Origin of the sequence: Paenibacillus phytorum (assembly GCF_013141715.1) — a bacterium.
GTDB classification, from domain to species: domain Bacteria; phylum Bacillota; class Bacilli; order Paenibacillales; family NBRC-103111; genus Paenibacillus_E; species Paenibacillus_E phytorum.
This window is the reverse complement of record NZ_WHOA01000019.1, coordinates 1-57,671: the sequence shown is the minus strand read 5'-3', so window position 1 is coordinate 57,671 and position 57,671 is coordinate 1. Positions and strand designations below refer to the sequence as shown.

Genomic DNA, 57,671 nt, shown 5'->3' with positions numbered 1-57,671 from the left:
TGCGGTGTTCAGCGTATTGGTTATCGGTTTTCTCTGGAATTTTATGTACTCACCCTCCGACTTTGGCTTGATTAATCAACTTGTAGTCGCTCTTGGCTTTGAACGCATCAATTTTCTCGGAGATCCTCATCTTGCACTCTATTCGGTCATCATCGCCTCCGTATGGCAGTGGGTTGGTTACACAATGGTTATTTATTTGGCCAACTTGCAGAGCATCTCAACAGATTATTACGAAGCGGCGAAGATTGACAGAGCGAGTGGGTTGCAAATGTTCCGCTATATCACACTTCCTCTACTGCTTCCGGCGATCACTTTCAATACGGTTATGGGGATGATAAACGGCATGAAGGTATTTGATATTGTTTACGCCTTGACTGGTGGTGGCCCGGGGTATTCTACGGAAACGATCGTATCACTCATGCTCAAGAAAGGGCTCAGTGAAGGTTTCTATAGCTACGGAGCCGCATTCGGTATCGTCTTCGTTATCCTCGTTGGCATCATCACCTTTATTCACATTTCACTAATCAAGATGTGGGAGCGGCGGTAATCATGAATCGATATACAAAAGAAACTGCCGTGACGGAAATTCTCATGCTCGTCTTAGCGGCGATTTTTATGATCCCTATTTACTATTTGATCATCACGACTTTTAAGACCCCAGCTGATGCGGTCTCTCATCCGCTGGGCCTTCCAGTTAACATCACGTTCGTCAATTACATTCGCGCCTTTAAGGCAATGAACTACATTCATGTGTTGGGAAACAACCTTATCATTACGATTTCCTCCGTTGTGGGTATTGTTATGTTTTCTGCGATGGCTGCTTACAGCTTGGTACGACGCACTAATCACTTCAATCGGATCGTGTTCCTTTTATTCATGGTTGGGATGATGGTACCGTACCAAATGGGGATCTTAGCACTTTATAAACAGGTAGCCCAGCTTGGGCTTATGAATACCCACACGGGCATTGTTCTTATAGAAATTTGTTACAGCCTTCCGTTCTCTATCTTTTTAATTAAAAGCTTTATCAGCTCTACCGTTCCATTTGAACTGGAAGAAGCGGCAAGAGTAGACGGCTGTGGGGTTTGGAGAACATTCTGGCAGATTGTGTTCCCTCTGCTTACGCCGGTGATTGCCACTGTAGCGATTTTGAATACACTTGGTGTGTGGAATGATTTCATGACGCCATTGTTGTTCTTGCAATCCCGTTCAAAGGGTGTATTGCTCTTAGAAGTGTTCCGCAATATTGGGCAATTCTCGACCGACTGGACGAATTTCTTCCCGATGATGCTCTTAGCGGTTGCACCACTCATTCTGTTCTACATTTTCATGCAAAAATATATCATTAACGGCATCACGTCCGGCTCGCTAAAGGGATAAGAGCTTAAAGCTTTGCAAGAGAAAGCCTTTGAAGCTGAATACTTCTATTCATAGGTTGTCACTTGAAACGAATACATTAAAGCCCTGATCCGAACGGAGCAAGGTTTCATGTATTCGTCTTTTTCTTGTCTATGGTTGTTTAGGAAAACCTCTTCAATGTGATTCAGAAAAATTAGAGTAAATTCCAGTCTACACGAAAAACCAAAAGAGGTAAAATTGCGTTCCCTCTGAAGTAATCTTTTAAATCGTTAAATCTCCGGAATAAGCAACAACTTTCTAAATAGAAACAACAGGTTCATTAAAAGCAGTATCAATGCTCGTATAAGAATAACCGTGAGCAAGAGCAATAGCTTTATAAGTAACTTTGCCATCCATAACATTAATCCCTTTGGCTAGTGACTTGTTTTCTATAGCAGCTTGTCTGTATCCTTTATTAGCGATCTGCACTCCGTAAGGAATAGTTACATTTGTCAATGCAATCGTTGACGTTTGCGCTACAGCCCCGGGCATATTCGCAACCGCATGTTTTAACCATCTCGCCTAAGCCTATGGCCATTTTGGCAGCATTACTTCCTACGATTCCGCCACCAACGATGACGACTTCCGCCGGTGTAACCCCTGGTACGCCACCAAGAAGTATGCCGCTTCCACCTTTGGAATTCAAGAGCTTTTGTTAACTCTGGTTCTGAAGCAAACCTTCATGAAAATAAGGATACTCTTCCGGTAGTGGTTCTTTTACTTTAATGACCATCTCTGCAGACCAAGCTTCTTTGGCAGTGGAGACGATTTTTGCACCGGCATCAATATACGCTTGGTCAGAAAAACCACTTCCTATTCCTGCAATTCATTGAACCAATACTTCATGTCCATGACTAGTAAATGCTGTTACTCCAGCAGGTGTTATCCCTACGCGATTTTCATTGTTTTTAATTTCTTTGATGACTCCGATCTCATGAGTTAACCTCTCCTAATTCATTGTTGCGAGTGATTTGCATTTTTTTATATTTGGTATAGTAAATAATGGTTAGAAACGCAAGCCAAGGAACTCCAACTATCCATGATATATTCCAGAAATCTTTATCCAATCCCATAGTAATTAAGATAGCTGCAATTAGGATAATTCCGAGAATTTGCAAGTATGGGAAGAAAGGAGCCTTAATAGGCAGTTCCTCACCAGGTTTGGCTTGCCATTGTTTTCTGAATCTCAAGTGGCTAATTACCACAAAGAATTCACCGGCGTTCCATCTTTATTCATAAATTCCGGCTGCATAAGCAAAGCCAAAGTGACCAAAAACCTGAATAAATGGACTTTGTGTGATTTCTTTCGCGCCTGCATTGATCCATGGAACCACTGCCAACATGATACTAATGGCTAGATCATCCGGTTATCCATAGCTTTATTGATTTTTCATGACTTCTTTAAATGTCCGTATGATAAAATCCAAATCTTCATCAGTCGATGAAAGCGGAGGCGACAATGTGAGAACGTTGTTGTACCCAGGCACCGTATCGCCATTCCGACCGATGATCAATCCTTTGGCCTTGCACTCCGCAATAATCTTGCCGATGGCCGCAGGCGAAAGCGGCTCTTTCGTTTCTTTGTTTTCAACCACTTCGATCCCCATCAGGAAGCCGAAGCTACGTATGTCTCCTACGAGCCTATGCTCCAGAAGTTCAGCCATTTCCGCTTCTAATCGTTGTCCGAGTTGCCTGGAGCGCTCGACCAAGTTTTCTTTTTCCATAATTTCGAGGTTTTTGAGTGCCAAAGCACAGCAAGCAGGGCTTCCTCCGAACGTATTTACATGCCGAAGGTGGCTGAATTCGCCTTGTTCTTTGAATACTTCATAAATATCTTTGCGAACGGCTGTCGCAGATAACGGAAGGTATCCGCTTGTCAAGCCTTTAGCCATCGTCACGATATCCGGCTTCACGTTATAATTCATATGCCCGAATTTCATGCCTGAACGCCCGAATCCGCAAATGACTTCATCGATAATAAGCAGAACGTTATACTTCTTGCAAATTCGTTGCACCTCGTCAAGGTATATTGGTTCCGGTACGATGACTCCACCGCCGGTAATTGCCGGCTCCATGATGACCGCAGCAATCGTATCCTTGCCTTCCCATATGATTCTCTCTTCGATCTCCCTCGCGCAGAGGAGATTGAAATCTTCAACCGACATTCCTTCTGGACGACGGTAGCTATCCGGCGGACGCACATGGAGGAATCCCCTGCCAAGCGGCTCATACATGAACTTGCGAGAAGCCTGCCCCGTTGCAGCGAGTGCCCCCATCGAGTTTCCATGATAAGCACGATAACGGGAAATAAATTTTTGCCTGCTTGGTGAACCGGTTTGCTGATGGTATTGTCTGGCGATCTTAAAAGCCGTTTCATTTGCATCCGAGCCGCTGTTGGAAAAAAAGATAACGTACTCGCCTTCCAGCCATTCGTTAAGCTTTTCTGCCAATTGAATCGCTGGAAGATGACTTTGCGAAAGCGGGTAATAAGCCATCGTTTTTAACTGCTCATAGGCAGCTTCCGCCAATTCCTGTCTTCCGTAACCGACATTCACACACCAGAGACCGGACATCGCGTCCAGATAGCGATTGCCATTCATATCCTCAATCCAGGAACCGTTTCCTTTCGTGACGACCATCGGCGCTTGATTCGGATTGTATGGCGACATCGCATGCCATAAATACTGACGATCTTTTGCTGAAATTTCCGCACTATTTAAGTTATTAAATGAAGACATGTCCCCTCAACCCTTTCGCATTAATAACGAGCCGTCAACATTTTCTTCCGTGTGTAGAACTCAACGCCGTCGCGCCCGTTAGCATGCAAATCTCCGTAGAAAGACTTCTTGTATCCGGAGAATGGGAAGAAGGCCATCGGCGCTGGTACCCCAATATTCACGCCTAACATCCCCGCATCGATGTCCTCGCGGAACTCGCGAACCGCCTTGGCGCTGTCCGTGTAGATGCAAGCCCCATTCGCAAATTCGGAAGCGTTGGCGATCTCAATCGCTTCCGTCAAATCCTTGGCGCGAACGATTGAAAGAACAGGAGCAAAGATTTCATCTTTCCAAATTTGCATATTTACTTTGACATGATCGAAAATGGTCGGTCCAACAAAGTAACCTTCGCCGTTTACCGCTGCGTCTTTACTTCCGTCTCGCACGAGTTCTGCACCTTCCGACTCGCCGATTCCAATATAGTTGAGCGTTCGATGTTTATTTTCCTCTCGAATGACAGGACCCAGGAAAATACCTTTTTCCATGCCGTTGCCTATTGTAATCTGATCTGCCGCTTGCTTCAGTCGTTCAACTAGCTTGTCGGCGATATCGCCAACCGCAACGACAACCGCGCAAGCCATGCAGCGTTCACCCGCTGAACCGAAAGCACCGTTAATGATTTGGATCACTGTATTGTCTAGCTCTGCATCCGGCATGACGATGGAATGATTTTTCGCCCCCGCAAGCGCCTGAACCCTTTTGTTGTTCTCGCTAGCTGTCTTGTATACGTATTCGGCAACAGGCTGAGAACCAACAAATGATATCGCTTTTATTTCTTCATTCTCGAGCAGACCGTTAACAACATCTCGCGCACCATGTACGATGTTTAAGACGCCGTCAGGCATGCCCGCTTCTTGGAACAGTTCAGCCAGCCGGTTCGCGAGCAAAGGAGTACGTTCGGATGGCTTCAACACGAACGTATTTCCGCATGCGATGGCAAGCGGGAACATCCAGCATGGAACCATCATCGGGAAATTAAACGGTGTGATTCCCCCGACAACACCGATCGGATATCGATACATCCCCGATTCAAGCCCAGTAGCAATATCTGGAAGCTGCGACCCCATCATCAGCGTCGGTATGCCTGCAGCAAATTCAACGCATTCAATACCTCGTTGTACTTCCCCATAGGCTTCTTGATAACTTTTACCATTCTCCAAGGTTACGATCTTTGCCAACTCTTCCCAGTGCTCCACGAGAAGCTGTTGATAACGGAACAAGAGATGAGCTCTTTTTGGCACTGCGGTTTTCTTCCAGCTAGCAAACGCTTTGTTTGCCACTTCAGCCGCTTTGTCCACATCTTCCTTGGAAGAGAAAGGAACATAGGCAATAATTTCGCCTGTCGCCGGGTTGGGCACTTCTTCATAATGAGAACCGCTGAATTCAACCCATTTACCACCGATAAAATTTTTCAAATATTTCACTTCCGTCTTAACTTGTGCCATAAGGCACCTCCCCGTTGGATCAAAGTCTGCCATTTTAATAAAATGCAGCAATCGTCTTATTTATATCTTTGAAATACAATTTCGCCATCAAGAACGGTAAGATCCACTTTCACATCTTTAATTCGTTCCTGCTGAACATTGAGGATCGGCTCACTCAGGATAACCAGATCCGCAAGCTTGCCAACCTCGATGCTGCCTTTGATGTTCTCCTCAAAGCTTGCATAAGCGCCGTTCCATGTGTATAGTTTGATCGCTTCGAGCACCGAAATGCGTTGGTTTTCGCCGACAAGTGTACCGGATTCCGTCTGTCTATTAACCGCCACATGAATCCCGAGCATAGGATTGTAATGGGTGACTGGGCAATCCGAGCCCGCTGCCGCAATGATCCCGTTATCAATGAAATCACGGGCCGAATACATTTGGTTAACGCGGTCACCGTAATTTTTGATGTACCCCTCGCCAAACTCGTAAGGGAACGGCGGATTTGGAACTGGAATGACACTAAGATTCTTCATGCGAGCAAGCAAATCTGGCGGTGTAATCCCGGAATGCTCGATGCGATGACGATGATCGTCGCGCGGATGCTTCTTGAGCGCTTCCTCGATACAGTTCAGCACCATTTCGACGGCACGATCGCCTTGTGCGTGAGCCGTAAGCTGGAACCCCTGCTCATGCGCTGCACCAAGCACCTCGTTAAGCCTCTCTTGTGTAAAATACAGAATGCCGTAATCATTCGGATTGCTCGTATACCCTTCTCTAGTCGCAATAGTTGGTCCGCTGCTGCTGCCGTCGGTAAATACTTTGGCCGGACCTACGCGAAAGCGCTCGTCCCCAGTTCCCGTAATGACGCCAGACGCTACCATTTTATCCACGAAGCCTTCCGAATTGTTAAGCGCACCCACCATAGCGTAGATACGAACCTGCACAGCACCTAATTTAACGGCCTTTTGCATCACGCGGAAATCGTCCGGACCGTTAAAACCCGCATCATGAATACTCGTAATCCCTGCCGCGATAAAATCGTCAGAAGCCAGCCTGATTCCTGTCAGCAGTTCTTGCTCCGTATAGGAAGCAATCATGTCCACCGCCGACTTCGCCGTTTCGACGAGCACACCGTTGGGTACCCCATTCTCGTCGCGACCGATACGTCCACTGTCTGGATCAGGCGTATTTTCATCAATACCGGCCAGTTCCAGCGCTTTGCTGTTCACGATCGAAATATGGTGACAAGTTCTCGTAATCATGATCGGTTGATCTTTGGAAATTTCGTCAAGTTCCCATCTTGTCGGATACCGCTGCTCGGCAATTTTCGTATCGTTAAAGCCAAATGCACGTATCCATTGTCCTTGAGGTGTTCGTTCTGCCAACTGCTTCAGCTCGTTCAAAACATCCCCAATCGACTGAATATGCGGCTGCTTACAGCTTACAGCCAGCTTGGCAGTGCCCCAGGAAAGAATATGCAGATGCGAATCAATGATCCCGGGGAGCAAGCTCTTCCCCATCAGATCAATCTGCTTAGTTTCTTCCCCAATCCAAATATTCATTTCATCATTTGATCCAACAGCGACAATCCGATTCCCTTTGACTGCAACAGCTTCTACGGTTCGATTGGATCGATCTACCGTGATGACTTGCCCATTATGAAATACCAGATCTGCCCACATAAAATCACCCCTGAAAATTTCCTTCAACTAGTTGTTTTGAAGTGTTGCTGTTTCATTATTTCCCTGTGAAGTTGCAGCTGATTTACCCGTCACTAAACTTACGATTACCGTTACGATGATGTTCAGTAGCAAAGCAATTACACCAATATTCAAGTCCTGAATCCATTGCGGAAGCGAAGGGAATATCTGTGGCATTGTAATATTCGTTGCAGTTACATAAGCCACAATAACTACGCCGACGATCATTCCCGCACCCGCACCATACTTGTTTACAAAATTATTTTTCATTAAGCTGAAATATAAGGCAGGAGCCAGCTGCGTTACAAAGCTATACGCCATTAGAAGCAATGTCACAATTGTAGATCCGCCATTGAAGGTAAAATAGATCGAAATCAATGCGAAGACAGGAACCAAATATTTAGCCAGCGACATAACCTGCTTATCCGTTGCCGTCGGTACAACCGTCTTGTAAACATTTTTTGCAATCAGCGTACTTGCTGCCATCAGTAGCATAGAGCCTGGAACTAAAGCTGCAAGCAGCCCGGCCGCGCCGATCAATCCGACAAACCAAGGATCAAATGTCATCGTAGCAATCTTAAGTAAGGCAAGATCAGCCGCTGGACCTTTTAACCCCTGTACTTGTCCAATCGCCGTATAGCCAACGAAGAAAACGAAGAGCAATACCAGACTATATATCGGACTAATGATCGTATTTTTCCGAAGCGCTTTGGCACTTCGAGCTGAGGCTACACCGCCGAAGGCATGCGGCCACATATGGAAACCAAACACAGTCATGAGAACCGTAGAAATCAACCATGACATGCTGAGCCCCTTTTCAGGAATAGCCAAAAATCCTGGTTTAGCGGCATCTACTGCTTTAAACATTTCCCCTAATCCGCCATAGTAATGGTAAGGAATATAGAGTCCGATGAATACAACAATGCCCAGAATTAAGAAATCTTTAATAACCGCTGTCCATGCCGATCCATGAATACCTGAAATCATCACATATACGGTAACCGCAATCGCTCCGATCCAAATCGCTGCACCTGAAGATATTGTTCCATATGAAGCCTCTGAAACGATAATGCCAAGCCCCTTGAGCTGAAGGACAAAGTAAGGAATGGTCGAAATAACCCCGACTATAGCTACAAGAACACCCATAAATGAGCTTTTATATTTACTTTCATAAAAATCAGACGACGAAACGAGATTTTTCTCTTTCGCATATTTCCAGATCATCGGTAGAACGAAATAACCCAACACATACGCCAATGACATATACATGATGACGTACATGGCCGGTCCGCCTTTTCCGTAAGCCCAAGAGCTTGCCCCAAGGAAAGTAAACGTGGTATAGATTTCACCAGCCATCAGCAAGAAAACAAACAGAGAACCAAAGCCTCGACCGCCAACGGCCCATTGCTCCATACTCATCTTCTTGCCTTTCGTTGAACGAATCCCTAAATAAATCGATAGAAGCAAAAACGCGAAAATGATAAAAAGTGCACTGTTCATTACTCTTCGCCTCCCTCAGTAGCATTAGCTGGATCAAGCTTGTAAATCAGACCTAAGCAAGCTGAAGAAAGAACAGCCCACAACACTACCCAAAACAAAATAAAAGGCATTCCAAGAATGAACGGCTGCACTTTATTGACAAGCGGTAATAAAACCAACATACCAACAAACGGCAACAGCGCTAAGAAATGAATGAGTTTCACGTTGAATCCCCCCAAAAAATTGTTTATATAGTAAGCGCTTTCTTGTCCTGATCTTAATATGGTTCTGTTTTGAATGCAATTTCCTTTAGTGGACCCTTAATGGGCAAGTAAGCTGATAACGGAAACGATTCAGTCTTGTATCGGACACATTTTTTGCATATACTTTCAGTGTGTAAGCCAAAAATAATCTATTTACAACTGACAGGCTTTGCCTTTACGCAGAGTAACCGTTGCAATGGAGGGGTGGGATGAATGAGCATGAAAGTATTGATCGTAGGACCAGAAGACTTGGTTAACATAACCAAAGAGACCGCAAAAAAATATGTAGAGCTTGAATTAATTCCGGTCATCTACGATTCCCCCTCTCAAGTTGTTACCCTCATTGAGCAGCATCATCATCTTTGTGATATTCTTTTGCTTACAGGCTCAGCCCCGTATCTCATTGCCAAAAATAATTGGATCAAACGCAAGACAGAATTCAATAAGCCGATTCTATATATCGCGCTTACAGAAGCATCGATTTATCGCGTCCTATTCAAAATTACGAATGATATGCATATGCAAGCCAAGCCATTTTCGGCCTTTAGTAGTGACTATACGGAATCAGAATTTAGAAAATGTTTGGATGATCTGGAAATTTCTAGTATACATATGTTTATAAAAGATAGCATTATCGGCGTAAATACGGACGAGCTCACCTCCTTTCATTACCAATTGTGGAAAGAAAATAAAGTGCAATCCGTAATTACAGCTTACTACGCCGTATATCAGCAACTCTTGAAACTAGGTGTACCCGTTTACCGGCTGGACCTGTCCAAATCATCGATCGAAAATACGCTGCAGCGCGTTCTACTCGAAGGAAAAAGAATGCATCAGGCTAAAAATCAAATCGCTGTAAGCTACCTTGGCTTCCATGATCCGAATCATGCCGACTATCGAACGGCCGAATTCGAGCAAATGATCGAGTCTTACGGGGAAGAAGTACTGGCTGTCATTGATTGGACGGAAGAAGGCTATTTACGCTTCGTGACAACCCGCGAAGAAATTGAGAAAAACACAAAACAATTCAAAGAAATGGCAATTTTGCAAGATATCGAACATGCTTTTAAAATCGTCACTTATTTAGGAATCGGCTTCGGCCATACGCCCAGGGAAGCGGAATTAAAAGCACACGATGCCATGATGAAGGCTAAGTCGACCCGAGAAGCCAGTTGCTATATCGTGGAAATTGATGGAAAAGTTTATGGACCGATCGGGATGTCAACGAACTTGAACTATTCATCTCGAAGCGGTAATGCTGAGCTCTTGCTTATTGCGAAGAAAGCGGGCATCAGCATTGGCACGCTCAATAAACTAATCTCCTTTTGCGAACAATCGGGAACGACGAAATTGACGACCGTTGACCTTTCAATCGGTTTTGGCATCACACTGCGAAGTGCCCGTCGAATTCTTAGCAACCTGGAGCGGCATAATTTTGCCAAGATCATTGGTGAAGAACAGCCTATTAACAAGGGGCGGCCTCGTCAAATTTATAAATTAACGCTGCAGCTTTAAGAGCGTGTTCAAAAGTTATTAAACAGACTGCTGAGCGCGTAGAGGTGGAGTGTGCCCGAGGGAAGCAGCATATTCGCATCGGCTGTCATCGTTACGGTTCCGTTCAATACGTTGAATCGGATCGCTTTCGAGCCTGCTCTGCCGGCGTCTGTTGTCGAGGCAGTTGCGGAGCAGAATCCGTGCCGCAGCGTGAAAGTGCTGGGAACGATTAGAAAGAGCAGGCCAGCATTTTCGGCAAGTAGCTCGAACGGTTCCATCGCTTGGGCCGTTGGGGAGGAGATTGCGAGGGACGCTGACGCGCGGGTTGTTGGCGGGGAGATTGCGGAGCAGCAACTAGTCGTTGCTTTTGGCTTGCAGGGTGAGGGACTTGAAATTGAGCGTGAAGCATTCGAAAAAGGTTTGCAGGTTGGATTGGCGGCGCGATCGACAGCGGATGTGAAGCCGTTGACAAGGTGAAGAAGCTAGTGAAATGAGCGTAATATTTGGGGGCGTCATTCCTATTCTAGCTGGGACTAATATTTTCTATGTGTTAGACAGACTTATTATCGTTGAATTTCAAACGTAATCCGTACAGCTTTATCGTCAATTTTTACATCCTTCACACCAATCATTTCCGGCAGCAGACGTTAAAGCATGGCCGAAAGACCGAAGCCGCCCGCGCTGATCGCCCACATCATAACGACATCGCGCAGCTCCCAGCCATGTAAAATTGGAAAGCGATTGAAGTAAAGCGCCTAGAAGAACGCAATCCAGACTAAATTATTAGCATCATGCCAGCCGTTAGAAAGAATTCATTCGAAATTCGAGTGCACCGGCAAGATTCAGCTTCCAGCAAGTACTAATGAATCGCAGCAAATTAACCGCCGTTGACATTGAGCTTCTTCACTCCTTTACGATATATGGCGTACACTAGTCCGCTTAGCACGCAAATCCAAAGAAGCTGAATCGCGAGCATCTGTCCCATAGCCGTCCAACCTTCAAAACGAATCGCCGACTAGTACTCGCACCTAATCGATTTTCGTTGTAAAATACTTAAGTTTCAATAACGCCTCAACAAAATAGTAATCTCCATAAATGAGCGAAGCATCCACAAAAATAGTGCCTTCACCCAAAAAGAAGATGAAAGCACCTAATTTATCCGAGATTATTAACCTAACGAGCGGTGAAACAAAATTATTGCATTAAACTGGCAGTTTAGCTTAATCAGCGGCTGTATAGATCCACTTTATCTCTAAGTGTTCATCTAATTTTGAGTTGTGTGTAATTTTCCGCATTTTGTCACAAAAGGTACCGAAATACTTTTTTGGGCCTGCTTTAAGCATTTTTATATTTCCCCGGCGTAATACCTTCCATCTTCTTAAATATACGTCCAAAGGTTGTCACATCGCTGTATCCAACTTCCTGCGCAATATCGGCCAAGCTTCGATTCTGTTCATTCAGCAGCAACTTCGCCTGATCAATGCGAATCCGATTCATATAGTCCAGAATGCCGATTCCGAGCTGCTCCTTGAAAATCTTGGAAATATACCACGGAGTGATGCCAAAGCGGCTACCAATTGCCGAAACGTTCAGGTTGGGATCCGTGTAATTCGTATCGATAAATTCCTTCACCTCGTCGCCAAGCCTATTGGTATTCCCTCCCTTTTGCTTCACAATTAAGCTGCATGCTTCCTGAAAGACCAGAATCATTTCCATTTGCATTTCTTTGATGGAACGGCAATGCATAACGCGTTCAATTGGCTTCAGTTCGAATAGTTCCTGCTTATCCCCGCCGGTATCATTTAATGTTTTCACCACGGTTCCTACCAAGTCAAACATTAAGCATTTAGCGACTTGAACGGAATTCGGCGTTTCAAATTTATTGTTCTCGAATACGGTCTCAAGCAAATCTTTCGCCTGATCGAAATCCCCAACTTTAATAAAATTGATAAGCTGTTGTTCTACCCCCAGCGGATAGTAATAGCTGCCATTCATATTTTGTTCTTCTTTGCCGATGACCTGATCGTGAAAAATCGTTCCGTCGTTCCCAATGACCGTACCGTATTCCATCGCCTCCATCGCCTCTATGAACGCGACTGGCAAGGTTGATAACTGATTATGGAATCCGCTGACCGAGGCGGTAAATTCAATTTTCATCTGATCTTGGACAAATGTTAACATTTCGGAGATGATCTGGTTCAACTCGGTTAAAGCTTTGGAAGGCTCCGTTTCACTCATATTGACAATACATGCCAACATGTTATCGACTTCTACCGTGTATCCGGATCCAATATGCTCCCGCTGCAGCAGTTCTTCGAACACGTTCGCCATGATAAAGTGTGTAATGTTTAAATCGTTGAACTTGCCAGTCTGATTAATCTGGAACAGCACCACAGCAATGGATGGCTTGGCAAACACAATGTCATGCACCTGCAGAAGCTCTTCCTGCGGCACTTTGTAGCCGAGACTGCCCTTCAGCAGGCGCAGCAGCACATAGGAACGTAGCGAATTACTGTACTGCCGCAGTTGGATTGAGATCGCTTCATTTTCCTCGAATGAATGTTTGAGTACTTCTTCTATGAAACTATACTCATTCTTTCCCTCGCCTACAGTAACCTGAGTCTTGGAGGACAAGCCTCTGATCAGACGCTGAATCGGATTGTAATTTCGCCGGATGCTCCAGAGTACAGTTACGAAGCCCACGATCAAACACAGCAGCACACTGTACAGCGTCAAGCGTTGCACATACTTCGCTTTTCCTTGAAATACCTGCTCACTCGTGACCGAGATATAAATCCACCCAGTAATGGCGGAACGAATATAGGAGACTACCGATTCCTCACCTTGGAAATTCCGGTGAATGACGCCTTGATGGCCTGCCAAATCGTCAGGCCCCCAGGTCATGGATGCATCGTTTACAGTCGGCGCAGAGGCGATGACCTGACTCTTGGAATCCAGTACCAGTATGGAGCTGTCATTTAAGCCAGAACTATCTTGAATGTTATCCAGCAACTGTGATTCCTTGATTACGAAGAAGACAACCGTACCCGGATTGCTCTCCGTATCGAGTGTAAGCGGCTTATAATAGACGATGACCGGCTCATACTTGTCGTCGTTTACAGGTTTATGAAGCAGCTTGAAGAAGCCATGTAAATTTTGCTGATTAAAATAACGTATCCATTCATCGTAGCTCGTTTTAGTCTGCGGACTCAGGCTGTCGTACAACTCCTTGCTGTCCAGGCGATACTTGGTACTGACCGCTGTATCGTTAGCTTTATAATAAATATAAATCTCATCGATGAAATCATTAGCCGTTTTGTAGGATTGCAACTCACTAATAATTTTCGTCAAGGTATAGTTATCGCTGTTTGACAACTTGGACGTGTTCAAGCTTGTGACGCCCGTGTTTAAGGTGAGCTCCACCGATAACCGTTGCACATTTCGCAACCGATTGTCGAACGTTTCTTGAATTTGCTTCAGAAGCTTTTCATTTGCCTGGGTCGTCTGGGTTTCGACAACCCTGATCGATACCGAGTACATGACAATACTAATGATAAGAGGAATCATTAAGACGGCAGCATAGGAGATGAACCATTTCATTAAGACACTGTTTCTAGGTATGCGCAATGCTTTTAACATCCTTCAACCAATCCCTTGCTGTTTAGAATCGTTTCAAGCTAGATCAGCGTCTGTAATAGCGCGCCAGCGCTTTCTGATAGATGTCCAACACTTGATCTACACCTATTTCTTTCATTTTTTTCGTATATTTATCTACATCATCTGTGCTTTCTGCGCCCATAATCATTTTGACCATCATTTCCGTACGAAGCGACTCCAACGCGGTAATCACCTTGGCAAGCTCTTTGCCCTCTTCTACGGTTGGCGTAATGAATGGCGGAAGCCTATGCTTCTGCGCATCCGTGTTGGACCATGCATGGTAGGCATCCTCTTGCTGTTTGTACGCAGGAGGCGGAGCATATTTATCATCGAGGATCGTCGGTCCGTTCACTTTGGTAAACTTGGAAAGCACCTGTCCACGCGCTAGCTTATCCGAGTTGTTGTCGACCAGATCCGTGTAAAGCACTATGCCGTTTTGCAGCTTGTAAGTTACGTTTTCCACACCATAGTTGTTCAACATAATCCCTTCCGGGCTATAGAAATAGTCCAGCCATTTCACGATTAACTCCGGATTTTTCGCTCTGGTTGATATGGCTGCGGCATAGTTCGGAAGGTAAGTGAAATCCGTCTGCCCGATAAATGGCTTCTCACCTCTGGATAGCGTAGGATAGGGGGCGCCGACCAAGTCGAAATATGGATTTTTTTCTTTCATGATGTCCAAATATCGGGCTATGCCAGTCGTGAGAAGATAGTGAGTTGCTCCGGATTTGCCGTTCAACATTTTATTATCCAGCGCTTTGACATCATTGATAGAAAAATCCCGGTCTAAGAGGCCCTCGCTATACCATTTGCTCAGCGTTTTAAGCCCTTCCTTGAAGCCTGACATCATCGGGCCGTACTGTACCTTGTTGTTGTCATCGACGTAGAAGTTGTCTCCTACCTTATATGCACCGAACACAAAGCTATCGAGATCGGGGCCTTTCGAATTTTTGATCAAGGTCAGCGACGCTTGCGCCCCCTTCTTGTCCTTAAAAGCCTTCAGCACCGTATACCACTCATCAATCGTCGAGGGTACATCCAATCCCAGTTCATCCAGCCAGTCTTTCCGAATCATCGGCCCTTTGTAGACGAGGGAACTCTCAGGGCGAATCATCGGAAATGCATAATATTTCCCACTGTCCGTCTTTACCATCTTGTCCAACGAAGGGTCCGCTGATAGCGCTTTCTTCAAGTTCGGTGCATATTTGTCAATCAGATCGTTGAGCGGCATGATGACGCCGTCCTGAAGTGCTTTCTCCGGTCCGCCAGGGTAAACGGAAGCCCAGTTATACTCGATCGCATCGGGCAAGCTCCCACTCGCAATCATCAAGTTGAAGGCCTCGTTAATATTGCTTCCCTGCGGAGTCATCCATTTGACTTTGACGCCCGTTCGCTTCTCTACCTCTTTGCCATACTCCGAATCACCTTGATTCGTATAGAAAGAAGCCGTCGTAGTGCTCATCGTGCCCCAATAGCTGAAGCTATCTTTGGTATTTATCGGATAGGGACCCGTCTGACCGGATTGCATACCGGAGCCATTCTGATTCGATTCTTTCGAATTGGCGGTTGGCTCGGGGGCGTTCCCGTCACAGCCGGTCAGCGCGCTGACTAGGAATGAGAGAACGGCTACAGCCTTTATTGTTCGTAGGACCCATCTTATATCCAATGTACAACCCCACCCTTAACTTAAAAGCTAGTACAATATCTTATTGCGTCTTGCTATCATATTGTAGAACTTATCAGAGCAGAAATCTAGCACTTGCAGGATAATGATGGAAATCTGTTTTTAGTAATCTGCACCACAAAGGAATTTAGTTTATATAAGAAAACAGAGCTCGGGTAATAACCGGAGCTCTGTTCCATTATTTTGCGTCTTTATTTATGTTTGTCTTTATTTATGTTTGTCTTTGTCTTTGTCTTTGTCTTTGTCTTTGTCTTTGTCTTTGTCTTTGTCTTTGTCTTTGTCTTTGTCTTTGTCTTTGTCTTTGTCCTTACCATTTTTGCTTCGTGTAACCTCGACAGTATAGGTTTTCGAAGTACCGTTTTGTGCGGTAACTACGATGGTAATTACATTTCCGTCACCTACAGCTAAATTCACTGCTGCGCTTGGTGTTCCACTTGTGACTAGCACGCCATTCACCTTAACGGTCGCTGTTGCATCTGCTACTGTCGGAGTAACGGTTATTGACGTTACACTGTTGATTACAGTTGTCCTATAGAGCGTTGTTCCACTAGCGAAGACAGGACTCAAGGTCCCTTGGCTGATAGCTAAGCTACTTAAATTAGCATTGCTGCTCAGGGCGAGCGTCGTCACCTGCTTGCTTGGACCTGTAGTTGACCAATTACCCGCCTCGTCTCCGGCTTCCACCTTGAACATATAGGCGGAGCCTGCCGTCAAACCGGTTACGTTGTAATCCGTACCAGCTACTGTTGCAATTTCAACATCGTTCTTAAAAATCTTATATTCCTTTACTCCTACGTTGTCTTCTGCTCCGTTCCAAGAAAGTGTAACGCTCGTTTGTGTTACATTGAACTCTGCGATGCTTCCATCTGACCATGTCGGTGCAGCCGTGTCCGGTACATCTGCCCCCCACAATTCCAGGTTAGGCTGTTGTCCCGTTTCGCCTTCACGAGAACTCAACACGACTAAATCGTTATCGTTCACTTCGGCGTAGTTTCTCTTTTCTTTAATAAGTACAAATGACATCGTAGAACCAGCATGTTCCTTCACAAATTCCGACACATCCACAGTGCTGTATCCGCCTGCTTTGGTGAAGGTCATCATACCTAACGGATCGGCTGTAACTCCGAGATCCATTAAATAGGTGGCTCTCTCGTTTATGTTCGGCGCATTGCTTCCTGTCAATGTATACTCCGTCCATGCAGAATCAGTGATTCCATAGACCATTACATTGAAATTATCCAACTGCGATGAATCGTTCAGTTTACCGAAGACGTTCAGGTTCGCGGCCCTTACACCCGTATAAGTTGGGAATTTCAAGTACACTGCGGAATTGTTGTCTAGTGCACTCGTGCTTTGACGAACAGTCATGCTAGGACTTGTTCCAAAGTTAGTAGAAAGTGAAGCCCCTAACGAAACCTGCGCATCCTCACTGGCGATGACTGTTTCCGGCGTTGGCATGGGGTCTCCCTTATAAACAGTTACTAACCATGCACTTTGTTTCGGCTGCACGACTGTCAGTTTCATGTCAGAAGCTAATGGAGCCCGGTACACGACACCTCCAAAAATTGATGCACTAACCTCTCGAATCGATACCAAATTACCTGGTTGTACATCTAAGCCTGACAAGTCAATGGTTGTCCGGTAATCCACGAGATCACTAGTTTGTGGAATCCAGATGTAATAATTGGACGTTGCAAAATCAAAAGCTGTGGAAGCCTCATAGCTGGCATCATACTTTGCCACAGCTGTCGTCGCATATAAATCACGCTCATTCTTGAACCCTTCTGCAAAAAGTCTTGTCGTTTCCGCATTCTTCGTCGGTCCACCGACATCATAGACGGGAATTTGTTCAGTTGCGTACAATTCTCTAATTTTTATAGGCCCGGTTGCCGTCGAAGTGAATCGCAGCTTATTCGTTGTAACCGGAATGATAATACCTCCAGCAAAGTTGTTCGTATTTGACGTAACATTTACGGTGTCTTTCCACGTACTACCGATACTATCAAAATATTGAAGCTTAAAGTTTCCGAAAGTTCCCGTATATTTATTCTGTCCAGGGTTATATAACGCGTCACCCAAATCAATTTTCACTTGTTGAATGGTTTTCATACTCCCCAAATCAATATCTAATGTGTGATTTGTACCTGCTCCGCTTACCCATGCTGAACCGTCACTAGAGTCGCCATCCACCACTTTGCTTGCAGCAGCTTGATTAGAGCTTGCCGTGACCGTCTTACCAAGCACAAGGTTCTGGGCTGGATCCCTGGAACGGTCATACATAAACATGACAGCATTTCCATTAACTCCGCTGTAAATATTGGCTGATTTGAACTGATACATCCCCTGAACATTCTTATCCATTGCCCTTTGCCATACGCCGGCTTCAGCCTGGAATACGTCAGGAGTATCATTGGTGACCGAGAATGTCTTCCAGTTTGCACCTGGAGCGTAATTAAACTCCGTATAAATGATAGGCAGTGCTTGACCCGTCGAGGATTCTTGAGCCATCATTCTGTTCATAGCATCAATTTCTTTGCCATACACGTTCACATTCCCCGAGTAATTATGCTTTACAAACGTATCTACAATATCGGTTGAAACTGTTTCCCCCCTGTAATTAATTCGGTTACCGTTCATCATCCGCTTGGCAATATCACTCGTACCACTAGAAGCCAATGTAGGAGCAGCAAAAGTCGGTTTCAACGCAGTTCCCTTTAGTCTGTTGACATCATCAAGAGCAGAATGAATTGCGTCAGAATAAATCTTCAGGAAGTATACGAACTTGTCTACTTCTTTTGCTCGTTCTTCTGGTGTATTGCCTACAATAATGGCTTCCGGCTCATTCGGTCCTTCAAATTCCGTAACTCCGTAGTTTATTGACAAATAAAATGCAGAAGCATAAAATTCCTGCCATTTCTTCCACGATTGTCTCCATTTTTCAGGATCATTCTCATCCGAATAGCCCGCATAACCAGAGTCATTCAGCTCTGCTAGTACTTGGATACCCATTTCTTTGAACTTCTGCATATTGCTATCAATGGTATACTCCGTTGTTCCATCCCACAAATGAGAATAATTCGCTTTAACGTTTGTCCAGTTAATATAGGTTTGATCCGTCATTGTTGTGTTCATGCGGGCGCGTAAATCAGCTTTCATCGTATCGAAAGCACTTAAGCTCGATACGGATGGAGAGCCGTTTACATTAGCCGCCTGAACAAACCGCTCAGGAGTTAACCAATAACGAACGCCATTAACGTTGGAATATTTATACCAAGCAGCAACATTATCGCCCTCTAGGAAGGTGACGCCGCTGGAACCAACGTATTTCAACGTTTGACCTACAACCTGATCACTTACCGTCACAGTCGCATCTGTCGTCTGCTGATAAACGGTTACCTTGTAAGTCTTCTCTGTGCCATTCTCTGCTTTGACTGTAAACAGGACAGGATCTCGGTAATCAATTCCAGTACTTCCGCTGATTTGCGACATACCATTTACTTCTACTTGTACTCCTGAAGTCTGGAATGTAGCAACTACATTTGAAAGATCCACTTCTTTAGGAACAATTAATGCGATGCTATTATTGTAATCGTCAGTAATCGAATATTTGCCGCCAGGTGCATCAGCAATTGTACGACTAATCATACTGGAGGTAATCGTACCTGTAACCGTCGTATTTATTCCTAAGAAGCTAAAGGAAGTAAGGTCCTTTGAGTCTTCCTTGATTAAAACCTGAACGGTATAGTCTACAGAAGAACCATCTGCTGCTGTCACTTTATAAACCACTGGGCCTGTAAAATCATTAACGCTGATACCACTCTGCTGATTCAAACCAGCAACTGTTACCAAACTGCCATTGGTGCTAAAGCCTGCTGCAAGATTAGTCAGGTCGGTTCCAACTGGTGCAATGACCGTTATCAGGTTACCATTGATTGAGCCGCTCAACTCAGGAGAAACATTCAGGATCGTGAATGTAGTCATTTCTTTAGCCGTGCTCACCTGCGCTCCTACGGTTACAGCAGAAACCGAGGTGATCGTAGGACTGGAGACGCTGGTCGCTCGGATCATAGCGGTACCCGCTGACAAGCCAGTAATCGTTCCATTCTTATCTATACTAACCACAGATGGATTGGACGAGCTCCACATCACACGTTGATCCGCTGTGTCAGGTATAACATTGGTTTGAAGACTTTGATGAGCTCCCGTTAGCAAATTTAGTGAAGCAGGAATCGTAATTGCTGTCGCAGGCGCGGTAATGTTATACACCTCAATTTCTGATATAAACGGCAAGTCGAGGTTATCTTCCCCAGTAATGACTAATCGTACATATCTTGCGCTTGTTGCAGTGAAACTCACATCCAATTGCGAAGTAATGGTTGTTCCTTCACTTAACTTGGACCACAGTTGTCCGTCTGTGGATGCGTAAAGTGTGAAACCCATCGTACGATAAGATCCGTTGCGCAATGCTTCCCTTAGCACGATTTTGTTAAAGGATTTCACTTCCTTTAAATCAATCGTCATATAGTAAGGGAGCAAATCGGCGCTATTACGGCGCCAAGACGAATTAGGATCCCCATCGGTCAATGTTTCTGGTGGGTTCCTATAGAAACCTAAACTCGTAGCAGTCGCTTTCGCTCCCAATGCCATATTGACCGGATTGGCAGAGAGTTCTTTATACACATTGACGATAAAATTTCGGTAGGTGTTGTCATCGGCATATACCGTATAGGTGACCGAATTCGAGAAGTCCTGGCTCGTTACACCGCTTATTGGTGTTGTTCCATTCAACTCGATCCTCTTGCCGACATAATTGAAGCTTGGAACTAAAGCTGTCGTATTCGTTCCGCTTGGAACGACCACATTTACGTTATCACCTTCAATGAAAGCATTCACTGGTGGAGTCAAACTGTTAAAAGTAAACGACGTTAATTCTTTCTGAGACACGCCACGACTCGTGACGGATACCACATATTCTTTGGTTGTGTGATCTTCTGCAACGACCCTATAGGTGACTGGTGATGAGAAATTATTGGAAGTTACGCCACTGATTTGCAGCGTATTGTTCACATAAACTGCTTCTCCAAGGGTCTGAAAGTGAGCGACCAAAGGGTTAAGCGGCATGCCTTCGGGTAGATGAACCGAAATGGTCCCATGACTCTCATCAATGTTGCCATCCCATGTGGAACTCATGTTTTGAAAGCTAAACGCTGTGATATCTTTATTATTGGAAGCAACGACAGTTACACTCGTCTCAGCGAAGTAAGTTGCATTAGTGACGCTTGTCGCTCTAATGACTGCGTTCCCCGCTCCGACACCTGTTACGACACCACTGCCGGTTACCGTTGCTACACTCGGATTGTTGGTTGTCCAGCTTACGCTCTGGTCTGTTCCAGCGGGTTGAACTGTGGCAGTTTGCGTGCTGGTCCCATTTTTGCTTAAGGTGATGGATGCTTTGTCTACTACGACTCCGGTAGGAGTTACATAAATTTCAAATTCCGATATACCAGCAACTGATGCCGGAATGGGCGCAGTCGGTATCCAAAAACGCACATATCTCGCTTGAACCGTATTGAAGTCAAATGAACGCGATGACGTGCTTGATATTGAATCCGTTACACCTGAAGGTGTTTTGTAAATTGATGTCCACTGTATCTTGTCATTGGAATATTGAATTTCAAAGTTAGTTGCTCTGGAAGCGTAATCAATTCCGCTGATATTCGGCGCACGCAGCTTAACTTGATTGAAATTCATCGAAGAACCTAGATCGACCTGAAGCCATGGAGAGGTGTCAGCTGAATTATGTCTCCAAGCGGTATTCGGGTCACCGTCAAACGCTTTCGGAGTCGCCCAAGTAGGACTTGAGTTAAAGGCGGTACTAGACGAATAGGTTTTACCTGCAGCCAAATTGGTCGACGCTCCTGCAGCTGCAGCTATTGGAATAATCATACTTGGGAGCATTACATTCACTATCATCGTAAATAAGACTATTGATCGTAGTGCTTTCATTAAACTGAAACGAGTTAACATTCATAATCCCCTCCGTTCATTTTTACAAACGCTTTCATTGACCTTACAATACTATATTGCTCTAAAACAGGCTCGTTAGGAATCCTCAGTTTGCCAAATCAAGATACAATTATTCAAATCTTCGGATAAGCCAAAATTCAGTAAACCATCAAACATCAATCGAACTTTCTATCGATTAGCATTTTTACGCAAAAAATGATGTTTGATTTTTTGTCGTGCGTTTTGATGTTCTGCTTCTTCATTTTCGATCAAGCAAATGCCTATACTTTAATCACACCTAACGAATGGGAGAGGAGTTCACAATGAACACACATTCAATGACTACTGCTGTAACAGCGAAGAAACTCAAACAGAAAGGCGGCCTGCTGCAATATATCATCCGTAACCGTGCGTTTTACATCATGTTGGCGCCGGGGCTGATTTATCTGCTGGTATTCAAATATGTACCGATGCTCGGCAGCGTGATCGCCTTTCAGGATTACAACATCTTCGACGGATTTTGGAAGAGCCCCTGGGTCGGCATGCAGTGGTTCTATCAGTTATTGACTTACCCGAATTTCAAGCGACTGTTCGTCAACACGCTTGTGATCAGTTTCTATCAATTGATTTTCTCGTTTCCAGCACCGATTATATTGGCTTGTCTGCTCAACGAGCTGCGTCTCGGAGTGTTTAAACGATTAACCCAAACCATTCTCTATTTGCCACATTTCTTGTCCTGGACGCTCATTTTCGGACTTTCCTACATGATGCTGTCTACGCAGGTCGGACTTATCAATCAGTTTATCGCCGATCTAGGCTTTCAAAAAATCAACTTCCTGGGGGATCCCAAATACTTCCGCGGAACAATCATCTTATCAGGAATATGGAAGGAAATGGGTTGGAGCTCCATCATTTTCCTAGCAGCGCTTGCCGGTATCGACTCTTCGCTGTATGAAGCTGCAAAGATCGACGGAGCAGGACGATGGAAGCAATTCACGAATATCACGTTCCCAGGTCTCATTCCCGCGATTATGATCCTGCTGCTACTCAAAACAGGGCACATTCTGGATCTCGGATTCGAGCATATCTATGTATACCTAACACCGATCAGCTTCCAGGTCGGGGACGTACTGGATACGTTTTCTTACCGGGCAGGGATTATTGGAGGCCAATACAGCTTCACAACCGCCATCGGTTTGTTCAAATCTGTTGTCGGCCTACTCATGCTCATGATAACCAACAAGATTAGTAACGCCACAACCGGCAACGGCTTGTACTGATTTAAGCAGAAGGAGAGTCTAAATCCATGAAGATTAAGCAAACATTTGGCGAAAATCTGTTCGATACGATGAATGTCTTGTTTCTAGGACTTATGTGCTTGGTCGTGCTCGTGCCGTTCTTGCATATTGCAGCAGGATCTTTCAGCTCCACCAACGCGCTGATCCACTCACAAGTCAAGGTGTGGCCCGTACATTTTAATGTGGACAATTATATCAAGGTCATGCAAAACATGGCGTTCTGGTCATCGTTTAAAATCAGCATTATCATCACCGTTCTCGGAACTGCGTTGAACATGTTCTTAACGGTCATTATGGCATACCCGCTGTCCAAAGCCGGACTCAAGGGCCGAAAATTTTTCATGCTGATGATCATCTTTACCATGATTTTCTCAGCTCCCTTGATACCATCTTATTTTGTGGTCAAATCGTTCGGCATGCTGAACACAATCTGGGCGCTTATTATTCCATCTGCTTTAAGCGTTTTCAATATGATTCTATGCTATACCTTTTTCCGGAATTTGCCAGAGGAGCTGTTCGAGGCTGCCCGCGTCGACGGCATGTCCGAATACGGTATTTTGTTCCGCATCGCCCTGCCACTGTCGCTGCCGATTCTGGTGACGTTGACACTCTATTACGCGGTCGGCCATTGGAACAATTACTCCGCCGCCTTAATTTACATTACGAAGCCTGCTCTCCGGCCGTTGCAGCTCTACTTGTACAGTATGATTGCACAGGGCAACCTTGGCGACGTTAACTCCACAGTCAATGAATTAGCCACACTCGATACATCGCCGGAAGGCTTGAAGATGGCAACCATCCTGGTAGCGACCGTGCCAATCATGCTGATCTACCCATTCATTCAGAAGCATTTCATTAAGGGCACTTTGGTCGGTTCGGTCAAAGGCTAGACGCCAGCTCTAATTTTTCTTGATAAAGAAAGCGATCATCCAACAGGCATCCCCTATCTTTCTTTATCCTTAAAAATATATCTTACACATAATAAAATGGAGGTCTTTTCATGAAACGATCCAGAAAAACCGTCACTCTGCTTTGTGCTACAGCTGTTCTTCTCACGTCCGCTTGTTCAAACGGAACTGCGCAGATACAATCGCCAGCACCAGGCAATATTGCGACACCGGCCACTCCGGTTAAAATTACTTACGCTTTGTCCGACTACGCCAAACCGCTGCCGGACATCAACGACCAGCCTTTCGTAAAACACATCAATCAGAAGGCTAATGTATCGCTGGATATGCAGCTTATTGCTAGTGCCAGCTTCGACCAGAACCTTCGCCTGAAGATTGCCTCCGGTGAAATCCCGGATTTGATCCAAGCCTCGGGGCTGAATCCGGCCGGTGTGCTAACGGGCAATCAGACGATTCCACTGGATGATTTGATTAACAAATACGGTCCGAATCTGAAAAAATTCATACCTAAGGATTCCTGGGACGATGTAACGATTAACGGCAAAATTATGGGTATCCCGTCAGTCCTTCTTTCCCCTTCCAACAACATTTTGTATATCCGCAAGGATTGGATGGAGAAGGTCGGCGGCAAAATTCCGCAAACCTCCGACGAGTTACTTGACCTACTCCGTTTATTCCGCGACAAGGATCCGAACGGAAACGGCAAGCAGGATGAAATTGCTTTTACCATGCGATCCAATTTCACTTGGTGGTACAACATTGCGGGCATGTGGGGCATCGGCCAGAGTAACTATCACGTGCTCAACGGTGAGGTCACTCCCGACATCATCAACCCGAATATGAAGACCGCGCTGGGCTTTTTGAAGACGATGTATGACGAAAAGCTGCTCGATTCCGAGTTCCTGACCAACGCAACCACTGACAAAAAAGTTTATGCCGACGTGGTTGGCTCGTTCGTCCATTTGACAGATTCCATCGAAAACTGGAACGATGCTATAACCAAAGCGCTGCCCGGCAAAAAACCGGAGCTGATTGCCATCCCAACGCCGAAAGGTAAAGGTTACAACGGACCAGTAGGCGGCATTAAGAAGCCGAACGACAAATATTACGTTATTACGAAAGCTGCCAAAAACCCAGAAGCCATCATTAAGATGCTCGATTGGTTTGCTACGGATGAAGGGGTAATCTTTCACCGACTTGGTCTGGAAGGCGATACGTATACGAAAGAGGGAGACAAATTCGTCTACGACGATGCCAAGGACAAGACTAACAAGTCAGATCTACGCATTCTTGCATTCGGCTCTCAAGGTACGATGAATCCGATCGTAGACAACAACTTGAAGCGCACTCCAGATCAACAGCGCTTGTACAATATGAGGGTAAGCGCTATGGAGATGTCCCGCAAGGAAGGATTGCTCAAAGCGGAGCAAGGCTTGCCTGAAGCGCAAACCGTGAAGAAATTCCCGGATATCAACCCTGGGAACTCCCCTATGTATCAAGAAATAGCAGCCAAGATCGTTCTAGGCAAGCTGCCGCTCGACGCATTCGACGATTACGTCAAGAAATACCGTCAGCAAGGCGGCGACGAGCTGATCAAAGAAATGACGGAAGCGTACAACAACCTGCACGCTAAAAAATAATTAAAAAATAGGCCGTCCCTTCAACAGCTGAATGCTGTTAAGGGGCAGCCTTTTTGTCATTATCTTAGGCGAGAGAGCGCCTTTTAACTAGAAAACCAAATGTTTAATGAGTACGAATGGCATAAAGCGCCAGCATGATTCTTCACAAATTCCGAAACATCCATAGTGCTGTACCTGCCTGTTTTGGTGAAGGTCATCATACCTAACGGCTCGGCTGTAACGCCGAGACTCGTTAAATATATACATTAAAATTGTACAACTGCCAAGAAGCGTTCAGTTTACCGTAGACGTTCAGGTTCGTTGACGACCATTGTATTTTCCGAATCGAACAACTTGCTCAGAATTACAGTGAGGGCACTCGAACTCGCTTTAAAGCGAGTCTCCCTCATTTCATTGATTAAACGTCCGCCGACGGAGGAAGAAGGATCAACATAGCGTTTTTCCCATTGATAGACTTTTTCTTTTTTTGTTAGGGTTAATTTATCAATGTGTTTTAACAAATTGCTAAACGCATTATCCATCCTTACAACCAAACACGAATACTTGTTCCTATATTAATTATATAAGGGAAACGGAGAGGTTTCAATTATCAACATTTACCTTTAACACAGCCATTAATTAAAATTTCATCTGTTCTTCTTGGGCTCTCAACGGATTATGTTTTATTTGGGGATGCAAAGGACATTAAGCACGTGATATTCCATAATTAATTAGAAAACGGAGCCCGCAATCCCGCGGTGCTCCGTTTTTGTTGTTTCAGAATTGATTAGAATTTAAATTCCGCCGCGGCGGAAATGCATTCTACAAGGTCTCCGTACTGAGCGTAAATCCTTCGATCACGACGTCTTCGTCGACCTCGATCAAGATACATCGTTTTCCTTGATAATTTACCTGTCTCACGTACTTTAAATCTTGAGGACTGACCGAAATCGTGGCTATCTTCGTATCAATTTTAATCGATTTCGAAGTGAACTTCGGCATGACGCTGCTTGCTTTGAGTTCATAGTTTTTGTCGTCGACGACGTTTTGGAACGCTCGTTCCACCTTTTCCATCGTCACGCCCTCTACACCACTGACCGACAGCATGCGTTCCACATCTTTATAGTCCAGCTTTGGAGGTTCTTCATCCTCGTTGGACTCGATGACCCGATGAATTTCCTCATACACATGAGCGATCGTAGCGGCATCAAGTTGATCGCCCGCCACTTCCTTCACGATATCCTCAAAAATGGCTCTCTCTTCTAACGCTGTCACGGTCTTCTCTGCATTTAAGACTTGATCGATGAAATGCCAATTCGGTTCATGCGCTCTCCCCGAGCAATACAGAATGCGATTCACGTCGGAATAGTTGTCTGTCACACTAGGGTAGAAAAAACCTTGTTCCGGCGTGTTCAATTTGATGATCGGATCTACGAAAACGTTATACTTAAATTCTCTCTCCACATAGTCAAACATGAGCGTTTTCTTCTGTTGTTCCGTAGAATTCACGCTGCACAGAATGAATAGATTCGCGAACATCTCGTTTTTTTCGCTCTCCATGGCATCTTCGTTCCTACTCTTAGTCGGCCGTGAATATTGTCCGCGAACGAAAGTAATCACTGTATCCTGTTCGTATGTGGTATCCACCAACATTTTTTCTACCAACAAAAGCATCAGATCTTGCCATTCTTCCGCATTACCAGTCACTAAACCTTGATGGAGAAGCACCTGTGTAGGCTGCTCCGCTTCCTCCTGAAACTTTAACTCATACATCTTCTGATCTAATTCGCCGGTCAGCAGTTTTTTGAAATTGAGCATATATAGTTCCTGCTTTTCCCTGTCTACTAGGGCGAACGGTTGGCGCTCATAATGGTAGATCTCGTTGCTTTCCTTCATGATATACACGTTAAAAATATCGTGGATTTTAAGCATTTCGTTATCCAATTTAAAATGCTTGCGAATATGCGCGATTTCTTTCTTTATCATGGTCCTTCAGACGCTCCTATGAAGTAAAATGGCCTTACTAGTACTAATGATTGAATAGGAAATTTGTAACGGATGATTTGCCTTCCTGAGTGTTCACATCAAAACAAAAGCCCTTCATGAGAAGGGTTCCACGGTTACTTTCCTTTATTTCCGTTCCAAACTTAGAGTGAATAGCACTCCACATGTCTCGCAATTGGTTAAATAACTCTACTTTTAAAGACTTGGATAGACTACTTCCTGTATGTTAATGCATTATTATAGATTTCTCAACAATTTTGAGAATCTATCCTCACTAATTCCGAAAATTTTCTCGAAAATTATAACAACACAGACACAATAAAAAAGAATTGAGGGAGAACAACAAAACAAACAAACAAAACAAAAACAAAAAAACTGTGATGTTTCATAAATAATTATAAAACGGAGCCCGCAAACCCGCGGTACTCCGTTTATTTTGTTTCATATTAAAATTCAATTTGTCTATTCCTTTATCCCGATAGATCCACTGTTTCAAAATTATTTGTAATAAAAATCTGAACTTATACATTTATGCATTAATATGCATCTACTATTAGAAAATAAATGGCACATCATAAGAAATTTCTGTTAAATTGCATCTGTGATTTTTTGTTTTTTTTCTTTATATCTTAAATAATCAACTGTAATTTTTTAAAAAATCCTGTCTAAATCCTAAAAAAAGAATTACTGAGCCCGCAAAGTAAAATTGCAACTTACCATCGCGTCAGGGCACCAGCTCGCCACGGCGGATGCCATCCCCCTAGCAGAGCTTCTAGCGCATCCTCTTGCCATGTTTCAGCCTAATATTCTCGTTCGCCAGTTCTTCAACAAGCATTTCGGAAGCTTGGTCTGATTTATCGCAAAACATTTAAATACAAACTGTTGCTTCTTCATATGCTTGACTTGAACATTATTTTCTGACACTTCTTCCTTTGGGATTATTTCCAGCGTACACTGTAATCTTATTGATGATCACTTTAGGGACAATAAATATTGAGCATCCCGCAGCAAATAGCTTGCAGCTTGGCTAGTAATATGCTTTCCGCTCTGCGCGTTCACTTCATTAACAAATGCAGCAAAATTACTCGCGTCTAATTTACTTTGGAGGCTATTCGCGATACCCGCATTATCGATCCATCCGGCATTCGCAAAATACGTAACTAATGACTTTAAGGAATTGGAGTTAGTTGTTGTCTGAAATAATATCATTTGGCTCTCTGCGTTCCCCGCTAGATCGCCCGAAGTTACGATCAACTCATGCAAACCGAGAGGCAGCGTATAAAGAGGAATCGTTATACCTTGCTGCACCACGTACGTATCCAACATCACTGTAGTTTTGCTATTGTCGACCCCGGACAGGTCATCGCTCAATACAATGATTGGCGTGATATCCACGGAGTCACTATACGTACCGTACACCAATCCGGTGACGGTGATTGTCGGAGCAATCGCATCCAGTTTGAAGCTGACGGTCTTTGGCATTTCTATGTTGCCGGCATTGTCTATTGAACGGTAGCTAATGGTATACTTGCCGTCTTGACTGAACGTTACAGGCGACGTATAGCTTAGCCACGCAGCTCCTCCATCCAGACTGTACTCCGTTCGGGCTACGCCAGATAAATCATCGTAAACATCCAAGCTAACCGTAACTGGATTTACATTCCAACCGTTCTTTCCATCCGGCACAGATGATGTAACATTCACTGTTGTTACCGGTGGAGTACGATCTACCGCAACCTCAACGCTAAATTCACGAATTATAACCTTTTGCGTCTGCGTGGCCGTCGTGCGAATCCGAATATATTTCGCCTGCGTACCTGCTTCTACTGACAATTGAATCTCTGGCTGATCCGTAACCGTAGCAATCGCCTTCCACTCTTTGAAATCCGTGGATATTTCGACCACACCATTTCGGATATACTCATTCGGGTTCGCACCCGTAGCCATTGACAAATGAATAGATTTAATAAAACTCACAGCTTGCAACTCGATACCAACATAATCGCCTATACCCGGACTCGAGTTGGACCAGAAAACAGTCCCTTCATTACCATCCACCATGTTGCTTACGAAGTTTGTTTGATTTGGTGCCATCGTGGTCACCATAGGGGCATACTTCAACTTACCTCGATTCACATCGTACATCCAATTTGCGTTTGCAGTCCCTAATCCGCTGATATATCTTCGCATGGAGTAGATGTTTTGCAGCATAATTCCATCGAAGCGATGCGTGTAAATCGCATCCTGCGCACGCAGTTTTGCTGTCTTAGAACTGTTCGTATCACTTTTTAAGCGATAATATTCAACCTCGGTATCGGCGATTGCATAATCAATATTCCACGCCAAGCGCTGAAGCATGTACGCCGTCGAGGTTCCGCTCACTGCCTTTTCTTGCGCGTTGTCCAATTGTGTTTTTGCTTGTAAATAGTTATCTCTCATTTTGGTGACGTTAATTAAATTATTATAATTGCCTGCTGGTTGACTGAATATTGCTCTGCCCGCTTCCTCGACGAGTTGGAAATATTGGCTCATTTCTCCGGAGGCTAAGCCGTATCTGGACTGAACATACTCATCGATTAATGTCTGAGCATTTAAATCGGCGTTCCAGGATAATTTGGCCAAAATGTAATGTGTAATTTCAAATGGAATCCAGTCCCCCGGCTCTGAGTAGGTACCAATACCGGCTATTCCCAATGTTCGGTAATAAGGCATCTCCTGGCCGATCAGCTGGGGTAACACAAACGGCAGCGAATGAAATGCATATCTTCGGTAATACTCATACATCGAGAGATCGCCGTTAAAAACGGACCTCCATTGGTTAATCTGATTAATATACGATTTGTTCGTAGTTGAATTCGGATCGAAGATCGTTTGGACGTAGCTGCGGCCATAAGGAGCAAAATCAATAATGATTGAGTTGTCGTACATATACTTGGTAGGCGGTGAGGTGTAATTATCGTATGCGATGGCCTCAATTCTAACGCCTGGCAATTCATTGCGTACTCTCTCATAAAGTTTTTTCACGACGTAAGCATACGCATTCGACTCGCTTCCAAACTTTTGGTAGGCGGACGAAGGCCAAGTTGCTGAATCCGGCGGCCAAGCATCAAAAATGCCGATTTCCGGGCGCCCCTTCAAATATGTGATAACTTCATCCACATATGCATTCACAGCTGTATCGTCCGCGACGTTAAACACGTTACTACCTGAGGGAAACCATGTCGGATGTGCTGTTTGGTATTTGTCCTTGCGAAGAAAACTTTCAAATCCGTGTCCCCCAACTTCAACGGTTATTCCACGCTTTTTCAGCTCGGGGATCAACTGCTCGCGAAAATCGTCCCACTTTGTCTTTCCTATAGCGATATAGTCATAAGGAACGACTAGCGTGTTTAATTTTACTTTTGTCATCCAATCTACCAATTGAGGTAAATTATCTACGGAATGACTCCAACCCTCCTCGACATATTTACGGCGAATTTTAAAGCTGGGTTGAATCACGGTGTTCGAGGCGGATACCGTAATGGATCTTGTCGAGGGTACGTATTCGGCGTTTCCTTCATAAAAATCGAAGTTCGGGGCAAAAAACTTAACACCTAATTTTTCAAGCAAATCATAGGCTGAATATAAAGTTCCCCTGTCATTTGAACCTGCTAAAACCAAACGAGTCCCGCTAACCTCTGCAAGGAACGAATCCTCTTTCGCATCAGACAATTTCGTGGCGGCAGAAGCAAGCCATTGTCCAGAGATATCGGCTGTTTGACCGCTAACGTTATACTGGCTTGCTTCCTCGCCGGTTACAACGATAATCGCGCTCGATAGTCCACCTGCCAGAGCGGCATCCTCCGCTGTTATCTTTCCTTCAAGAACAGGGATCGTAGCACCTGCCATTTTACGGGCGTAATTCTGCAGTTCCGAAGCGGCATACGAAGCTATCTCCGAATTGGAGTTCTTGCTCCACCAAATGATAACCGATTTGGTTTGATGATTGTCAACGAATGTCAACTCATTCTCCTGAAGCAACGAAGGCTGATCCAAGGCGTAAGCGCGTAAATTCAAATCATTAACTTGCATGAAAAAGATGAGCACCAGGATCACAGTAAGCCATTTTAAAAATGTCTTTCTACGCATATAATCCTCCTCGTTTTTACAATGCTCCCGGCACTAGCCGAGGCAGATGGGACAAGACTATCCTCATCCCAAAATATTTGTACATCCATATCGTACTTTGAATGTACCGCCAACATAAGGTTGAACATTTTTCAAACTTTACCAAAAGTCCCATTTAGTTGAGAGGCAGAACAGTCACGATGTGTTATATTAGAGTTACTACTTATAAACAGGTGACACGATGACGATACTCCTTATCTTGCTCATGATTGCAGCCATTACGCTCTTTATTGCCAAAGCGCGCAATCCTTCAGCCTATTGGATGGGACTTGTGCTAGTCGGATGGTTTCTTAGCATGTCCGGATTGATTTTGTTTATTGCCAAATTCGGCGGATTTTATTACAGAGTAAATATTGTATTGTTTTTCAACGACACGATCCGCAATATGCTGTTGAATGCTCCTATCAAAATTGAGGGAATTAGCCGTATGCTTACGGTTGGGCGGTCGCTTTTTATTTTTAGCTTGATCAGACTCTCGATATCCTTAATGTCTTACAAAACGGCGAAGCGCATGTGGAAGGTGTATGTGTTAATTCTCTTGCCCGCTCTCGCCAATCTAATTTTCTATGATCCCATTATCTACAAATGGGCGCTTACCGTAATGGACCGCAATCATACCTATATCGTTGGTTGGGTAACAAGGGGATGGCTTGTTCTATCTGCAGCTGCAGCCCTTTCTATCATGATTTGGAAATATCAACGCGTAACGATTCCATGGTTAAAAAGACAAACCCAGTTTATTATCCTCGGCGTGCTCTCGCTGGTTCTGTTTTATTTTTATCTTGGCTTCATGGGTCCTTTACAGGTCTTCGATGTACGCACCTTCTATGTGCTGTATTCGGATTTCTCTAATTTTAATCCGCCTCTAACCCTGCTTGAGTGGTATTTAAGCATTAGCTTTACAGGTATTTTATCTATTATCAGCATACTCTCCATTTGGCGTTATACGGAAATTGAAAAGAAAATGGGTAACGAGGACCTCATGCTGGAGCGAAAGCTAAACACGGCTAATATGGGAGCTCAAGTGTTTACACATGCCATAAAAAATCAACTGCTCATGATTCAGCTGCTCATCAAGCAAGCTAATCAAGGCATGCCCACCGGTGAAGCTGCTGATGTTCAAAAGGTGGAGGCGGCGCTGAGTAAAGCCGACGTCATTGTGAACCAAACGCTCGGAAGACTCGATCAGTTGTACAAGTCATTTAAAACAAGCCATCTCCAACTGAAACCCCAGTCCGTGCAAAAGCTTATTCGTCATACGCTGGAAAGGATGCCCTCCTTACCTTCGAACATCATCATTAAATGTACAGGACCTGAAATTGAAGCCATGATCTTGGCTGATTTTGAACATATGTCGGAAGTGATTTATAATCTGCTGATCAATGCGGTTGAAGCGATTGCATCCGACTCTTCGGGCGTTATTCAGCTCAGCGTTTATGAAGAAGATAATTGGGTGATCATCAAAATTTCGGATAACGGTCCGGGTATTCCTGACCATCTGCAGGATAAGATTTTTGATCCCTTTTATACAAGTAAAAATACAAATAAAAATTGGGGCGTCGGTTTATCGTATGTCAAGCATATCGTACTTGGGCATTACGGACGCATCCATCTTGACAGCAAATCCGGAAAGGGCAGCACGTTCCAAATTATTATGCCGCTATATGTGTTGAAACTAGAGGCTAAGAAAGGTTGATGGACATGATAGCATCCATTCGTATTATCGTTGCTGAAGATTTGGATGTTCTGAGGGAGCATTTCTGTGAGCTGATCGATCGAGAAGATGATTTGAAGGTAATCGGACAAGTCTCTAGCGGCAAAGAAGTGCTGAAGCTTATAGCCGAGCTGGGAGCACCCGATCTAATTCTCATGGATATCGAGATGGAAATGAGACATGACGGGATCCTCACAGCACAAAAAGTGCTTGAACTTCATCCGCAAACACGAATCGTGTTCCTTACGGTGCATGAAGATGATGAAACGGTATTCAGCGCTTTCGAAACAGGTGCTGTCGATTACGTGCTGAAGACAAGCTCAAGCGAAGCCATTATTCAGAGCATTCGTTCTGCTCATGCGGGAAATGTGCAAGTCCGTCCTGAGTTTGCCTATAAAATCAAAAATGAGTTCTCTAGGATCCGCCGCAATCAGGAATCATTATTGCATTCAACGTTGATTCTTTCTCAGATGACCCCATCGGAGCTGGTTATTCTAGATCTACTTCTCAAAGATATGAAAATAACGGAAATCGCAAAGGAACGGCAAGTCGAATTATCCACCATCAAATCGCAAATTAACGTGATTTTGAAAAAGTTCAACAAGAAGAGGACCAAAGAAGTGACTATCATGCTTCGTGAACTGAATGTAACGCCTTTTATACAAAAAGCAAGAGGAGGACGATGAGTCCTCCTCTTGCTTTTTAACTTAGCAATTATTTCATATCATCTTCACGCCTTAATTTGACCAGGCTGCAATTACTGCATTCGCATCGGTAGTCAGAACTTGCTTCGCATTGTTAGAAATGTTACCCTGCTGATCTATATTCTCCATATGCTTAAGCAAATTCTGCATATGTTTTACTGCCTGATCCTTATGACCCTTGGCAGACTGATCTAGAGCTTGAATTAAGCTGTTAGATAGTTGGACTAGCAGCGGCCCGCTCACATCGCCGGTTGCAGAGAATGCCGCCAACAATAGCTGCATGGATGTGCCGCTTGTCGTTACTGATACGTTCGTCGTATGAAGACTCGTGTTCCCCGCTTGATCCGTTACGGAAACTTGAATGAAATGAATGCCGAGCTGACCTGCCCAATTCAACACCGTTCCGGGCTCATAGAGCTTTCCATCCACCGTGACGGATTGAGAAGCGATGCCGGATAAGCTATCCGCGCTTTGCAAAGCAAGCGTAACTGTCTGACTATCCTCGAATACTGCACCCTCCGTCAGTGGACTTCCGTTCGCCGATACAGTGAACGTCGGCGAAGTTGTATCGGACTTTAAGGTAACAGATTTGACAGCTTCTACATTTCCAGCTCTATCTGTCGAGCGATATTGCACCTGATAAATGCCATCGCTGAGCAGGAGCGGAGCCGTATAAGGTACGAATCCATTCGTCGGCTGACCGTAAACGCTCTGAATGACAGTCAATGAATATTCAGTAAACGTTACACCGGTACGATCGTCTTGAGCTTGAAGCGTTACTGATACGCCAGAAGTAAACCAGTCTCCAGAGCCTTTCACGCCGTCCAAAGCAGCTTCAGTTAATGGTGGCGTTAAATCGCTATCGGTTATATTGACTGTCACGGTTGAGTTTACGACTCCACCTTTATAGTCATCCACCTTAACTACAAAGCTGTCCACTCCTGATGAACCGGTGCTAGCCGTATAGGACCAAACCCCATTTGCCTGTAAGGTAACCGTTCCTTTTGTCGGTTGGGTTAATACGCTATAGACCAATATATCCTCGTCTGTGTCGCTTCCTCTTACTGCGCCTGTAACGGGTACACCAGGATTTGCAGTGACATTATAGTCACTGACTGTAGGAGCTGTATTTGGATTTATAGTCATGTTCACTGTGGTCTGTGCTACCGCTGTTCCAGTACCTTGGTCCACGTCAATCTTAAAGCTATCTGTCCCAGTAAACCCTGGCTTAGGATTGTAAACCCACGTACCATCGTTATTTACAAGCACTTTTCCATTTGTAGTAGCAACCGTACCATATTCACTTTTCGTACCACGAGCAACTGTTGCGAAGGTGATCGCCGGGTACTCAGGCTGTGCCCCCGTTGGTACTACTTTTCCTGACACCGGTGTGTTCATGGTCGTAGTAGCACTATAACTTGATTGTATTGTCGCAGGAACTAGTTGAGGAAGAACTTTGAAATTAACGGTATATGTGGATATAGAACTATCAAGTGCTGTTACCTGTACAGTTGCTGTTCCCGGCAAAGTCGCAGCCTGTGTGATCACCACCATTGAAGCAGCTACTTTTGGTGTTGCTGTAACCGTAGGAATTGTAGTCGTTCCAGCCGGCAACTTCACATCATAAGTTTTCTGGCCCCCTGTGAAATAATCAACAGAAACAGGCGTTCCATTATTATACATAAGGGCGCTTAAGCTTGAATCAGGTGAAGCATAAGGAGGTACAGCGAGAGATGCTGAGAAATGATTAATCTGAACATCATCATAATATCCTGTTGGTGTACCGAAGTATGAGCTTGATGCGTTATCTCCCAATTGAATTGTGTCAAATTTTGCATACCCTGAAACAGTACCTATCTTGTTGTTGTCTAAATAGATGTCTACAGAGCTGTTGGAAGTGTAATCAACCATCACTTTATGCCAACCCGTTTTTCTTGAAATCGTTGTCGCTGCGGTTTGAGCGGAACTGGTTGTAACTGAATAATAGTTATTACTGATACTGCTGTTGATGCCCACTCCAATCAGGCCGATTGGATTTGCAGAATCATACACCAACGCTTGTTGGTTAAGTCCTGACAAACCTGTATCGTAGAACCAAAGTGATGCAATACCATTGATTGGTTGCGGCAGTACACTTGAAATCGCATCTTTGGCCTCATTAACAACAAAGCTGTTTCCACCGTTTATTTTTTGTGCCGTATCGGATGAAGGTATTCCAGCTACAGGTGTCCATTTGCCAAAACCTGTTTCAAAATCTTCAAAAAATGGTGCTGGCGCAGTTCCTGAAGTCACTGCTGCAAGTGCTGTGATTTCAGCAGCGCTTAGTGCTCTTTCATAGATTCTCGTTTCGTCCATTTTCCCCTTGAAGCTTGGAGTGGTAGAAGTTGAATTTTCAGCACCAAGCGTTTTTCTAGGGCCGGGAAATGCAGCTATTGGAGCCGTTGTACCCGTAGTACTTACAATACCCTGTGACCCTACAGCTAACGTATCAGCTAATGTTCCGTTTACATATAGTTTTGTACCTGTGGATGTACCAACGAAAGCAAGATGTGTCCATGTGCCTACAGGTATTCCAGTATAATTGCTAAACTGGAAGTCTTTTTTCACTCCATTAGCATCGAGTCCAGAAATTCCAACTTTTTTACTGTTATTATACTGCTCACTCTTAATAACAGCACCATCACCAGCGACAAGAACTATAGTAGCGGGAGCAGGAGTTATGTTCTCCCTATAAACCCATTGAGCAACAGTCCAATCATTGCCTTTAGGTATATCAGATTTACCTATATGGACATAATTTCCTTTGGTACCGTCAAAGGACAACGCATTTCCAAATGCTGGACTTAAATCATTGGGAACCGTTGTGATGGCTCCTGATGGCGTTACGCCTGTCGCTACGGATATTGTTGCGTTGTTACCGTTGATAACGTCTTCAAGCGTTGGACCATTTGCTGTATTTTCATTCATATTATAGTAAGAATTTGCATTGCCTGACGATACGGGTACCTTGACATCAAATACGGTTGGATCAGGGAAGAATCCTATTCCTTGGTATGTCATTCTTGTCGTATTGGCTAGCAGCCTCCCCTTATAATTGTTCCAGCCTACTGATCCGCTGGTGCCTCTAGGAGACCAACCTATTTCCGCATAACCAGGGAGTCTTGGATAGAACAGCATGTCTAAGCCTTGGGGGGTGCCTACAGTTTCAGCCCAAAGAGCAGCTTCTACTCCTAGGATCTGGTCGTCGCTGGTTGCCCCAATCCGATTACGAGGATCATCATAATACGCTACCTCTGTAGTCAGGACATTAGTCCCGCTGCCTCTACCAACCGGCATATTGGCAGTCATTTTCTTGGACAGATAAGAATAGTTCTGATTGGATACGATTACCTTCTTGCCTTGGTTAAAGGCATTACCAGGAACGCTGGGTTTATCCATGTTATGCCAATACTGTATGACATCGGTAAGATGATAAGATGAATTAATAGCATCCGCCGAATCCCAGCCAATTACTTTTTTGTTGTACTTAACACCGAGAGATACCAGATAATCAATAAACCAGTTACGGTCAGCTAATGTTGATGAAGCTGCTTCGTCCGTACCCATATGAATGTAAGGGGATGGGGAGATGGCTGTTACTTCTGCGAATAAGTTATCCAAAAATGCCATCGTGGCTGGGTTACCGGCTGTCAATTCGTTGAATCCAACCCCATTACCGCTATATGGATTCGCCGGAAGGTTCTTCCCTGTGTTACCTGACTGAGCACTGGGTTGACCATCTGGATTTAAGAAGCCATAGGTTGACAAAAGCGCATTTGTATGGGAGGGTACATCAAACTCAGGAATAATCTGCATATACCGCGCCTGTGCGTAGACTACGATATCTTTAAACTCATCCTGTGTATAGTAACCCGTGATTCCTCCTGCAGGACCAGTAGCTGCTTTATAGTAGGCAGCGCTGCCTTTGGTTAATCCACCAAAGTCATTTGTAGCATAGAAGTCGTCAATGACTTGAGAACCGCCGATCTTGGCAAGCTGTGGATAATTTTTCAATTCCAAACGCCAACCCTGGTCATCGCTCAGATGAAGATGCAGCGTATTCATCTTATACTGGGCAGCATTGTTGATTTGACGTTTGACTTCATCAACAGTCATGAAATGTCTGGCATCATCGATCATGAAACCACGATATCCAAATCTTGGGGTATCGCTGATCATCGCACAAGGTATACTCCACGTCACACCATTAGCCAAAGAGTTTTTTTCAATTTCAGCTGGAAGCATTTGTCTGATGGAGTCCATGCCATAAAACAAACCTGCCGGTTTGTTGGCTTCTACTGTAATGCTGTCTGCGGCTACATCAAGATTATAACCCTCGGTGCCCAATGCTGAGTTGTCGCCACCTGTTGTTGTAAAGTAAATATAGTTTGTTCCAGTAGGTGCCGATTGTGAAATGCTTAACGTATAACCCGCTGCTGTGGCAAATTTGTTTTTCAGATAAGCCCCCACATTGTCAGCAATTTCTTGGGTTTCTGCGGCATCTTTACCTTGTACGTAGATCTTAGTGCTAGCCGTTACGGTGAAAGAACCGGTTTTACCTGTATAGCTTGCAGGTTTCGGAAGAATCGGCGGCATCGCATTCACCGTATCAGCCATAATCACCTTTGCAGGTGACACCATCACTCCGCCAAATGCCATTGTAACCGCGACTGCAGTTGATACCAGCTTATTCAATATCTTTTTTCTCATAAGTTCCTCCTTTTTTAGTGAAGCGCTTTCACTTAGTCCTTAAACATTCACCTCTCGATTGACATTACGGAAACAAATGAGTACGTCTAGCCTAATTATGGAGGAGGACGACGAGTCCTCCTCTTCCTCTTTCGCTTAGCAAATGTTAAGGCTGAACTGCTTTAATAGCAGGTTCTGTTGTCATAAACTTCTCAGAAGGAACTGTGCTTGTCACCTTGCCGGTGTCAACGAACAGCTTTTGCAAGTTATCAAACCATTTTTTGGCACTACCATCTTTAAACACTTCCGCTTGCTTCTTGCTGTCAATCCAATCGATGGAGTTTAGCTCTTCCTTCAGACTGTCTTCAGGCACTTGCGTATACGCCGCAGTCAGCTTGACAGCTTCATCCAGATGGCTAATTTTGTAATCTGTCGTTTTGTTCATCGCTTTCATAAATCGCTCTGCAAGCTCCGGCTTCTCTTTCAAGAATTTCGGACTAGCGACCCAACTAGACGGGAAGCTGTAATCCGGGTAAAAGCTGCTGTTATCGCCTAGCTTCACGATGTTTTCTTTTCCTACTTGCTTCTCGATTTCCACCGTATATGGTGACCAAATCGCAACGGCGTCTACTTTGCCTGCCACGTAAGCGGAAACAGCTCCTGCCACATCCATGTTCACCATATTTACCTCGGTTGGCTTTAATCCGCCTTTCTCAAGACCAAGGTTGAGAACCATTTCGCCGGAAGTTCCTTTCGGAACGCCTACAGTCTTACCCTTCAAATCCTTCCACTCTTTTACGCCGGATTTCTTCGTTGCAAGAACCATATCAGCCTTACCGAGAGAGACCAGACCAATAATATTGCCTTGGCCTTGAGCGGCTAAGAACGTAGCGCCTGGACCGATATAAGCGATGTCGATATCACCTGACGCCATAGCTTGAAACTCCGGAGGACCGCTTAGAAATTTAACCGGATTCAATTTAATGCCTTGTTCTTTGAAAAAACCTTTATCCTCACCTAACGCTACCGGAGCAGCGCCTCCCATATTCGGCATATACGCGAAATTGATCGTCTCCATCTTCACTTCGGTCTTTGGTGTCGGTGTGCTGACAGCTGAAGTAGCCGGCGCCGCAGGTGTCTGTGTGGCGTTACCTGCGTTCGTAGGACTGCTGCCTGAGCCGCACGCACTTAGAAGAATAGTCACACTGAATAATGCAGAAGTAACCGTAAGCTTGGAAAGAGATTTAAATTGAGCAACCATGGATAAAGACCTCCCTAATGTATCTTAGTTATACTAGCTTTCACCTATGGATCCCCTTACTTTGAAACTTCAAGATATTCACGGTATACTTTGGACCAAATTTCATTTTTAATACTTATGAATCGTGGATCCAGCTTGGTTGACTGATCTCGAGGGTAAGGAATATCGATATCAATAATTTCTTTAATTCTGCCTGGTCTTGCGCTCATGATAATAACGCGTTGAGCCAAAATCACAGCTTCCTCCACATCGTGCGTAATGAAAAAGCAAGTTTTTTTCTCTTTCTGCCATGTCTTCAGCAGTTCCTCCTGCAGCTGTGCTCTAGTCTGAGCATCCAAGGCGCCGAATGGTTCATCCATCAACAGAACTTCAGGCTGAACGGCATATGCTCTCGCAATGGCCACACGCTGCTTCATACCGCCAGACAGTTCTTTTGGATAAGCATTTGCGAAATCTTTAAGACCGACGAGCTCCAAGTAATGCTCGGCCTTCTCTTTGCGCTCCTGCTTACTCAGTCCTCTAAGCTTTAAGCCGAATTCGACGTTCTTCTGAACAGTTTTCCATGGAAATAACGCGTACTGCTGGAACACAACACCGCGATCCTTGCCTGGGCCCTTCACTTCGATACCATCAACCTTGACCGAGCCGGAGGTGGACGGTTCGAGACCGCCAATAATGTTCAGGAGCGTCGTTTTTCCGCAGCCACTGGGTCCGACGACGCTGACAAACTCGTTTTGCATAATCGTAAGATCAGTATTTTGCAAGGCTACCGTATCTCCGTTACGGCCTTTGTAGACCTTGGAAAGTCCTCGAATCTCAATTTTAGCAGCCGCATTCCCACCTTGTACATTTAAATCACTTATTATCCTTGCCGGAGCTCCTGCCATCCTGTCAGCTTCCTTTCTAAGAAGAGTACGAACTTATCCATACTTAATCCGATGAGGCCAATTACCATAATGCCGAGAATAACGACATCCATTCGGAAGTATAAGCTTGCTTCCATAATCATATTGCCTAAACCTTTGCTTGCGCCTGTGAGCTCAGCAGCTACTAATGTCGTCCAAGCTGCGGCAAGGCCAAGCCTGACTCCGACAAGAATATAGGGAAACGATGCCGGGACAATGACTTCCAGAAAAATGTGCTTATCCGTCGCACCCAGGACTCTTGCCGCACGAATGAGCGTCGGATCGACGTTACGAACCCCCTGAAAGATCGAGATGACCATTACGAGGAACGTCGCCACAAAAATAACACTGATCTTTGCAGATTCCCCTACGCCTTGAGAAACGATAACGAGGGGGATTAAAGCGATAGGCGGAATCGTGCGGAAAAATTGGATCCAAGGATCTACAATCGCACGGACAACGGCGTACCACGCCATAAGGAAAGCGGCTGGAATCGCGACAATTAATCCGAGCGAAAAGCCGCCAATGACACGCAGCAGACTTGCCCATATATTCGACAACATACGACCGCTTTCAATTTCGGCTAGCAATGTTTTTACAACTCTTATTGGACTCGTGATAATCGCTCCAACTGCAGGTATGGCTGAAAGCAGGTACCATACTACAATTCCGATAACGATGGAAATGACGGTCAAAAGCCAGCTTGGGAATCTCTTCATATAATATCATCCTTCTTGGTCCGATTAGAAATCATTAGCCGTCATATGCAGGCTGCAGTGCTTCTCTCTGGTATTTTCGTTTGATGTTGTTTGCTGCTTCATTCCAACCTGCCTGCTCCAATCTTCGCACCCAGTCTTCCGCTTTCAAATATTTCCACGGACCTGTTTCCAGTACTTTCTGCATTGGATCTACCTTATAGTCTGGTCTGCGTGCCTGTTCATGCAGCCAAGCGGTTAGACGGTGATCCATTTCTTTCACTACGTCTGGGTAATCGCTCGCTACATTGCGAGTCTGATTCGGATCATTGACCATGTCATATAAAATGACTTCATCAAAATGCAAGTATAAGCCAGGATGGTAAGTTCGGATGAAGTACCATTTCTCATCCCGTACTGCACGCTGGCACACATATAGTGCATGATCCATTACCAAGTAATCACGGCCGTGCCAATGTTCGCCCTTGAGCGCCGGAAGGAACGATTTGCCGTCCCAGCCGGATGGAACTTTAAGTCCAACCAGATCCGTAATTGTGGCAATCACATCTACGTTGTAGACAAAGCCGTCTACCACTTGCCCCGGTTGGGTAACACCGGGCACTTTGATGATGAGCGGTATATGATGGACGGCTTCGGTTGCGCTTGGGTGCTCGACATAAATGCCTTGCTCGCCCATCGACTCTGCATGATCCGCGCTGATAATGAAACAGACTTCATCTTCAATGCCCAGCTCTCGAAGTGTGTTCAGCAGCTCGCCAACATGTTTATCCATATAGCTGATTCCACCGTCATAACCATCGATAAGATGCTTGAAATCCGAGCGATTCGTAATTTGCTCCGGCATTGTAGCTGGGTATTTATTACCCCAATGCAAGAATGTCGCAGATCGAGGGAAGCTATGATGCTGTTGATTTGCAATCTCAGCCTCATCCGGGAAAGGCTTCACTGGTTCATCCTTAAACTGCTCCATATATTCAATTGGATACGTATAGAAAGAGTGAGGATCCCAGTATTGGATGTGCAGGAAGTAGTTATCTTCCTTCCCGTGCTGCTTCAGCCAAGGTATTACGGAAGCGTTTACTTCATCTGCGTTCTCGTTCCCTTCCTTTAGCGTGTGTGTGTGTACTTCGTTCCATCCTGCAAAGTACCACCAGGCATGGTGCCGATCTCCGAACGTGGAGAAGGTGATTGTTTTGTAGCCAGCGTTGCGTAAATGTCTTGTGAAGAACGGTATCTCCTCACTATGTCCGTCTCCCTCCGGATACTGGAACTCTCCTCCTGGCCCCCAGTGTGTCAATGTTCCATGGTTAATGCCGAACCTACCAGACATGAAGCTTGCCCTGGATGGTACGCAAGGGGAGGATGCTGTGTAGCAGCTATTAAAGATCATCCCGCTTGAGGCAATGGTATCGATATTCGGCGTCGTATTCCTGTTATAGCCATAACAACTCATATGGTCAGGACGAAGTGAATCGATATCTAAGTAGATAATTCTCATAGGGTGTTACCTCCTGGCGTTACGAATAAATATTGATGAAGATGACTTAATTGTATGTATAAATATGTATCCGTATAAGGTTGAATTTTTTTCAACCTTTTTGCCATTCTGCGAGACGCTATTTAGGCTAGTCTAGAGAGCCCTTCCCGCATGCAAGCATACATTGGTGCTGGTGTCTCCCATCCATAATAGGTTAGTTTGTGTTTTACGACATAAACCAACATGATACAAAGTTGAATTAACATAATGGAAGCCAGATTTAAAAATCGATTCCTTTGGTAAAAAAGACCTTACATGTACCAAATTACATTCGATGCAGTAGTAACTATTCATAATCCCGACCTCCTTTTGCTAATTATAGAAGTTGCTTTCTTGTCATCCACAGCATAATAAGAGCAGGAGAATATCTCCTGCTCAATAAAAGAAATCTTTTCGCCTTGCTTTATTGATGATTTGAACTCAGCAGAATCGCTTGCGCGTCCCGCAGCAAATACGTTGATGCTTCCGTTGTTATATGTTTTCCACTCTGGGCCTCTAGCTCATTTATAAATGCCTCTAAATTGCCTTTACTAAGTTTACTTTGCAAACTATTCGCGATACCCGCGTTATCGATCCATCCGGCATTCGCAAAGCGCGTAACTAATGCCTTTAAGGAATTGGAGTTAGTTGTTGTCTGAAATAATATCGTTTGGCTCCCTGTGTTCCCCGCCAGATCGACCGAAGTAACGATCCATTCATGCAAACCGAGAGGCAGCGTATAAAGAGGAATCGTTGTCCCTTGCTGCACCGCGTGCGTATCCAACGTCACTGTAGTTTTGCTGTTGTCAACCCCGGACAGGTCATCGCTCAATGCAATGATTGGCGAGATGTCCACGGAGTCGCTATACGTACCGTACACCAATCCAGTGACGGAGATTGTCGGAGCAATCGCGTCCAGTTTGAAGCTGACGAACTCCGGCATTTCTATGTTGCCGGCATTGTCTATTGAACGGTAGCTCACGGCATATTCGCCGTCTTGACTGAACGTTACAGGCGACGTATAGCTTTGCCACGTAGCTCCTCCATCCAGACTGTACTCCGTCTTTGCTACACCCGATATGCTGTCGGAAGCGCTTAGGTTTAGCGTTATAGGATGTACATACCATCCATTCAGTCCATCCGGCACGGCTGGTGTCATATTCGCTGTCGTTACCGGTGGTGTCATTTCTTGTGGATTCACAGTATAAGTGAATGTTCCCACAGCGCTATCTGCCATACCGCTTGCTACTGCTATCGCTTTAACTGTTACACTTCCTACCGGTAAAGTAAACGGTTCTGTATACATAGGTGATGACGTACTTGGTGTACTTCCGTCTGTTGTGTAATAAATTATAGCATTTGATGTTGTTGTAGAAAGTGATACGTTTGTTGTAGTTGTTATTGCTCCTGCAATTGGGTCAGGTGTTGCTGTAGGTGTTGCTGCTGGTTGCATGATAACATATGCAAATTGTGACACAGCACTGTTTGTCTTGTTAGTTGCTGTTGCTATAGCATTAATTGTCATACTGCTTGATACATTTATAGGTCCTGTGTATAGTATTGAACCTGTTGTTGGTGTGCTTCCATTCGTTGTGTAGTATATGGTTGCACTTGGTGTAGTGCTGCTAAGCGTTACACTTTGTGCTTCCGCGTACGTTCCAGCAGAAGGTGTTGCTGTAGGTGCAGCAACTTGTGGAGCAGTAACCGTGAAGCTAGCACTAACAACACCATTACTTGGTGTTACACCTGGGAAGGTTGCAACCGCTTTAACCGTCTTCGTGCTTGATAATGCGAAAGGAGCTGTATATAGAATTCGTGTAGCGCTTGTAGTTGGGTCACTTCCGTCTGTCGTATAGTAAATATCCGAACCTTTAATTGCAACACTGGTTGCTGTATCCGTAATTGTAACTGTTGCCGAACCAGCAAATGTACCTCCATTTGGAGAGATTACAGGCGCTGCGACGACTTGCGGCGTCAAAGGCAAGGTGGCATATTTAAAGGTTGCCACACTACTTGTATTACCGGAAAGAACGGCAATAGCCTTTATTGTATTCATCGTAGGTTTATAAGTGCCTGCAATTGAAATTGGTCCAGTGTATGCTGTCGAGCTTGTTGTTGGAGTTGTACCATCTGTTGTGTAGTAAATTTTAGCTCCGCTGTTGATTGGAGCGCTAAGCGCTACATTGAAACCTTGAACGAACGCACCGTTTCCTACACTTGCTACAGGCGGTGCAACTTCTGTGCTTCCTGCCGCAGTAAAGTTAATATGGTAGGTTGTATTCAATACCAGATCTGTGGATTGAACCATCACCGTTGTTGTACCTGGAATGCTTGTCGCAGGTATGACTGTCACACTTGCAAGGCTGTCTGTTGCAGTCTCTGTAACGGTTGGAACTGTAGTGCCTGTTGTAGGCACGGTATATTCGGTTGCGCCTGGAGCAAATCCACTTAATTCTGTTCCATTCACTTTAATAGTACTTGCCGTTACGATAGGGTTAGGGACCGTGTCAACAAAATCTTTACTTTGTCCTTTGTAAGTATTTACATTAGTTAAAACGTTCGCTTCAACTGTTGATGAAATATTTGCTGGAGCTGTAGTACCTGCAGCACCTGTAGTAACGAATGCTGATAAATCATTTGTATAATACAACCATGAAACGTATTGTTCGTAAGTACGAGGCGTCGTATTACTATTGATTCCGCCTTTCAAAAACCACAGGTTATACGCAGGAGCCATCGGGCTATCTGCACCGCCAGCTGGTTGACCGTGAGACGCCATCAACTGTCCGTCAATGTAATAATAATTAAAACCATTTCTCACAACGATTGTATAAGTATGCCAGCCCTGATAGCTTTGTACTTTGTTGGTAGACTGATTCTGAACGTTCACTTGTGATCCTGTAGAACTTAACGTATATGGCCCCCAGGATGTAAAATACATGGCAGGACCGTTAGTGGAAGCTCCCCAACCATCGTTTGGTAAATATTCAAAGTCTGCTTCACTGTAGCCTTGCCAACCGATATATTGATTTCTGTTAATCGGGAAGAACGTTTCAACGATCTTATCTTTTGCATTAGGACCCGTAATTGGCGTGTCCGTAAAATAAATCCTTGATGAATAAATACCGTCTCCAAACTTTTCATATGCTTCTCTGATTTGAGCATTAGATGAAGTGCTTGGTGTTCCTGTTGCTGTAGCTGAAATGGTCATAATGTCCGTTTCATTAGGAAACGCAGTATCGGCAGGACCTGTACCAAATCTAAAATTAGAAGCTTTCCACTGTATCGCTAAGTCACCAGGTCTCATGCCATCGCCGTCTTGCAGTACCCAATTATGTGCCGCTAATTTAGGGTCTGTATGACTTGTATACTTAAAGTCATCAAAAAATTCATACACTGGCTGCGGTAATTTAAAGTTAACTGTATACGTTTTTGTTACTGTACCATCTTCGGATGTTACTAAAATTGTAGCTTTTCCTGGTACAGCAGTTGCTTGAGTAATTGTTTTAGTTGCATTAGGATCTGTTGTAGTTACTGTTACTGTAGGAATAGGAGTTGCAGTTGGTACTTGAACATTATAATTAAAAATGTTTGGCAAGAATCCGCTTATAGGAGTTCCGTCAACATTAATTGCGCTTAAAGACGCATTTGGTATGCTTCCCATTTTAACCTGAAGATTATCGTAATACATTTGGACAGCGCTATTCGTCCAAATATCACCCATATCGATCGTATCAAAGCTTGTTACACCAGAATGTGTACCAACCTGAGTACCATCCAAATAAACAGTTGTACCTGTTGAATCAACATCAAATTTAAACGTATGCCATCCGGTTGTTCTTGTGACAGCTGTATTTATATAAGTGCCACCGGTACCAGTTCTCATTTGGTATGTATTTGCTGCCGATATTCCAAGACCAACCAAATTATTTGCTCCAGGAACATAACCGTTATTAAAAGAAGCATTATCAGAATTATAAATATTAAATTGGTTTAACGTTCCTGCAGCGATATTAGTCGCAGTATCATAGAACGAAACTGAAACTATACCTGTACCTGCAGTTAAGAATTTCTTTTGAATAAATGCGCTTGATGTTTTTGAACCTGAAGGATTTGGATAGAACACTGGTGTCCCGAGAGGATTTGCTGCTGACGCTACAGTCGTTATATATGTTGCGTCAACCAGAGTATCTCTATTAGGATTATTATGGTTAATATTTCTCCAACCACCAGGGGCAAATCCATTTTCGAAAGATTCAACAAACTCTTGATTGGTTGTCGCCTTTACCTGAACCGGAGCAATCGTCATGGACACTAAGTTAAACACCAGAGCAAAAACCAACATGATTGATAGAGCTATTTTGCTGCCTATCTTACTTTTTTTGTTCATCTTCTTTCTCCTCTCTATTTACCTTAGTAACCGCTTTCATTTATTATTCGAAACCCGCCTCCCGATACTACGAGAAGCGTTTTTTTTTCAAACATAGTGAATATTCAATTTTGCTTAATGAAATTAATCCCCATACGAACCTCATCCAGCTTTTGAATGGATGCCTCGTACTGGCTCGTTAACACACACATAAATAAAATATCGATGAATTGAAGCTGAGCAAGACGCGAAGAAGTGGCGGCGCTTCGGAATACCTGTTCCTGTTTGGCGGAAACGTACAGATTAACGTCTGCAATTTCGCTGAGCGGTGATAATCCGTAGCTCGTTAAGCTGATCGTCGTTGCGTCCTTCTCTTTGGCCAGCTCCAAAATTTTGGCAACTTCAAACGTTTCTCCCGAGAATGAAATGCCTACGACAACATCATCCTTACTTGACTGGGCGACGAGCATCGCTGAAAGATGGAAATCCGTACTCGACGTTGTACATTTGTTGATACGAACAAACTTCAACTGCGCATCCTGAGCGATAACGGCAGATGCACCTACACCATAAAAATGAATGCTTTTGGCTCGTATTAGTGCTTCCACTGCTTTCGACAATGAATCATAATTCATGATTTCCGCAGTCTCTAGCAAAGCTTGGATGCTATTGGCCGTTACTTTCTGCACAATCGATGGCTGCGGTTCATTGGGCTGAAAATCAGTAAAGCCCTCTTTATTGGATTTGCGCATGTCGCCGGCGACCCGAAGCTTCAATTCCTGTAATCCGCCAAGTCCGAGAGATTTGCAAAGCCGAATGACCGCAGAAGCGCTAGTAGAGCTCAATTCTCCTAATTCATTGGCAGTACACCGAATCGCCTCATGGGGATTCTCTATGATATACAAGGCAATTTTTCTTTCGGAAGGAGGTAATTGCTCAGCCATTTCCTTGAGCATGATTAAACCTCCCGAAAGCGATTGGGCAAGATGATTGTCAGCCATTCCTCACACTACCTCCGTTTTCAAAAACTATCCTTTGACAGCTCCTTCAATCATACCACGTACGATATGCCGCTGGAAAAAAGCGTACAAGATCAGAACAGGAACCATGGACACTGACAGTCCTGCAAATAGGCTCCCCCACTCATTTTGATATTGCGCTTTTTTATTTAAAAAGTCCATCGCTACGCCAAGGGTATAGTTTTCTTGCGACTGCAAAAAGATAAGGGCCATAAAATATTCGTTCCAAAATTGGATCGCATTCATAATCGTTACCGTGACAATTCCCGTCATGGCCAAAGGCGTAACGATGCGGAACAAGACCCCATATGGCGACAACCCATCCATGGTCGCTGATTCTTCCAGCTCCTTGGGAATGCTCCCGATAAAGCTGGTGAGTATAAAGATGCTGAAAGGCAATTTAATGACCGCATATACAACAGCCAGCCCAATTAAATTATTCAGCATATGAAACTTCATCAGCATGAAAAAGAGAGGTATCCAGCCTAAGACCATGGGAATCATCATGGCAGACAAATAGATATTATGCAGGATGACGCTTCCGCGGAAGTTCACTCTCTCAATCGCATAAGCAGTCGGTACAGCCAAAGCCAAATTTAGCACCGTTCCGATCCCTGTCACCATCACCGAGTTAAAAAAGCTTTTTCCAATATGATATTCTGTCCATGCTTTGGTAAAATTAGCATAGTTGAATATCTCGGGCAATCCCCATGGCGAAGCGAAAATTTCGGCATTCGACTTTAACGCACTGATTAGCATCCAGACGATTGGAAAAATAACTGCAACAGACCATAGGAGTAAAGGAATGCGAACGACCACTCCGGTAGCAAGTTGATTTATAGATCTCATCTGTTATCTCCTAGTATTGAATTTTTTCACGTTTCAATAGCAATTGCAGCAGCAACACCGTAATTAAGGAAAAGACCAGAATCATGACACCGATCGCAGCCGCATAACCGAAATTATAGTTTACAAAAGCTTGTTGATATAAATAAGATCCCATCACGTGTGTCGAATTGCTCGGACCACCTTCGGTCATGATTTGCACAATGACGAACGAACCGTTCAGCGTTGTAATCACAATATAGATGATCGATGATTTGAGCTGCGCCCAGATCAGGGGAACCGTAATTTTCCAAAACTGTTCCCAGCGTGTTGCTCCATCGACATCCGCAGCTTCATAGATGCTGGTCGGTATATTGCTGATCCCGCCCATAATCATCAACATAAATAGCCCAATCCCTGCCCATACGGCCGGAAGCACCAAGCTCGGCAGCGCCCAGGTCATATCACCTAGCCATGGCTTTGCCATGCTCTCTAGACCTAGCTGGCGAAGACCCGAATTCACAATACCCATATTGGGATTGTAGATAAACATCCACAGGATTCCGACGACTACGACAGACATAATATTCGGGAAAAAGAAAATAACTCTGTAGAAAGCAGCTTCTTTAATGCGAAATTGTGTTAACACAACAGCAAAAAACGTTGCAATCAGCATGATGAGCAATACTTTAAAAAACACGAGAAAGTAATCATGATAAATCGTTTGAGGTATAACCGGGTCATTAAATAAACGAATATAGTTCTTCAAGCCGACGAAAGTTTTATTGCCTCCGGAGCCTGACCATTTGAAAAATGAATAGTACATGCCGCTGAATAGCGGAAACAAACTAAATATGGCAAACATCACAAAAGTCGGAAGCAAGCAAAAAGCCAAAAACTTCATTCGCTGCGCTTTCGATTGAACCATCTATATCACCTTGCTTCCCTTGCTGAATAATCGGAAAGGCAGGTGCTTCCCTGCCTTCCCATTTTTCGCATATTACTGGTTTTTCTTGAAATCAGCAGCAGCTTTATCAGCGCGCTTCACAAACTCTTCTGCCGAAATTTTGCCCACCATCAACGAAACCAGCTCGTTAAAGATCGGCTTCTCCAAGTCCGCATGCATCGGATGCGGCAGCGTACTGAAGGTAACCTTGGATTTATCGTTAACCAAAACATTGACTTCCTTAAGATATGCAGGAATTTTCTCGTTTTTACTCACATCGACGCCCTTCACGCTCATCATCGCACCTTGCAGCTCCAAAGAAAGCTCTGCATATTTCCGCTTGAAAACAAAGTCCAGGAACGACTTAGCCGCTTCAGGATTTTTCGCTTTCTTGGCAATGGCGACAGGGGCCGGTTGAGGAACGATAGACAACGGCTTGCCTGCATCTTGTAAAGGTGTCGGACTGAAGCCAAAATCAAAACCTTGCGGAACATCCTTTTGCATTTCAAACGGCAGCCAGAACCCTACCGGAATAAACGCGTTTTTGTGAAGGAGGAAATTCATCTGCGATTGGGTATGATTGAGCGCCGCAAAGCCTGGATCGATCAGCCCAGCCTTTTGCATTTGTTCAATCTTCTTCGCCACTTTCAGCGCAGCTTCGCTCTGCCAGGCACCCGGCTTGGCATCGACCAGATCAGCAATGAATGCGGCTCCGCCTTCAGCTGCTGCCCCCGGCATGAATAGCCCTCTAAGCGGGTAAGGATGCATGCCGTCCGTTACAAGCGGAGCGATGCCGCTTTTCGCTTTAATCTCTTTCATGCTGTCCATCCAGCTAGTAAAGTCGGTTGGCACTTTGAAATTGTTATCTTTCAACCACTTGCGGTCATACCATGTGCCCCAAGCGTCAAAAACGAGCGGTAAGCTATAATTTTTCCCTTCATACACGCTAGGTTGAACAAACAGGTTGGAAAGCAGCGGAGATCCATCTTCCAGCTTTAATGTTTTGGACCATTCCGTCAGATCCATCAATTGATCATCCGCTACCATTTGCGCTTCGCTGGAGCCTGCGCCTGCTATGTATACGAGATCAGGTGGGCTATTCGAAATCCATCGAGTCTTCATCTCCGTGTTCACACTGGGTCCTGCCTGCTCAACAATTTCCAATCCTGGGTTCGCCTCTTTGAAATCGCTAATGGCCTTTTTCCACCATTTGTCACCGTAACCACCTACGAAGTACTGAATTTCCAGCTTTCCGGAAAGCTTCGCTTTTGCAGGCGCTGCAGTAGTGCCGGCAGTACCTGCAGACGGTGTTGAATCTACCGCTTTATTCGTTGTCTGATTTCCGGTGCTGCCGCACCCTGTAAGCATAGTGACAACCATGGCGGCTGCAACCATTCCTTGACCAAGTTTTTTCATACCCATAACCCCTCTTCATATATGTATTATCGAAACTCACGAACGCCTGAACGAAGGATTCAGTGAGATTTCTTACAGCTTCTACAATCCACTTTTGACCTGTTCAATGGCGAGTCTGACATGGCCGGCGCTTTGCTCGAGAGCGGCTTTCGCTTGATCCAAAGATACATTCGCTTCCATCATGACGATTGCAATTTTCACTTCAAAGCCTGTTTGGACGAGAACCTCTTCCGCTTTCTCATATGAGGACCCCGTAATGTCGATAACCATACTTTTTGCTCGCTCTATCAGCTTCTTATTTGAAGCCTGAACGTCGACCATTAAGTTTTCATAAATTTTCCCCAACTGAACCATCGAGGCCGTACTCATCATTGTGAGGATCATTTTATGCGCAGTGGCCGATTTCATCCGGGTTGACCCCGAGACGACTTCCGGACCAACGATGACTTCGATTTTGCAATCAGCAAATTGACTGATTATAGCGTCATGATTACAGGATAAAGCCACTGTGTAAGCGCCTACATTTCGAGCGTATTTCAATGCACCTATTGCATAAGGCGTTCGGCCACTTGCTGCAATTCCTATAACAACATCCAGATTGGACAAGTTGCGGTCTTTCAATTCTTGAACCGCCTGCTCCTCATCGTCTTCGATGCCTTCAGCGGCACGGGTCATCGCACTATGTCCCCCGGCAATGACAGCCTGTATCATTTCCGGCGGCGTCCGGTAAGTTGGCACACACTCTGCAGCATCAAGAACGCCAAGCCTTCCACTGGTACCAGCACCAACATAGAATAGTCTGCCCCCCTGCTTAAATGCCTTAACGATCTGGCCCACTGCCAGCTCTATATCGGGCAGCACGCTTTCAACTGCTTCCGCTATCTTTTTATCTTCGGTATTGATTATTTTTAATATCTCTTGAACGGACATCTGATCAAGGTTCATACTATTTTGGTTTCGCTGCTCTGTTGCTAATGTCGATAAATCAATTTTCATGTGAAATCACCATCACTGATTATAAATTTGGGTAAAGCATTCGCGGGCGACGGTCAAAGCTCCATCTAAAGAATCACCACGAGATAACTGAACATGACCTAAGCCATCTTTCTTCAAGTGCTGTGCAAATCGTTCTCTGAGTAATTCAGAGTGGGTGAATACTGATCCTGTCACGAAAACCGGCGTATGTACGTCAAATTTTCGTGATTTCAGAAACAAGCTTCTGACAAGCTCCGCCAAATCATCTGCCGCCTTCTGTAAAATTCGGATAGCCGTCTGATCGGAGCGATGGGATGCCTCGATGACCAGCTTGGCCATACTTGCAATTTCATTCTTCGGTGGCGACGCAGGGTACATATAAGTGATTAATTCACTCTCTCCAGAGATTTTAAGCGCCTTCAAAACCATATGAGATAACTCAGTTGGCGCCTCACGATAATCGTAAGCTCTGCAAACTGCTCTCAATGCCTCAAGACCGATTGCATAACCGCTACCCTCATCGCCAAGCACATGCCCCCACCCCCCGGACCTATAGAGAACCCCATCGGTTAAACCAATCGCATTGGAGCCCGTGCCTGCAATCACGAGGATGCCTTGGGATTGTTTCGAATCCAACATTCCTCTAAGAGCAATGTACAAATCCGTTGTAACCGTATATACAACTTCTGTATTCAGCTTGAGCTCACCCGCAATTTGCAGCAGCGATTGTTCAATTCTGACTTCGTCCGCCTCCAGACGCGCTCCGGCTATTCCTGCACATATACCAACAACTTCGCCCGGACGAATGGCACTCGCTTGAATAGCTTGGCTGATAAGATCCTTTAATCTGCAGTACATCGCATCCCATCCAACCGATTGCGGATTCGTTGCCTCCCCGAAAAGCGTTTTCCCGCGTTCCCAACTCACAACCTGACCGTCAAGTTCAATGTATTGAATCGCACAGGAGGTTTTGGTGCCTCCGCCGTCTATTCCAATTACGTATGGCAAAAAATGGACCTCCTTCCTGTTTTGCTGGGTTCACTTGGTTTATATTTTTATTATATGAATATTGAAATATCATGTCAATATAATTAATTTATTTTTGAAATAGAATTTCAAAATTGAAAATACCTCTTTACAATGAAGTACGCCCGGCAAGCCCGATCTCTTAACGTCTGAAATTACTCCAAGCAGGGTTTCCACCTGCTAAACTTCACAGCCTAAGCTTGGGATGAAGATGACTTAACTGTATGTATAAATATAGTTCCGTATAAGGTTGAACTTTTTTCAACCTTTTTGCCATTCTGCAATGCGCTATTTAGGCTAGTCTAGAGAGCCCTTCCCCTTGCAAGCATACATTGGTGCTGGTGTCTCCCATCCATATTAGGTTAGTTTGTCTTTTACGACATAATAGTAACTATTCATAATCCCGACCTCCTTTATGTAATGGTCCAATCGGTACTTACTGCTTATGTAGGCGCTTATTTGAGTTCAACATTCACCTTTTTTGTCATCCACAACAGAATAAGAGCAGGAGAATACCTCCTGCTCAATAAAAGAAATCTTTCCGCTTTGCTTTTGTAGCCTAATTACAATCTTTGAATCAACCAATAAAATGCCAGTACAAAAATAAGGCAAGACGTTGAAATCATCATTTTACGATACCATGGGAACCTTCGCAGCCACATCAAGAGAGGCAATAATAGGCATAAGATCATGATTTGCCCTGTTTCTACACCTAAATTGAACATCAGGAGCGAGCCAATCAGAATGCCCTTCGGAAGTCCGGTTTCAGCCAAAGCCCCAGCGAAGCCCATGCCGTGAATCAGGCCAAATACGGCTGTCAATATCCACCGCCATTTCGCCTTTTGAACAAACATATTTTCCACGGCCACGTAACAGATCGTCAGCGCAATCAACGCTTCAACCCAAGACGGGATGACATGGATGCGGCCCGTCGCCACCAAGAATAGTGTAATGCTGTGGGCAATAGTAAAAGATGTAACAATTTTCAAAGCATCCTTGAAGCGAGATGCGATTAATACCAAGGATAACAAAAACAGCAAATGATCATAACCAATCAAAATGTGTTCGATTCCAAGCTTAAAGTATTTCCACAAAACAGCGCCAGTCTTAGGCTGGGGAAGGTTGATCAGAATATCTCGATTAGCGCTATCAATAATATCATTCTGTAAATTTTCCCCTGAACGGACTATGAGTGTACTCGTATGAGCAGGCGCGTCATCAAACACCATATTGTAATGAAGATTAAATTGTTCGATCACTTCATCAGCGGTAAACCTCAGTTGAAACACCACAGCATTTGTGGGACTCCTTTTTGCCACCTTCATCGAAAGAATTTCCATCTTTAAGGGCTTTGAATCCACATCTATACGCAGACCCTTCTGTACATACGATTCGAGACTCTCTTTTTGCGAGGTCAATTCCTCATTCTCCAGCTTATTATCACCGTTGGAATCGAAATTTTGCATCAAATCTAATTCATCAAAATAAAGGTCATAGAGTATCTCGTTCCCTTTAACATTTAACGACGATAAGCCCGTGCTTACAGAATGCGCAAATGCAGTTGTGGCAGTGCCTAAGCATAAGCATAAAAAGATAATTATCAAATACAAGAGTGAACGCCGGTTCATAGCTGTACCCCTTTTTTGTTTAGTCAAGTTCCTTAAGAGGATCGTAATTCGCGTGAAGATACGGCGATTCCGGGACTGCAATTTTCTCAACCTGGTCAGCTTTTATCATGATGATATCATTGCCGTTGTAACTGCCGCTTTGGATTGTGCCTGTAACTTTGACCCAAGTATCTTTGGTGTAGTTCTGAGCTGCCGGGAAATCGATCATGGCCCCATATGGCATGGCATCAGCGGAGCAGCAGTTAATGACAAAACGTCCAACGACAAACTCATTGCTTTTCATATTCTCTTTACGGAAAACAAAACCACTGATCTCGATTTTTTTTCCTATGAAATTATTTTTAAACAAATCAATCGACGAGAGAATTTCTTTATACAGGGACGGTTTGACTACGATCAGATCTTTTTTATAAAGATTCATCCCAATCTGGGAAAGTTCCTTTTGCCACTCATCGTGGAACAATTGCTCAATTTCCGCATCGGTATTGGCTGTACCTGTTGCTGCCGGGAGCGCCGCCGGCCTTGGGACTGTACTGGCGCTCTTGGGCCGCTCCTGCTTCGCAGTTGAGAGATTCATCCCTTTGGCCGATGCTATAGCGCTGCCTAACGCAGCATTCGGAAGGCAAAAGCCGACGAGCAAAGGGAGAATCAGCAATCCGTACGACAACGTACTTCGAACAGCAGATTGAGGAACAGGTTGTTCACAGTCGCAGGCCACTCGTTTGCCCTGGTAGATACGAATGGCTGAATAACCTTGAAAACAGGCAATAACATATAAGGCAACAGCAGCTACTTTGACGTAGATCATCATGCGTGGCGCTAAGTAATACTGGAGCGCATCGGTTTTGGTCAAAAATACGATATAGGACGAAAATCCAAGCAAAATAATCGTACGCAGCAAATAATGCAAGCTCAGCAAGCGATTTCCCTTCATCCAAGGACCTCCCAAAGAAGCGATCCCGCAAGGACGGTAATCGCAACAAGCATAGACAAGACGAGTACGAATCTTGTTTTAAATACAGCGAGCAACATTAAAGTGCTTTTAAAATCCAGCATTGGACCTATCACGAGAAATGTCAACAAAGACCCCGCACTGAAAGTCGACTGAAAGGATGAAGCAACAAAAGCGTCTGAAGTTGAGCATAACGACAGCACATAGGCGAAGCCCATCATAAATAAATGCGAGCTTAGCGGACCTTGTCCGACGGCGACCAAACTTTCACGATGCATAAAGATTTGGATGAGAGCGGTCATCAGGGATCCGAAGACAAGATACTTGCCCATTTCAAAAAACTCGTCCGAGGCATGGACAAAAAGATTTGTTAATTTACTTCCTTGATGCTGATGTCCTTCCAAAGATGTTTGCGCCGATAAGTGTTCTTTGCTGTTGCGCAGAGGGTTGCTTTTCAGGAACCGGTACAATAGTACACCGATGACAGCAGCGGCAGCAAAAGCAAGCCCCATTCGCGAATAAGCCATAGCAGGATGATTGCGAAAGGCCAAATAAGTGGCGGAGAACACAATCGGATTGATGATAGGTCCCGTAAGGATAAATACGACAGCGACATATACGGGCATTCCTTTCAAAATCAGTCTTCTAACGACGGGAATCATGCCGCATTCGCATATGGGAAAAAGAATGCCCAATAAACTGGCGAAGATAATGCCCAGAAATGGATTGGAAGGAATCCAGCGACGGATCGTTTGTTCGGATACAAAACTTTGCAGCAATGCGGACAGCAATACACCGAGCAAAACGAAAGGGATAGCTTCCAATATAATGCTGATGAAGATGACTAGAACATATTTTTCAAGTTGTCCAAGAGTGCTTTCAGTTGGGGATTAATGTTCAATGCATTCAGAATGATCGTAAGAGCCTCCGCACGTGTGGATGTGCCTTGCGGATCAAATATCCCATTGTTCTTGCCACTGATGATGCCAGCTTCTGCTGCATCTTTGATTTGATTCACAGCATATGAACTTGCGCTTGCCATATCCGTCAAGTTGCCCTTGGAAACATCTTTGTCCAGCATACTCAAGTT

General features: G+C 44.6%; 37 protein-coding genes and 2 pseudogenes (1 of these 39 running past the window's edge). 10 read left to right on the top strand and 29 right to left on the bottom strand.

What is annotated here, in order from left to right:
* A protein-coding gene (locus GC098_RS03010; RefSeq protein ID WP_171640841.1) for a carbohydrate ABC transporter permease crosses the window boundary here: on the top strand, positions 1 to 547 show its 3' portion. 341 nt of this gene lie to the left of the window's left edge; 547 of the gene's 888 nt are visible here — the last part of the coding sequence; its start codon lies beyond the left edge, outside the window; its stop codon occupies positions 545 to 547.
* Between the two features lie 2 nt (positions 548 to 549).
* Positions 550 to 1,380 carry a carbohydrate ABC transporter permease gene (locus GC098_RS03005; RefSeq protein ID WP_171640839.1) on the top strand — a complete coding sequence of 277 codons (831 nt, stop codon included), beginning with the start codon at positions 550 to 552 and terminating at the stop codon, positions 1,378 to 1,380.
* Positions 1,381 to 1,656: 276 nt separating this feature from the next.
* Here GC098_RS03005 and GC098_RS03000 read toward each other — a convergent pair.
* From GC098_RS03000 to GC098_RS02970, 7 genes and pseudogenes are all read right to left on the bottom strand, one after another.
* Positions 1,657 to 2,329: pseudogene (locus GC098_RS03000) on the bottom strand (hypothetical protein).
* A 1-nt stretch (position 2,330) separates the two neighbouring features.
* Positions 2,331 to 2,603 (bottom strand): hypothetical protein, encoded by a 273-nt coding sequence (locus GC098_RS02995; RefSeq protein ID WP_312879975.1) that lies wholly within the window; start codon positions 2,601 to 2,603, stop codon positions 2,331 to 2,333.
* A gap of 174 nt (positions 2,604 to 2,777) precedes the next feature.
* On the bottom strand, positions 2,778 to 4,136 hold the full coding sequence (locus GC098_RS02990) for an aspartate aminotransferase family protein (protein ID WP_171640834.1): 1,359 nt from the start codon (positions 4,134 to 4,136) through the stop codon (positions 2,778 to 2,780).
* A gap of 20 nt (positions 4,137 to 4,156) precedes the next feature.
* The gene (locus GC098_RS02985; protein ID WP_171640832.1) at positions 4,157 to 5,620 is read right to left on the bottom strand and encodes a CoA-acylating methylmalonate-semialdehyde dehydrogenase; all 1,464 of its coding nucleotides are present in this window, start codon (positions 5,618 to 5,620) and stop codon (positions 4,157 to 4,159) included.
* A gap of 56 nt (positions 5,621 to 5,676) precedes the next feature.
* The gene (locus GC098_RS02980; protein ID WP_171640830.1) at positions 5,677 to 7,284 is read right to left on the bottom strand and encodes an amidohydrolase; all 1,608 of its coding nucleotides are present in this window, start codon (positions 7,282 to 7,284) and stop codon (positions 5,677 to 5,679) included.
* A gap of 27 nt (positions 7,285 to 7,311) precedes the next feature.
* Positions 7,312 to 8,802: a sodium:solute symporter family protein gene (locus GC098_RS02975; RefSeq protein WP_171640828.1), complete on the bottom strand. Its 1,491-nt coding sequence runs from the start codon at positions 8,800 to 8,802 to the stop codon at positions 7,312 to 7,314.
* Positions 8,802 to 9,005 (bottom strand): DUF3311 domain-containing protein, encoded by a 204-nt coding sequence (locus GC098_RS02970; protein WP_171640826.1) that lies wholly within the window; start codon positions 9,003 to 9,005, stop codon positions 8,802 to 8,804. Before GC098_RS02970 ends, GC098_RS02975 begins: the two co-directional genes overlap by 1 nt.
* 252 nt (positions 9,006 to 9,257) lie before the next feature.
* On the opposite strand from GC098_RS02970, the gene GC098_RS02965 reads away from it, so the two are divergent.
* Positions 9,258 to 10,559 carry a hypothetical protein gene (locus GC098_RS02965; protein ID WP_171640824.1) on the top strand — a complete coding sequence of 434 codons (1,302 nt, stop codon included), beginning with the start codon at positions 9,258 to 9,260 and terminating at the stop codon, positions 10,557 to 10,559.
* Positions 10,560 to 10,610: 51 nt separating this feature from the next.
* The gene (locus GC098_RS02960) at positions 10,611 to 11,015 is read left to right on the top strand and encodes an FAD-dependent oxidoreductase (RefSeq protein WP_171640822.1); all 405 of its coding nucleotides are present in this window, start codon (positions 10,611 to 10,613) and stop codon (positions 11,013 to 11,015) included.
* 858 nt (positions 11,016 to 11,873) lie between these two features.
* On the opposite strand, the gene GC098_RS02955 is transcribed toward GC098_RS02960, so the two are convergent.
* The 3 genes from GC098_RS02955 to GC098_RS02945 form a co-directional block, all read right to left on the bottom strand.
* Positions 11,874 to 14,177 (bottom strand): AraC family transcriptional regulator, encoded by a 2,304-nt coding sequence (locus GC098_RS02955; protein ID WP_171640820.1) that lies wholly within the window; start codon positions 14,175 to 14,177, stop codon positions 11,874 to 11,876.
* A 43-nt stretch (positions 14,178 to 14,220) separates the two neighbouring features.
* Positions 14,221 to 15,861: an extracellular solute-binding protein gene (locus GC098_RS02950; RefSeq protein ID WP_171640818.1), complete on the bottom strand. Its 1,641-nt coding sequence runs from the start codon at positions 15,859 to 15,861 to the stop codon at positions 14,221 to 14,223.
* Between the two features lie 225 nt (positions 15,862 to 16,086).
* Complete coding sequence (locus GC098_RS02945) at positions 16,087 to 21,837, bottom strand: discoidin domain-containing protein (RefSeq protein WP_246358390.1); 5,751 nt, start codon at positions 21,835 to 21,837, stop codon at positions 16,087 to 16,089.
* Positions 21,838 to 22,208: 371 nt separating this feature from the next.
* On the opposite strand from GC098_RS02945, the gene GC098_RS02940 reads away from it, so the two are divergent.
* From GC098_RS02940 to GC098_RS02930, 3 genes are all read left to right on the top strand, one after another.
* Positions 22,209 to 23,165 (top strand): ABC transporter permease, encoded by a 957-nt coding sequence (locus GC098_RS02940; protein WP_246358389.1) that lies wholly within the window; start codon positions 22,209 to 22,211, stop codon positions 23,163 to 23,165.
* Positions 23,166 to 23,191: 26 nt separating this feature from the next.
* Positions 23,192 to 24,073, top strand: a complete 882-nt coding sequence (locus GC098_RS02935) for a carbohydrate ABC transporter permease (RefSeq protein ID WP_171640814.1) — start codon at positions 23,192 to 23,194, stop codon at positions 24,071 to 24,073.
* Between the two features lie 110 nt (positions 24,074 to 24,183).
* A complete protein-coding gene (locus tag GC098_RS02930; RefSeq protein ID WP_171640812.1) occupies positions 24,184 to 25,731 on the top strand; it encodes an extracellular solute-binding protein in 1,548 nt (515 codons plus the stop codon).
* Between the two features lie 297 nt (positions 25,732 to 26,028).
* Here GC098_RS02930 and GC098_RS02925 read toward each other — a convergent pair.
* Together GC098_RS02925 and GC098_RS02920 are read right to left on the bottom strand one after the other, a co-directional pair.
* Positions 26,029 to 26,252: pseudogene (locus GC098_RS02925) on the bottom strand (transposase-like zinc-binding domain-containing protein); the annotation flags it as partial.
* Between the two features lie 280 nt (positions 26,253 to 26,532).
* Positions 26,533 to 27,696, bottom strand: coding sequence for a DUF4317 domain-containing protein (locus tag GC098_RS02920; RefSeq protein ID WP_171640810.1), 1,164 nt, complete (start codon positions 27,694 to 27,696; stop codon positions 26,533 to 26,535).
* A gap of 724 nt (positions 27,697 to 28,420) precedes the next feature.
* On the opposite strand from GC098_RS02920, the gene GC098_RS02915 reads away from it, so the two are divergent.
* Positions 28,421 to 28,567, top strand: a complete 147-nt coding sequence (locus tag GC098_RS02915; RefSeq protein WP_171640808.1) for a type 2 periplasmic-binding domain-containing protein — start codon at positions 28,421 to 28,423, stop codon at positions 28,565 to 28,567.
* 119 nt (positions 28,568 to 28,686) lie between these two features.
* Here the strand turns inward: GC098_RS02915 and GC098_RS02910 are convergent, their stop codons facing one another.
* Entirely contained in the window at positions 28,687 to 31,842 is a 3,156-nt protein-coding gene (locus GC098_RS02910; RefSeq protein ID WP_171640806.1) for a DUF4838 domain-containing protein, read from the bottom strand.
* A 220-nt stretch (positions 31,843 to 32,062) separates the two neighbouring features.
* On the opposite strand from GC098_RS02910, the gene GC098_RS02905 reads away from it, so the two are divergent.
* On the top strand, positions 32,063 to 33,577 hold the full coding sequence (locus GC098_RS02905; RefSeq protein ID WP_171640804.1) for a sensor histidine kinase: 1,515 nt from the start codon (positions 32,063 to 32,065) through the stop codon (positions 33,575 to 33,577).
* Positions 33,577 to 34,281, top strand: a complete 705-nt coding sequence (locus GC098_RS02900; RefSeq protein ID WP_216625134.1) for a response regulator transcription factor — start codon at positions 33,577 to 33,579, stop codon at positions 34,279 to 34,281. The genes GC098_RS02905 and GC098_RS02900 overlap by 1 nt, the downstream gene beginning before the upstream one ends.
* Before the next feature lie 51 nt (positions 34,282 to 34,332).
* Here GC098_RS02900 and GC098_RS02895 read toward each other — a convergent pair whose 3' ends face one another.
* The 16 genes from GC098_RS02895 to GC098_RS02815 all read right to left on the bottom strand — a co-directional run.
* The gene (locus GC098_RS02895; protein WP_171640800.1) at positions 34,333 to 39,048 is read right to left on the bottom strand and encodes a family 20 glycosylhydrolase; all 4,716 of its coding nucleotides are present in this window, start codon (positions 39,046 to 39,048) and stop codon (positions 34,333 to 34,335) included.
* 145 nt (positions 39,049 to 39,193) lie between these two features.
* A complete protein-coding gene (locus tag GC098_RS02890; RefSeq protein WP_171640798.1) occupies positions 39,194 to 40,288 on the bottom strand; it encodes an ABC transporter substrate-binding protein in 1,095 nt (364 codons plus the stop codon).
* 56 nt (positions 40,289 to 40,344) lie between these two features.
* The gene (locus GC098_RS02885; protein WP_171640796.1) at positions 40,345 to 41,175 is read right to left on the bottom strand and encodes an ABC transporter ATP-binding protein; all 831 of its coding nucleotides are present in this window, start codon (positions 41,173 to 41,175) and stop codon (positions 40,345 to 40,347) included.
* Positions 41,151 to 41,912 (bottom strand): ABC transporter permease, encoded by a 762-nt coding sequence (locus GC098_RS02880; RefSeq protein ID WP_171640794.1) that lies wholly within the window; start codon positions 41,910 to 41,912, stop codon positions 41,151 to 41,153. Before GC098_RS02880 ends, GC098_RS02885 begins: the two co-directional genes overlap by 25 nt.
* 34 nt (positions 41,913 to 41,946) lie before the next feature.
* Positions 41,947 to 43,407, bottom strand: a complete 1,461-nt coding sequence (locus GC098_RS02875) for a sulfatase family protein (RefSeq protein ID WP_171640791.1) — start codon at positions 43,405 to 43,407, stop codon at positions 41,947 to 41,949.
* Between the two features lie 442 nt (positions 43,408 to 43,849).
* Positions 43,850 to 47,815 carry a chitobiase/beta-hexosaminidase C-terminal domain-containing protein gene (locus GC098_RS02865; protein ID WP_171640787.1) on the bottom strand — a complete coding sequence of 1,322 codons (3,966 nt, stop codon included), beginning with the start codon at positions 47,813 to 47,815 and terminating at the stop codon, positions 43,850 to 43,852.
* Positions 47,816 to 47,919: 104 nt separating this feature from the next.
* Positions 47,920 to 48,795 (bottom strand): MurR/RpiR family transcriptional regulator, encoded by an 876-nt coding sequence (locus GC098_RS02860; protein ID WP_246358388.1) that lies wholly within the window; start codon positions 48,793 to 48,795, stop codon positions 47,920 to 47,922.
* A 27-nt stretch (positions 48,796 to 48,822) separates the two neighbouring features.
* Positions 48,823 to 49,662 carry a carbohydrate ABC transporter permease gene (locus GC098_RS02855; RefSeq protein WP_171640785.1) on the bottom strand — a complete coding sequence of 280 codons (840 nt, stop codon included), beginning with the start codon at positions 49,660 to 49,662 and terminating at the stop codon, positions 48,823 to 48,825.
* 10 nt (positions 49,663 to 49,672) lie between these two features.
* Entirely contained in the window at positions 49,673 to 50,566 is an 894-nt protein-coding gene (locus tag GC098_RS02850; RefSeq protein ID WP_171640783.1) for a carbohydrate ABC transporter permease, read from the bottom strand.
* 72 nt (positions 50,567 to 50,638) lie between these two features.
* On the bottom strand, positions 50,639 to 52,000 hold the full coding sequence (locus GC098_RS02845) for an ABC transporter substrate-binding protein (RefSeq protein ID WP_171640781.1): 1,362 nt from the start codon (positions 51,998 to 52,000) through the stop codon (positions 50,639 to 50,641).
* 81 nt (positions 52,001 to 52,081) lie between these two features.
* Positions 52,082 to 52,996 (bottom strand): N-acetylmuramic acid 6-phosphate etherase, encoded by a 915-nt coding sequence (gene murQ / locus GC098_RS02840; protein WP_171640779.1) that lies wholly within the window; start codon positions 52,994 to 52,996, stop codon positions 52,082 to 52,084.
* Between the two features lie 12 nt (positions 52,997 to 53,008).
* On the bottom strand, positions 53,009 to 53,983 hold the full coding sequence (locus tag GC098_RS02835) for an N-acetylglucosamine kinase (RefSeq protein ID WP_171640777.1): 975 nt from the start codon (positions 53,981 to 53,983) through the stop codon (positions 53,009 to 53,011).
* 581 nt (positions 53,984 to 54,564) lie between these two features.
* Complete coding sequence (locus GC098_RS02830; RefSeq protein ID WP_171640775.1) at positions 54,565 to 55,629, bottom strand: HupE/UreJ family protein; 1,065 nt, start codon at positions 55,627 to 55,629, stop codon at positions 54,565 to 54,567.
* 19 nt (positions 55,630 to 55,648) lie between these two features.
* Positions 55,649 to 56,563: a TIGR03943 family putative permease subunit gene (locus tag GC098_RS02825; RefSeq protein ID WP_171640773.1), complete on the bottom strand. Its 915-nt coding sequence runs from the start codon at positions 56,561 to 56,563 to the stop codon at positions 55,649 to 55,651.
* The gene (locus tag GC098_RS02820; protein ID WP_312879974.1) at positions 56,560 to 57,372 is read right to left on the bottom strand and encodes a permease; all 813 of its coding nucleotides are present in this window, start codon (positions 57,370 to 57,372) and stop codon (positions 56,560 to 56,562) included. The genes GC098_RS02825 and GC098_RS02820 overlap by 4 nt, the downstream gene beginning before the upstream one ends.
* Before the next feature lie 53 nt (positions 57,373 to 57,425).
* The coding region (locus tag GC098_RS02815; RefSeq protein WP_171640771.1) for an S-layer homology domain-containing protein at positions 57,426 to 57,671 on the bottom strand (246 nt) is incomplete at its 5' end.

Coding starts and splice junctions, on each gene's coding strand:
- GC098_RS03005 (WP_171640839.1), top strand. CDS start 550: ATGAATCGATATACAAAAGAAACTGCCGTGACGGAAATTCTCATGCTC.
- GC098_RS02990 (WP_171640834.1), bottom strand. CDS start 4,136: ATGTCTTCATTTAATAACTTAAATAGTGCGGAAATTTCAGCAAAAGAT.
- GC098_RS02985 (WP_171640832.1), bottom strand. CDS start 5,620: ATGGCACAAGTTAAGACGGAAGTGAAATATTTGAAAAATTTTATCGGT.
- GC098_RS02980 (WP_171640830.1), bottom strand. CDS start 7,284: ATGTGGGCAGATCTGGTATTTCATAATGGGCAAGTCATCACGGTAGAT.
- GC098_RS02975 (WP_171640828.1), bottom strand. CDS start 8,802: ATGAACAGTGCACTTTTTATCATTTTCGCGTTTTTGCTTCTATCGATT.
- GC098_RS02965 (WP_171640824.1), top strand. CDS start 9,258: ATGAGCATGAAAGTATTGATCGTAGGACCAGAAGACTTGGTTAACATA.
- GC098_RS02955 (WP_171640820.1), bottom strand. CDS start 14,177: ATGTTAAAAGCATTGCGCATACCTAGAAACAGTGTCTTAATGAAATGG.
- GC098_RS02945 (WP_246358390.1), bottom strand. CDS start 21,837: ATGCTCCCAAGTATGATTATTCCAATAGCTGCAGCTGCAGGAGCGTCG.
- GC098_RS02940 (WP_246358389.1), top strand. CDS start 22,209: ATGAACACACATTCAATGACTACTGCTGTAACAGCGAAGAAACTCAAA.
- GC098_RS02935 (WP_171640814.1), top strand. CDS start 23,192: ATGAAGATTAAGCAAACATTTGGCGAAAATCTGTTCGATACGATGAAT.
- GC098_RS02930 (WP_171640812.1), top strand. CDS start 24,184: ATGAAACGATCCAGAAAAACCGTCACTCTGCTTTGTGCTACAGCTGTT.
- GC098_RS02920 (WP_171640810.1), bottom strand. CDS start 27,696: ATGATAAAGAAAGAAATCGCGCATATTCGCAAGCATTTTAAATTGGAT.
- GC098_RS02910 (WP_171640806.1), bottom strand. CDS start 31,842: ATGCGTAGAAAGACATTTTTAAAATGGCTTACTGTGATCCTGGTGCTC.
- GC098_RS02905 (WP_171640804.1), top strand. CDS start 32,063: ATGACGATACTCCTTATCTTGCTCATGATTGCAGCCATTACGCTCTTT.
- GC098_RS02900 (WP_216625134.1), top strand. CDS start 33,577: ATGGACATGATAGCATCCATTCGTATTATCGTTGCTGAAGATTTGGAT.
- GC098_RS02895 (WP_171640800.1), bottom strand. CDS start 39,048: ATGAGAAAAAAGATATTGAATAAGCTGGTATCAACTGCAGTCGCGGTT.
- GC098_RS02890 (WP_171640798.1), bottom strand. CDS start 40,288: ATGGTTGCTCAATTTAAATCTCTTTCCAAGCTTACGGTTACTTCTGCA.
- GC098_RS02885 (WP_171640796.1), bottom strand. CDS start 41,175: ATGGCAGGAGCTCCGGCAAGGATAATAAGTGATTTAAATGTACAAGGT.
- GC098_RS02880 (WP_171640794.1), bottom strand. CDS start 41,912: ATGAAGAGATTCCCAAGCTGGCTTTTGACCGTCATTTCCATCGTTATC.
- GC098_RS02875 (WP_171640791.1), bottom strand. CDS start 43,407: ATGAGAATTATCTACTTAGATATCGATTCACTTCGTCCTGACCATATG.
- GC098_RS02865 (WP_171640787.1), bottom strand. CDS start 47,815: ATGAACAAAAAAAGTAAGATAGGCAGCAAAATAGCTCTATCAATCATG.
- GC098_RS02860 (WP_246358388.1), bottom strand. CDS start 48,795: ATGGCTGACAATCATCTTGCCCAATCGCTTTCGGGAGGTTTAATCATG.
- GC098_RS02855 (WP_171640785.1), bottom strand. CDS start 49,662: ATGAGATCTATAAATCAACTTGCTACCGGAGTGGTCGTTCGCATTCCT.
- GC098_RS02850 (WP_171640783.1), bottom strand. CDS start 50,566: ATGGTTCAATCGAAAGCGCAGCGAATGAAGTTTTTGGCTTTTTGCTTG.
- GC098_RS02845 (WP_171640781.1), bottom strand. CDS start 52,000: ATGAAAAAACTTGGTCAAGGAATGGTTGCAGCCGCCATGGTTGTCACT.
- murQ (WP_171640779.1), bottom strand. CDS start 52,996: ATGAAAATTGATTTATCGACATTAGCAACAGAGCAGCGAAACCAAAAT.
- GC098_RS02830 (WP_171640775.1), bottom strand. CDS start 55,629: ATGAACCGGCGTTCACTCTTGTATTTGATAATTATCTTTTTATGCTTA.
- GC098_RS02825 (WP_171640773.1), bottom strand. CDS start 56,563: ATGAAGGGAAATCGCTTGCTGAGCTTGCATTATTTGCTGCGTACGATT.